41 protein-coding genes, 1 pseudogene and 1 riboswitch (1 of these 43 running past the window's edge) are annotated in these 44,624 nt (G+C 33.8%); of the genes and pseudogenes, 23 read left to right on the forward strand and 19 right to left on the reverse strand.

Translation table 11 applies throughout. From position 1 onward, the window contains the following. Positions 1–124, forward strand: partial view of a histidine phosphatase family protein gene (locus SBL15_RS08305; protein WP_317955727.1) — the 3' end only. 455 nt of this gene lie to the left of the window's left edge; the window shows 124 of its 579 coding nt (coding positions 456–579); the start codon falls outside the window, past its left edge; the stop codon is at positions 122–124. A 99-nt stretch (positions 125–223) separates the two neighbouring features. On the opposite strand, the gene SBL15_RS08310 is transcribed toward SBL15_RS08305, so the two are convergent. From SBL15_RS08310 to SBL15_RS08330, 5 genes are all read right to left on the reverse strand, one after another. Beyond that, a complete protein-coding gene (locus tag SBL15_RS08310; RefSeq protein ID WP_107611900.1) occupies positions 224–850 on the reverse strand; it encodes an NDxxF motif lipoprotein in 627 nt (208 codons plus the stop codon). Positions 851–986: 136 nt separating this feature from the next. Further along, positions 987–2,672 (reverse strand): hypothetical protein, encoded by a 1,686-nt coding sequence (locus SBL15_RS08315; RefSeq protein WP_107614296.1) that lies wholly within the window; start codon positions 2,670–2,672, stop codon positions 987–989. A 185-nt stretch (positions 2,673–2,857) separates the two neighbouring features. Continuing rightward, entirely contained in the window at positions 2,858–4,381 is a 1,524-nt protein-coding gene (ahpF, locus tag SBL15_RS08320) for an alkyl hydroperoxide reductase subunit F (RefSeq protein ID WP_317955729.1), read from the reverse strand. Between the two features lie 14 nt (positions 4,382–4,395). Continuing rightward, on the reverse strand, positions 4,396–4,965 hold the full coding sequence (ahpC, locus tag SBL15_RS08325) for an alkyl hydroperoxide reductase subunit C (RefSeq protein ID WP_037538531.1): 570 nt from the start codon (positions 4,963–4,965) through the stop codon (positions 4,396–4,398). 420 nt (positions 4,966–5,385) lie between these two features. After that, complete coding sequence (locus tag SBL15_RS08330; RefSeq protein ID WP_317955731.1) at positions 5,386–6,165, reverse strand: 2-keto-4-pentenoate hydratase; 780 nt, start codon at positions 6,163–6,165, stop codon at positions 5,386–5,388. 157 nt (positions 6,166–6,322) lie between these two features. On the opposite strand from SBL15_RS08330, the gene nfsA reads away from it, so the two are divergent. Continuing rightward, positions 6,323–7,078: an oxygen-insensitive NADPH nitroreductase gene (gene nfsA / locus SBL15_RS08335; protein ID WP_107612684.1), complete on the forward strand. Its 756-nt coding sequence runs from the start codon at positions 6,323–6,325 to the stop codon at positions 7,076–7,078. Positions 7,079–7,161: 83 nt separating this feature from the next. Here nfsA and SBL15_RS08340 read toward each other — a convergent pair whose 3' ends face one another. The 4 genes and pseudogenes from SBL15_RS08340 to SBL15_RS08355 all read right to left on the reverse strand — a co-directional run bounded on the left by SBL15_RS08340 (position 7,162) and on the right by SBL15_RS08355 (position 10,831). Next, on the reverse strand, positions 7,162–8,550 hold the full coding sequence (locus tag SBL15_RS08340; protein ID WP_053041835.1) for an L-cystine transporter: 1,389 nt from the start codon (positions 8,548–8,550) through the stop codon (positions 7,162–7,164). Positions 8,551–8,989: 439 nt separating this feature from the next. Continuing rightward, positions 8,990–9,488 (reverse strand): annotated as a pseudogene (locus SBL15_RS08345) (DNA-binding protein); the annotation flags it as partial. A gap of 118 nt (positions 9,489–9,606) precedes the next feature. After that, positions 9,607–10,275, reverse strand: coding sequence for a hypothetical protein (locus SBL15_RS08350; protein ID WP_037538517.1), 669 nt, complete (start codon positions 10,273–10,275; stop codon positions 9,607–9,609). Positions 10,276–10,423: 148 nt separating this feature from the next. Beyond that, positions 10,424–10,831: a general stress protein gene (locus tag SBL15_RS08355; protein WP_037538514.1), complete on the reverse strand. Its 408-nt coding sequence runs from the start codon at positions 10,829–10,831 to the stop codon at positions 10,424–10,426. 217 nt (positions 10,832–11,048) lie between these two features. Then, positions 11,049–11,151: riboswitch (purine riboswitch) on the forward strand. Between the two features lie 257 nt (positions 11,152–11,408). Between SBL15_RS08355 and xpt the strand changes: the two genes are divergently transcribed. The 5 genes from xpt to SBL15_RS08380 all read left to right on the forward strand — a co-directional run bounded on the left by xpt (position 11,409) and on the right by SBL15_RS08380 (position 16,982). Next, a complete protein-coding gene (gene xpt / locus SBL15_RS08360; protein ID WP_317955734.1) occupies positions 11,409–11,990 on the forward strand; it encodes a xanthine phosphoribosyltransferase in 582 nt (193 codons plus the stop codon). After that, positions 11,987–13,255 (forward strand): xanthine permease PbuX, encoded by a 1,269-nt coding sequence (pbuX, locus tag SBL15_RS08365; protein ID WP_016931192.1) that lies wholly within the window; start codon positions 11,987–11,989, stop codon positions 13,253–13,255. The genes xpt and pbuX overlap by 4 nt, the downstream gene beginning before the upstream one ends. Before the next feature lie 38 nt (positions 13,256–13,293). Beyond that, positions 13,294–14,760, forward strand: coding sequence for an IMP dehydrogenase (gene guaB, locus SBL15_RS08370; protein WP_037538509.1), 1,467 nt, complete (start codon positions 13,294–13,296; stop codon positions 14,758–14,760). Between the two features lie 173 nt (positions 14,761–14,933). Beyond that, the gene (guaA, locus tag SBL15_RS08375; RefSeq protein ID WP_107612093.1) at positions 14,934–16,475 is read left to right on the forward strand and encodes a glutamine-hydrolyzing GMP synthase; all 1,542 of its coding nucleotides are present in this window, start codon (positions 14,934–14,936) and stop codon (positions 16,473–16,475) included. Positions 16,476–16,550: 75 nt separating this feature from the next. Then, the gene (locus SBL15_RS08380) at positions 16,551–16,982 is read left to right on the forward strand and encodes a GNAT family N-acetyltransferase (RefSeq protein ID WP_182477457.1); all 432 of its coding nucleotides are present in this window, start codon (positions 16,551–16,553) and stop codon (positions 16,980–16,982) included. A 6-nt stretch (positions 16,983–16,988) separates the two neighbouring features. Here the strand turns inward: SBL15_RS08380 and SBL15_RS08385 are convergent, their stop codons facing one another. The 3 genes from SBL15_RS08385 to SBL15_RS13015 all read right to left on the reverse strand — a co-directional run bounded on the left by SBL15_RS08385 (position 16,989) and on the right by SBL15_RS13015 (position 18,246). Further along, entirely contained in the window at positions 16,989–17,417 is a 429-nt protein-coding gene (locus SBL15_RS08385; RefSeq protein ID WP_107612094.1) for a GNAT family N-acetyltransferase, read from the reverse strand. Between the two features lie 33 nt (positions 17,418–17,450). Next, on the reverse strand, positions 17,451–17,810 hold the full coding sequence (locus SBL15_RS08390) for a DUF1304 domain-containing protein (protein ID WP_037538457.1): 360 nt from the start codon (positions 17,808–17,810) through the stop codon (positions 17,451–17,453). A 373-nt stretch (positions 17,811–18,183) separates the two neighbouring features. Beyond that, entirely contained in the window at positions 18,184–18,246 is a 63-nt protein-coding gene (locus tag SBL15_RS13015; protein ID WP_089046351.1) for an alpha family phenol-soluble modulin, read from the reverse strand. Between the two features lie 516 nt (positions 18,247–18,762). Between SBL15_RS13015 and SBL15_RS08395 the strand changes: the two genes are divergently transcribed. The 8 genes from SBL15_RS08395 to SBL15_RS08430 all read left to right on the forward strand — a co-directional run bounded on the left by SBL15_RS08395 (position 18,763) and on the right by SBL15_RS08430 (position 26,869). Next, positions 18,763–20,262: an NADH dehydrogenase subunit 5 gene (locus tag SBL15_RS08395; RefSeq protein WP_107612095.1), complete on the forward strand. Its 1,500-nt coding sequence runs from the start codon at positions 18,763–18,765 to the stop codon at positions 20,260–20,262. A 15-nt stretch (positions 20,263–20,277) separates the two neighbouring features. Beyond that, on the forward strand, positions 20,278–22,848 hold the full coding sequence (locus tag SBL15_RS08400) for a DUF2309 domain-containing protein (protein WP_317955736.1): 2,571 nt from the start codon (positions 20,278–20,280) through the stop codon (positions 22,846–22,848). A gap of 69 nt (positions 22,849–22,917) precedes the next feature. Beyond that, entirely contained in the window at positions 22,918–23,280 is a 363-nt protein-coding gene (locus SBL15_RS08405; RefSeq protein WP_011276808.1) for a DUF2294 domain-containing protein, read from the forward strand. A gap of 199 nt (positions 23,281–23,479) precedes the next feature. Beyond that, positions 23,480–24,172: a GNAT family N-acetyltransferase gene (locus SBL15_RS08410; RefSeq protein ID WP_107612097.1), complete on the forward strand. Its 693-nt coding sequence runs from the start codon at positions 23,480–23,482 to the stop codon at positions 24,170–24,172. Between the two features lie 59 nt (positions 24,173–24,231). Next, positions 24,232–24,918: a phosphatase PAP2 family protein gene (locus SBL15_RS08415; RefSeq protein WP_053019049.1), complete on the forward strand. Its 687-nt coding sequence runs from the start codon at positions 24,232–24,234 to the stop codon at positions 24,916–24,918. Between the two features lie 26 nt (positions 24,919–24,944). After that, positions 24,945–25,808, forward strand: coding sequence for a patatin-like phospholipase family protein (locus tag SBL15_RS08420; protein ID WP_107612098.1), 864 nt, complete (start codon positions 24,945–24,947; stop codon positions 25,806–25,808). Positions 25,809–25,874: 66 nt separating this feature from the next. Further along, on the forward strand, positions 25,875–26,606 hold the full coding sequence (locus SBL15_RS08425; protein ID WP_053016849.1) for an alpha/beta hydrolase: 732 nt from the start codon (positions 25,875–25,877) through the stop codon (positions 26,604–26,606). Positions 26,607–26,620: 14 nt separating this feature from the next. Then, positions 26,621–26,869 (forward strand): hypothetical protein, encoded by a 249-nt coding sequence (locus tag SBL15_RS08430; RefSeq protein WP_107612100.1) that lies wholly within the window; start codon positions 26,621–26,623, stop codon positions 26,867–26,869. Between the two features lie 271 nt (positions 26,870–27,140). Here SBL15_RS08430 and SBL15_RS08435 read toward each other — a convergent pair whose 3' ends face one another. Further along, entirely contained in the window at positions 27,141–27,428 is a 288-nt protein-coding gene (locus SBL15_RS08435) for a hypothetical protein (protein ID WP_107612101.1), read from the reverse strand. A 150-nt stretch (positions 27,429–27,578) separates the two neighbouring features. Between SBL15_RS08435 and SBL15_RS08440 the strand changes: the two genes are divergently transcribed. Beyond that, positions 27,579–28,907 carry a sodium-dependent transporter gene (locus SBL15_RS08440; RefSeq protein WP_317955744.1) on the forward strand — a complete coding sequence of 443 codons (1,329 nt, stop codon included), beginning with the start codon at positions 27,579–27,581 and terminating at the stop codon, positions 28,905–28,907. 52 nt (positions 28,908–28,959) lie between these two features. On the opposite strand, the gene SBL15_RS08445 is transcribed toward SBL15_RS08440, so the two are convergent. Next, positions 28,960–29,499, reverse strand: coding sequence for a hypothetical protein (locus SBL15_RS08445; RefSeq protein ID WP_037538433.1), 540 nt, complete (start codon positions 29,497–29,499; stop codon positions 28,960–28,962). 121 nt (positions 29,500–29,620) lie between these two features. Continuing rightward, entirely contained in the window at positions 29,621–30,151 is a 531-nt protein-coding gene (locus SBL15_RS08450) for a pentapeptide repeat-containing protein (RefSeq protein ID WP_037538432.1), read from the reverse strand. A gap of 282 nt (positions 30,152–30,433) precedes the next feature. On the opposite strand from SBL15_RS08450, the gene SBL15_RS08455 reads away from it, so the two are divergent. The 3 genes from SBL15_RS08455 to SBL15_RS08465 all read left to right on the forward strand — a co-directional run bounded on the left by SBL15_RS08455 (position 30,434) and on the right by SBL15_RS08465 (position 33,907). Next, the gene (locus tag SBL15_RS08455) at positions 30,434–31,330 is read left to right on the forward strand and encodes a cysteine synthase family protein (RefSeq protein ID WP_317955747.1); all 897 of its coding nucleotides are present in this window, start codon (positions 30,434–30,436) and stop codon (positions 31,328–31,330) included. Between the two features lie 2 nt (positions 31,331–31,332). After that, entirely contained in the window at positions 31,333–32,478 is a 1,146-nt protein-coding gene (locus tag SBL15_RS08460) for a bifunctional cystathionine gamma-lyase/homocysteine desulfhydrase (protein ID WP_107612103.1), read from the forward strand. Positions 32,479–32,917: 439 nt separating this feature from the next. Further along, on the forward strand, positions 32,918–33,907 hold the full coding sequence (locus SBL15_RS08465) for a LysM peptidoglycan-binding domain-containing protein (protein WP_011276796.1): 990 nt from the start codon (positions 32,918–32,920) through the stop codon (positions 33,905–33,907). Positions 33,908–33,970: 63 nt separating this feature from the next. Here the strand turns inward: SBL15_RS08465 and SBL15_RS08470 are convergent, their stop codons facing one another. Beyond that, the gene (locus SBL15_RS08470; protein WP_053016841.1) at positions 33,971–34,249 is read right to left on the reverse strand and encodes a hypothetical protein; all 279 of its coding nucleotides are present in this window, start codon (positions 34,247–34,249) and stop codon (positions 33,971–33,973) included. A 128-nt stretch (positions 34,250–34,377) separates the two neighbouring features. Here SBL15_RS08470 and SBL15_RS08475 point away from each other — a divergent pair, with 128 nt between their 5' ends. Further along, a complete protein-coding gene (locus SBL15_RS08475) occupies positions 34,378–34,767 on the forward strand; it encodes an NUDIX hydrolase (protein WP_011276794.1) in 390 nt (129 codons plus the stop codon). 7 nt (positions 34,768–34,774) lie between these two features. After that, on the forward strand, positions 34,775–35,239 hold the full coding sequence (locus SBL15_RS08480; protein ID WP_053041841.1) for a GNAT family N-acetyltransferase: 465 nt from the start codon (positions 34,775–34,777) through the stop codon (positions 35,237–35,239). 111 nt (positions 35,240–35,350) lie between these two features. Here SBL15_RS08480 and SBL15_RS08485 read toward each other — a convergent pair whose 3' ends face one another. From SBL15_RS08485 to gltC, 3 genes are all read right to left on the reverse strand, one after another. Then, on the reverse strand, positions 35,351–36,145 hold the full coding sequence (locus tag SBL15_RS08485) for a YibE/F family protein (protein WP_011276792.1): 795 nt from the start codon (positions 36,143–36,145) through the stop codon (positions 35,351–35,353). Further along, positions 36,142–37,263: a YibE/F family protein gene (locus tag SBL15_RS08490; RefSeq protein ID WP_107614330.1), complete on the reverse strand. Its 1,122-nt coding sequence runs from the start codon at positions 37,261–37,263 to the stop codon at positions 36,142–36,144. Before SBL15_RS08490 ends, SBL15_RS08485 begins: the two co-directional genes overlap by 4 nt. 119 nt (positions 37,264–37,382) lie before the next feature. Continuing rightward, complete coding sequence (gltC, locus tag SBL15_RS08495; RefSeq protein WP_182703532.1) at positions 37,383–38,270, reverse strand: glutamate biosynthesis transcriptional regulator GltC; 888 nt, start codon at positions 38,268–38,270, stop codon at positions 37,383–37,385. A 163-nt stretch (positions 38,271–38,433) separates the two neighbouring features. Here gltC and gltB point away from each other — a divergent pair, with 163 nt between their 5' ends. Together gltB and SBL15_RS08505 are read left to right on the forward strand one after the other, a co-directional pair. Further along, entirely contained in the window at positions 38,434–42,954 is a 4,521-nt protein-coding gene (gltB, locus tag SBL15_RS08500) for a glutamate synthase large subunit (protein ID WP_317955748.1), read from the forward strand. Between the two features lie 18 nt (positions 42,955–42,972). After that, positions 42,973–44,436, forward strand: coding sequence for a glutamate synthase subunit beta (locus SBL15_RS08505; RefSeq protein ID WP_317955749.1), 1,464 nt, complete (start codon positions 42,973–42,975; stop codon positions 44,434–44,436). Positions 44,437–44,624: the final 188 nt, after the last annotated feature.

A 44,624-nucleotide genomic window follows, 5' to 3' on the forward strand; every position in this document is an offset into this window, starting at 1 on the left:
AATTGTAATCGTAGCATATCAAGTAGTTATTCGTTGTATATTTGCATATTTCAATGTAATAGGTGAAGAAGAAGCATTAGATTACAATGTCGAAAATTGTAAACCATACTTTTTAGAAGTATAAAATGTATAATAACAATTAATTAACACGCAAAAATCCAAACCGCATATTTTAACGGTTTGGATTTTTATGTGCCTAGAAAAGTATGTCAGTCACAATATTTTATTTATCTAAAACGTCAGATTTAATATTTTTATCGTCTAGGAATTTTTGAATTTTATCTTGTTGTTTACCATTTACATCACCTGCGTAATGTGTAGGCACATCGACAACGTTAATTGTATTTTGTGGTTCATAATTAAGCTGCTCAATGCTCTTATCTACATCTGCGATTGTGCTATTTAAGGCGTGGAAATAATTAATAATACGCTCAGTGTTTTCCTTATACCCAGAAGGTAAGGTATTGTTTTTAACAAATTTCTTGAAATGTAAATCATTTTTAACAGCTAAGTTTGATAATTTGCTGAGCTTTTTAGCTTGTTTATCAGTGACTCTTGTTTGTCCTGTACTTTGTCGGTCAATTTGGCTTTGCATTACATATTTATTATCTAAAATATCACTATTTACATCTAAATATTTTTTAATGGCTTTATTCATTTCATCTTCAGTTAGTTTTTGATTCTTTTTATCGGAAGTGAAAATATCGCTCTCTTTCAACGCCTTAGCATTTTTAGGTGCATTAACGCCATTACTATGATGGTCTGTTGAATCATTATCCTCTTTAGGTGCACAAGCACTTAATGTTAGTAATAATGATAAAAAGAGACCTATTATTAAACTTTTCTTCATAGGTTTCTAAAATCTCCTTTATTAGTAACGCAACTATAATTTTACATAGTAATAGATTATCATTTATTGAAAAATAATTGAATGTTAAGTGCTTAAAATCACAATTATCTATGAACAATTTGTGGCATTTATCCATCTATATATTTTGTATTTCTTCTATTGTATTTCCTTTTGCGAACCAAAGTCTTAAATGAGTCCAAACCTGTTCTACTTGCTCGGTTAGTTTATCCTCGGGAATAGGGTACAGCATATCTCCTGCAATCATAACTTCAATAGCCATAATCGCTTCATCTAAGTCTGAAGATGAACGTAATTCATGGAATAACATAGTCATATCTGTGTGTATCTCTTCTTTATCATCAGTAGTGAAGTAGTGTTGTATGAACGTTTTAAATTCTTTAATCACTTTGTCCGCTTTATAATATTCATGGACATCGAAAGAAAGTAACTCTTTTAATGTCTTTGGTTCATAATAATCAAGGTCTAATGATTCAACATAAGTTGGGTCAATATAATTTGCCATTACTGGATGGACTAAATACCCTTGCTTAATAACTGTGAAGTGATGCATATTTAAAGATTGAATATGGAATTTAATTTCATTGATTGATTTTGATGTGTTTAATAATCGTTTTAATAATTTTGAAACGAATTGCAGTGACACGACACCATATAAATTTGTTGCTGCAGTATAAAATCTAAATAAGGTAATTTCTTTATCACTTTTATTTTGATCCTTCATTTCGCTTATTTTATATTCAACATGTACTTCTTTTAACAAATTATTAACACTATTCGTAAATGTAGAATCTAGAATTTCATCGCTTAATAATTCTTCTAAGTCACTTTCATCGATGTCCTCAACGCCAATATCTATAAGTTTGTTAATCTGATCACTATTGAAATCGAATAAAAGATTCGATTCTTCATCAATATAGTCATCTTCATCTAAGAAGGGGACGTCGTTATTAATAGTCAGTAAATCGGGCAAAAGATTATCTAACCCACCAATATCATTCACATATTGTGAAAAATGATTCATAACATCCTGTGGTATGATAATAACTTCACTACGTATATCAAATCTTAAAATAAATAGATGTCTTTCTAAGACCTGGAAATCCATACCTAAGTATGCATTTAATGCATTGAAGTCATAATTCGTATTAACATTTTTACCAGTTTTGTATGTATCTACAAAAATATCTAGGATTCTATGGGGCATTTGTGCGAGTTCCTGTTTTAAAATTGAAAAATCTTGGAAGAACGCGTCAGTTATTAAATCAATAATTAAGGATTTTTTCTTATTAGAGAAGCCTTTAATTTCATAAGAGCGACAAATATCTTTTAGACTTTCTAAATTATATTCATCTAGCTCATCTTTAAGAGAAACATTTTTATACTTTTCAATTGCTGTATATTGCCCATGAAGTTTCATAACATAATCTTCTTCTCTAACGGTTTTAGGTGGAAAATCAGGGTACTTTTTGTTTAAAACCACTTCGTTCAACATAGTCAGTATGAGATTATTTACGACGAACGTATCTTCTTTTACAAATGTAACAATGCCATATTTATAACAAATAGGTAACTTTTTTAATTTCCTCTTATTAATTAATATAAGTGACTCACCATTTTTTAAAAAAGTACTAATGTAATTTTTTTCAGTTTGGCTCATCTCATTGTAAAGTCGCGTTAATGTTTTAGGTTGTGAAGCGAGTTCAAACAACATATCGGCTTTGCTGTAATAAGATGGTGGATTTACAAGTTGCTTCAAGTTACTCGTTTGTTCCTCTGAAATTAGGGATAGCGACTCATGCATAAAGAAGACCTCCAATGTTATTTATCTGCATAAGTTTAGATTATCATAGATAATATGAAAGTCACACAAAAAACAGAGACCCTTACATGGGTCTCTGTTATATATGAAGATATTTGATAGGTTAAGTGGTTTGTAGGGATAAGAAGCAAGGTCATAAAGACCTTACACCTATCCTTAAATAGTAATTAATTTCTAATGATATAATCAAATGCATTTAATGCCGCATTGGCACCTGCACCCATAGAAATAATAATTTGTTTATTTTTCTGATCGGTAACGTCACCAGCAGCAAATATACCTGGAACGTTTGTGTTGTTATTACGGTCAATAACAACTTCGCCAAGGTTATTTAGTTCAACTGCATCACCAATCCAACTTGTGTTTGGAACTAGTCCGATTTGTACGAAGATACCATCTAAGCTTAATTCTTTCATTTCGCCAGTAGTTAAATCTTCGTAACTAATACCAGTTACATGATCTTCACCTAATACTTCAGCAGTTCTTGTATTCGTGTGAATGTCTACGTTTGATAGTGAACGTAAACGATCTTGTAATACTGTGTCTGCTTTAAGTTCTGATGAATATTCAAATAAAGTAACATGTTTAACAATTCCTGCTAAGTCGATAGCAGCTTCAACACCAGAGTTTCCTCCGCCGATAACTGCAACGTCTTTGTTTTCAAATAAAGGACCATCACAGTGAGGGCAGAAAGCAACACCTTTATTGATTAAGCGATCTTCACCAGGAATGTTAAGTTTACGCCAGCTTGCACCTGTTGAAATAATAGCGGTTTTAGTTTCTAAAACTGCATTATTTTCAAGTGTTACACGAATAGCTTGGTCTGTCTTCTCGATATTAGTAGCACGGATGCCTGTCATTGTATCAATATCATATTCTTCAATATGAGCAGCTAAATTAGCTGAGAATTGAGAACCTGTTGTTTCTTTTACAGTGATAAAGTTTTCGATGCCAGCAGTATCATTAACTTGACCACCAATACGGTCAGCAATAATACCTGTACGTAGTCCTTTACGAGCCGTATAAATTGCGGCACTACCACTAGCTGGACCACCACCGATGATTAAAACATCGTATGGATTTTTACCTTCAAATTCAGAAGCATCTTGCGTACTGCCTAATTTAGTTAAGATATCTGAAATAGTCATACGTCCATTGCCAAATTCTTCACCATCTAAGAATACAGCTGGGACAGCCATGATATCTTCTGATTCTTCACGGAATACAGAACCATCAATCATTGTATGAGTGATATTAGGGTTAACAACACTCATTAGATTTAATGCTTGAACAACGTCAGGGCATTTTTGACATGTCAAACTAACGTAGGTTTCAAAGTTGTATTTACCTTCTAAACCTTTAATTTGATCAATAATTGATTGTTTCTCTTTAGGTGCACGACCACTTACTTGTAAAATTGCTAATACAAGTGAATTAAATTCATGACCTAATGGAATTCCAGCAAACGTTACGCCAGCTTCTTCATCAGGTTTGCTGACTGAGAAACTTGGTGTACGTTTTAATTCTTTTTCTACGATTGTTATATGCTCAGACATTTCAGCGATTTCATCTAAAAGTTCTTTAAGTTCTTTAGATTTGTCGTCAGAACCGATACTAGCTCTGAATTCTACATCGCCTTCCATTAGTCCTAAAAGTTGTTGTAATTGTTGTTTTAAATCAGCATTAAGCATTCTTTAATGCCTCCTTAAATTTTACCTACTAAGTCTAATCCTGGTTGTAATGATTCAGAACCTTCTTCCCATTTAGCTGGGCATACTTCACCTGGATGTTGACGTACATATTGAGCGGCTTTGATTTTATTTACTAATGTGCTTGCGTCACGGCCAATACCATCTGCATTAATTTCAGCTGCTTGAACAACGCCGTCTGGATCAATGATGAAAGTACCACGTTGAGCTAAACCAGCTTCTTCATCTAATACATCAAAATTACGAGTGATTGTTTGAGAAGGGTCACCGATCATTTGATATTGGATTTTACTGATTGCATCTGAATGATCATGCCAAGCTTTGTGTACGAAATGAGTATCAGTTGATACTGAGAATACATTTACACCTAAGTCTTGTAATTTATCATATTGGTTTTGTAAATCTTCTAATTCAGTTGGGCATACGAATGAGAAGTCAGCTGGGTAGAAACATACTACGCTCCAAGAACCTTTTAAATCATCTTGGCTTACTTCTTTGAATTCGTCTTTTTTAGGATCATAAGCTTGCGCTGTGAATGGTAGAATTTCTTTATTGATTAATGACATAACTTAAATTCCTCCTGATTATCATGGATATTAATTAGAACTACATAATAATTATTGCTTGTTTATAATAATTCTAATTTCTTAAATATTATTATTACATGCTATTTCTTATTCGTCAACTTAATGCACTTATAACCATTGAAATGTTGATTTAACATTGTTCAAATAGGTTTTTTGAATCATATGTTGAGAAAGTAAATATGTGTTAAAGTTTTAGTGTTTATTTTGGAAATGTTATTTTAAAAGTGCTTCTGAATATCAATTAACCTTTTCCATTCTCAACTAAACATATGTTTTTGATAATAAATAATATGAATAATTAAAAAAACGGAATAGAAATCAACATTAATTATGAAGATTTCATATCCCGTTCAACTATGGCTAATGTATGGGTTAGTTCTTTATAGCTTAAATAGTCAGTTAATCAATCACTTTAACTGTGACAGATCCTACTCTATCATAGTCAGCAGTATAAGTACCTTCTTCTAAATTTAAAGGAGAAATGAAGGTTCCAGAAGAAATAAATTGTCCTCTTTTTAATGATTTACCATGAGAATGTAATTTTTTGTTTAACCATTTGACTGCTTCAATTGGATTGCCAAGCACTTCACTAGAGTGACCCGTTTCAATTTGGTTATCATCTTTGAATAACTTTAAATTAATATCAGCAAATGCCTCGTAATCAAGAGGTGTGATACGTTCACCAACCACAATAAGTCCAGTAGCTGTATTATCAGAAATTAAATCACCTAAAGTGAAATTTGGGAACCAATCTTTATAACGTGCATCTGGAATTTCGATGCCTGGTGCGACTTTTACGCTTTCTAATATCGTTTGTGTATCAGCATCTTCAGGTAAATCCGCAGTTAATTCGAAAATAATTTCAGGCTCCAATAGTGGTGCAAATAACGTTGTAAGAGACACACCATGACCATTTTCTACGACTTGATGAGATAAAATAGTGCCGTATGCTGGTTCATTAGTGTTAGCAATTGCTTGAGTTGCAGCACTCGTCATACTAACTTTATAACCTTTAATAGGTACATTCTTCTCGGCTTGAATTTGATGGATAAGATCATCTTGTGTTTTGTAAGCTTCTGGTTCAGTTAGATTATATGTTTTGCTTACAAATTCGATAGGTTCTTTTGAAATGTATGCTTGAAATAAGGCGTTTGATACTTCTTTGTTTGCTTGAGTCATGATATCTCTCCTTAAATATCTGAAAATTGTTACTATTATGATAACTATAAAATTATTATCATGCAAATGTTTTACGGAAGATAGTTAAACCTTTATAAAAGCAAAATGAAATATAAATTGTTACGATGTAATAAATAGACTTGAAGGAGTAGATACCATGTCAGACTATGTTTACGATTTGATAAAAAAACACCACTCAGTGAGACAATTTAAAGATAAAGCACTAAGTGATGAAATAGTTCAAAAGTTAGTAGAAGCAGGGCAAAGCGCATCAACGTCTAGTTACTTGCAAACATACTCAATTATAGGTGTAGATGATCCTGAAATTAAAAAACAATTGAAAGAAGTATCAGGACAGCCATATGTTGTCGATAATGGCTATTTATTTGTATTTGTTTTAGATTATTATCGTCATAATTTAATAAATGAAAATGTAGACTTTGATATGCAAACGTCTTTTGAATCGGCAGAAGGATTATTGGTAGGGGCTATTGATGTGGCATTAGTTTCTGAAAATGTTGCTTTAGCTGCTGAAGATATGGGTTATGGTATTGTTTACTTAGGTTCACTACGAAATGATGTTGCGCGTGTTAAAGAAATTTTAGATTTACCTGAATATGCTTTTCCATTATTTGGAATGGCTGTTGGCGAGCCAGCAGATGATGAAAATGGTGCACCTAAGCCACGTTTACCGTTTGAGCATGTATTCCATAAAAACGTTTATAATAGCAATGCTAAAGAACAAAGAGAAGCTATTCAGAAATATGATGAGAAAATCAGTGAGTATTATAAAGAACGCACGAATGGAAAACGTCAAGAAACATGGTCACAACAAGTTGCTGGGTTCTTAAGTGGTAAAACACGTTTAGATATGTTGGAAGAGCTAAATAAATCTGGATTAATGAAAAAATAAGCTATTAATAAATAAAGCGTAGCTAATGGTTACAATTGTTCGAAATAAACATTGTAATGTTTTAGCTACGCTTTTTTTAAATATTAATTTGTTGATAAATCTCCATATTCATTTGAATTGAATTTATCTTTATCCATATTACCTGTAAGTTTTGCAGTTCCAGTACCTGCTAATATTGAATCATTAACGTTAAGGGCAGTACGTCCCATATCGATAATTGGTTCTATTGAAATAAGTACCCCTGCAAGTGCAACTGGTAGATTTAAAGTTGATAATACTAGGATAGATGCGAAAGTTGCACCACCGCCGACACCAGCTACACCAAATGAACTGATTATAACAACGCCAATTAATGTAAGAATAAATGGTAAATCAATATCTACATTTGCAACTGGTGCTACCATAATGGCTAACATAGCAGGATAAATACCCGCACAACCATTTTGACCTATTGATAAGCCGAATGATGCTGAGAAATTAGCGATACCATCTGGTACACCTAATCGTTGTGTTTGAGTTTGAATATTTAAAGGTAATGCACCAGCGCTTGAGCGAGAAGTAAATGCAAATATAAGCACTTCTAAAGTTTTCTTAACGTAACGCACTGGATTGATTCCCATTACTGCTAATAATATTAAATGGATAATGTACATTGTGATTAATGCTGCATAAGATGCAATCATAAATTTACCTAATGTCCATATCGCTTGAAAATCACTCGTAGCGATTGTAGATGCCATAATCGCGATGATACCATATGGTGTTAGTCTTAAAACGAATGTAACGATAGACATTACTAATGCGTATATAGCATCGATACCGCGTTTTAATAAACTACCACTTTCTGGTTGTTTGCGAGCAACACGTAAATATGCAAATCCTACGAAGATTGCAAAGATAACCACTGCAATTGTAGAAGTTGTTCTCTGACCAGTGAAATCTAAGAATGGATTGCTAGGTAATAATTCAAGAATTTGCTGTGGTAACGTATTAGCAGTCAGATCTTTAGCTTGGCTACTAATTTCGCTTCCTCTTGAGTTTTCTGCACTACCTAAATCAATGCTTGAGGCATCAAGTCCAAATACAATGGCATAAAAAATCCCTACTATAGCAGCAATAGCTACAGTACCAATTAAAAACATAAAAATATAAGTACCAATTTTAGCGAATTTATCACCAATTTGTATTTTACTGAATGCTGACACAATTGAAATGAATATAAGTGGCATTACAATCATTTGTAACAAAGCCACATAGCCGTCTCCCACAATACTAAACCAGTCAGTAGTTGTTTCAAGTACTTTGGAGTTTACTCCATAAATAAGATGTAACGCTATACCAAACACAATTCCCAACCCTAATGCGGTAAATACTCTTTTAGGGAATGAGACGTGCTTTTTAGCCATTATGAATAACCCAATTAAAAACAATATCATAACGACAATATTAATAACTGTAAAAAAAGTCCCCATAATTAGTCTCCTTTGAATATTCTAATTCCGACATACTTAATAAGGGTAATACTATTTATTTTATATTTCAATAGCTTGAAATAAAAAGCATAAATTATAAGTTTTTGAAAACACACAATAGTTAATTGAATTAAAATAATTTAAAGATTTAAATTGTTAATCATATTAATACAGAAACGAAAAAAGGTGAGACAATGAATTCAAAATGAATTCTGTCTCACCTTTATATAAAGAGTTGGTATTGAGACCAACAGGCCCTGTTACCAATCATTAAATAATTGAAATCGTTATAAATTAAATAATCTCGCAAAGAAACCTTTTTTCTCATCATTAGGTCTATTAAGAGAAGATTGCGTTTTAATATCTTCTTTTAATGTATCGATAGATTGTTGATTATTATCATTAATTTCTTTAACTAAATTATTTTTAGTGTATTCAGATTGCTCTTTTTGAGCTGTTTGGATGGCTTCTTGTGAATTTTGAATAGCTAATAATGATTGATTGTGAGTATCTAATTTTTCAGTGATTTGATTTTGAAGTTCTTTTAATTCCGTTTGTTGTTGGTGAACTTGGCTAATCATTTGACCGAGCATTTGACGTTCTTCACGCATTTTTTGAATTTCTGTGCGTAATTCTTCTACCAATTGTGTAGCACCTTGATCAGCAGGTAGTTGCTCATTATCTTCTTTGACAATCACTTGTAAGAAGTCTTTTTCTTTTTCAAGCTCTTCAAAAGCTAAATCATAGCTATTCGTTTGTTTTACTTTTTCAGCGATATCTTGGAAAAGTTCGATATCTTCTTCTTTAAAGTCAGTAGCTTCACGGCCACGATATTCTGTCTTACTAAGTTGATAGCCACGTTCTTCTAAGTGTTGGACTATCTTACGGACTTGTTTTTCACTTAGTTCGACACGCTGAGCGAATTCTTTGGTTAACATAGCTGAAAGTCCTTTCGTTCTTTGATTTATGTACACTGACGTTTGTCTTCTGTCAGTGAAACGTCAGTCTAACCTCAAATATTAGTTTAACCCTTTATATCGCTCATTTCAAGTGTTCCTAATGGGGTAGGCGTAAATTCATTTTGACTAATAAAGGATAAATAATATCTCGAGAAATGCCGTTAGCAAACACATATTTTAAAATGTAATTTGATTTAACACTTGCTGGGTAGATATCTTTTGTTAATTCTATATTTGATTTAATGAATAAGTCTACTTTAAAAGGCGAGTCAATTTTTGAATAGTTAGGATGTATATAATCAATTTCACTTTGTCGTTCAAAGCCGTTTGATAATAATAATTGTTGGCGTTGAGTTAAAGCTTGTTGATTGATGTCTTTTAATGGATGATCCGTCTTAGGAACTTCCACCATTACAAAATTAATATCACGAGAATGAACTTTATTAGAAAGTTGATTTAATTGATGTTCTATTTCTTGAAGTGTATTAATTAGGACATCTTCATAATCGGGTGTACCATTGGCAATTAAATGTATTAAAAATGCCGAATTTGTTGTTGCTTCATAATGTGCCGTTGCTAAACTAATAATCTCATCATCTTGTATGCCCACAAGAAATGCGTAATCATTTTCGGTCTTATTATTTTTCAAGGATCTTTCAATAATATAGCTATCTTCATAGAAATTCACATCTAATTGTTGATTATAAAAAGTGATTGCCTTGTCATAATATTCATCTTTTATTGATTGAATTACGTGAAAATTCATTATGTCACCCCCACGATTGTTTGTTTAAGTATAGCATATTTAAACATTTTGACGTCATTGTTAAAAAGATATTTAGATTGAAAAAAACCGTAAAATGAACTTAAAACTACGTTCATTTCACGGTCTCAAAGTTTAAAATGAATATTGATTATGATTTAGGACCTTTAGATTCATTTGCATAATGTGTAATATCAATTTCTTCATAAGCTGAGTTATTTTCCTCAACTTCGTCGTGTGAAGAGTTATCTTTATTGGCAATTACTAAAAATTTACCATCTAAAATATCTTTTTTGTATTTTTCTGTTTGCTCTTCAGATAATTCATAACGAGCTAAAACGGCTTCTTCGCCATCCTCACCAGTTAATAATTTAGACATACGGTCACTAAAAGAACCACTTGTAGCAATTAAAGTAACTTGAGAATCATGTAAATCATCTAAATGTAATTTACTTTTACTTACAACGACCAATTCATTTTCTGAGTATCCTTCAGCTTTTTTCTTATCAATAACGTTATAAATCTCATCTTGCTTGTCTAATACGGTAAAATCTGCCATATTAATCGCCCTCCATCTTTTCGTCCTACTTTTAATAAAAATATACCCTTAAGAATATTTATAAAACTCAACTATAGTTATTATATAATTAATTAAGAATGGTTTACAAATAGTGATGAACAATATTTAGTTAAACGCTTACACTTGAAAATATTATTATGAAAGGGCTTGTAACAATTTCTATCATATTGAAAATAAAGCAAAAGTTTGCTATTATCGTTAAATAATTTATATCACTCATATAATCTAAAGAATATGGCTTTAGAAGTTTCTACCATGTTGCCACAAACGACATGACTATGAGTTCAGAATCAATACATAAAAGAACAAGTTTTATTTAAATAACTATCTAAAATACTGTATAAAAGTTGTTTAGCTTTGGAGGTTGTATATTTACCCACTTCATCCTATGAGGTAAAACAAATTTAAAATTATAAAGTGTTTGAAGAAGAATACATTTAAATATACGGCTTCTTGAAATTTCAAAATACTATGTATTGCCTGTACGCTCATGGATCCTGAAACTTTTTCGCAAAGTTTGAGGCTTTTTTTGTATACAAATTTAGGAGGTTTTGACGTGGAATCGCTTAGACAGAAAGTCAAAGAAGATGGCGTAGTAATTGACGAAAAAATATTGAAAGTGGATGGTTTTTTAAATCATCAAATCGATGCAAAATTGATGCATGCAGTAGGCAAAACATTTTATGAGCAATTTAAAGATAAAGGTGTCACAAAGATCTTGACAATCGAGGCTTCAGGCATTGCTCCAGCTATTATGGTATCTTTACATTTTGATGTTCCTTGTTTATTTGCTAAAAAGGCTAAACCAAGTACGTTGAAAGATGGCTTTTATAGTACCGATATTCATTCTTTTACAAAGAATAAAACAAGTACGGTTATTGTTTCGGAAGAATTTCTAAATGAGAATGATACGGTTTTAATTATTGATGATTTCTTAGCCAATGGTGATGCTTCGCTTGGGTTATATGATATTGCGCAACAAGCTAAAGCTAAAACGGTTGGTATTGGTATTGTTGTTGAAAAGAGTTTCCAAGATGGTAGACAAAGATTAGAAGAGGCAGGTTTAAACGTTTCTTCATTATGTAAAGTGGCTTCATTAAAAGGAAACCAAGTGACACTACTAGGTGAAAATGAATGAAGACGTTCATTTTAAGTTTACAACACTTATTAGCAATGTATGCCGGAGCGATATTAGTACCAATTATTGTTGGTACCAGTCTTAAATTTACGCCGGAACAAATTGCGTATTTAGTCACAGTGGATGTTTTCATGTGTGGTGTAGCAACATTTTTACAAGCTAACAAAGTGACAGGTACAGGATTACCCATTGTACTAGGATGTACATTTACTGCGGTAGCACCTATGATTTTAATCGGTCAAACGAAGGGCTTGGATGTGCTATATGGTTCATTATTTGTATCAGGTATTTTAGTTGTTATTATTGCACCATTCTTCTCTTATTTAGTTAAGTTCTTTCCACCTGTCGTAACTGGAAGTGTGGTTACAATTATAGGAATTAATTTAATGCCAGTAGCAATGAATTATTTAGCTGGTGGAGAAGGTGCTAAAGACTATGGAAATCCTAAAAATTTAATTTTAGGAGGCGCTACTTTAGTCATTATTCTTATTTTACAAAGATTTACGAAGGGGTTCTTAAAATCCATTGCGATTTTAATCGGACTAGTTGCAGGTACAATATTGGCAAATGTGCTTGGCTTAGTAGATGTTAAGCAAGTGGGAGAAGCCCATTGGTTAGGAATACCTCAACCATTTCGTTTTTCTGGTTTTGGTTTTGATTTAGGTGCGATACTTGTATTTACGATTGTAGCTATCGTAAGTTTAATAGAATCGACAGGTGTATATCATGCACTAAGTGAAATTACTGGTAAAAAGTTGGAAAGAAAAGATTTTCGTAAAGGTTACACTGCGGAAGGTCTTGCTATTGTATTAGGATCAATTTTTAACTCATTTCCTTATACGGCATACTCTCAAAATGTTGGATTAGTATCTTTATCAGGTGCTAAGAAAAACAATGTTATTTACGGCATGGTTATTTTACTTTTAATATGTGGTTGTATTCCTAAATTAGGTGCATTAGCTAATATCATCCCATTACCTGTATTAGGCGGTGCAATGATTGCAATGTTTGGTATGGTTATGGCTTATGGTGTTAGCATATTAGGACATATTGATTTTAAAAATCAAAATAATTTACTAATTATTGCAGTATCCGTAGGTTTAGGTACAGGCATTAGTGCAGTACCTCAAGCATTTAAAGCGTTAGGTGAGCAATTTGCTTGGCTAACTCAAAATGGCATTGTACTAGGTGCTATTTCAGCAATTATTCTTAATTTCTTTTTTAATGGTCTAAAGTATAAACAAAGCGAAGAAAATGTGAAATAATAGAAATAACTATATAAAAAATGGAGGCTGTATTATCAATGTGGGAAAATAAGTTTGCTAAAGAATCTTTAACGTTTGACGATGTTTTATTAATTCCAGCTGCATCAGATGTGTTACCTAGTGATGCGGATCTTAGTGTTGAATTATCTGAACGAATTAAATTAAATATTCCAGTTATATCAGCTGGTATGGATACAGTAACCGAGTCTAAAATGGCAATTGCAATGGCACGTCAAGGTGGTCTAGGTGTCATTCATAAGAATATGGGCATCGAAGAGCAAGCTGAAGAAGTTCAAAAAGTTAAACGCTCAGAAAACGGTGTAATTACAAATCCATTCTACTTAACCCCAGACGAAAGTGTGTATGAAGCAGAAGCTTTAATGGGTAAATATCGTATTTCAGGTGTACCAATTGTTAGTGATAAAGAGTCAAGAGAGCTAGTAGGTATTCTAACTAATCGTGATTTACGTTTTATTGAAGACTTTTCAATCAAAATTTCTGACGTTATGACTAAAGAAAATTTAATTACAGCTCCTGTAGGCACTACATTAGATGAAGCCGAAACAATTCTTCAAGAACACAAAATTGAAAAACTACCTTTAGTTGAAAATGGTCGTTTAGAAGGTTTAATTACAATTAAAGATATTGAAAAAGTGCTGGAATTCCCTCATGCAGCGAAAGATGCGCATGGACGTTTACTAGCTGCTGCAGCTATCGGTACATCTAAAGATACAGAAATTCGTGCTCAAAAATTAGTCGAAGCTGGCGTAGATGCATTAATTATCGATACAGCACATGGTCACTCTAGTGGCGTTATTCAAGAAGTTAAAAAAATGAAAGAAAAATATCCAGAGATTACAATCGTAGCTGGTAACGTAGCCACTGCTGAAGCTACACGTGCTTTGTTTGAAGCTGGTGCTGACGTCGTTAAAGTTGGTATTGGACCAGGATCAATTTGTACAACACGTGTCGTAGCTGGTGTAGGTGTGCCTCAAATTACTGCGATTTATGATTGTGCTACTGAAGCTCGTAAATTTGGTAAAGCAATCATAGCGGATGGTGGTATTAAATTCTCGGGTGACATTATTAAAGCATTAGCTGCTGGTGGACATGCAGTAATGTTAGGAAGCTTATTAGCTGGTACTGAAGAAAGCCCAGGCGCAACTGAAGTATTCCAAGGCAGACAATATAAAGTTTACCGTGGTATGGGTTCTTTAGGCGCTATGGAAAAAGGGTCAAACGACCGTTACTTCCAAGAAGACAAAACGCCTAGAAAATTTGTCCCTGAAGGTATTGAAGGACGTACTGCATATAAAGGTCCTTTACAAGATACAATTTATCAACTTATGGGTGGCGTAAGAGCTGGTATGGGTTATACAGGTTCACCTGATTTAAAAACACTACGTGAGGAAGCACAATTCACACGTATGGGCCCTGCTGGTTTAGCAGAAAGCCATCCACATAACGTACAAATTACAAAAGAATCACCAAACTATTCATTTTAATTTAAATCAAGTGTGATGAAGTCAATTTGTTAGAAAGAATGGGGAGCACTTTTCATTTTAAATGTGATTGTCATAGAGGTTGTTCACTTTTAAGAAGAATCTAAAAGCAATGCATTGTGGGAAGTGTCTCTCTATTATTTACATAAAATTCAATTAAAAGGAGATTCACAATTATGGAAATGGCTCAAGAGCAAGAGTTGATTCTTGTCTTAGACTTTGGTAGTCAGTACAATCAATTGATTACGCGTCGTATTCGTGAAATGGGCGTATACAGTGAATTACATGATCACGAAATTTCGGTTGATGAAATTAAACGTATGAATCCTAAAGGTATTATTCTTTCAGGTGGTCCGAATTCAGTATATGAGGAAGGTTCATTCACTATCGACCCTGAAATTTATAATTTAGGCATTCCTGTACTAGGTATTTGTTATGGTATGCAGTTGACGACTAAACTTTTAGGCGGAAAAGTTGAGCGCGCTAATGAACGTGAGTATGGTAAAGCAATTATTAATGCAAAATCAGATGAGTTATTCTTTGGGTTACCAGCTGAACAAACTGTATGGATGAGTCATTCTGATAAAGTAATTGAAATTCCAGACGGATTTGAAGTGATTGCAGATAGTCCTAGTACAAATTATGCGGCAATTGAAGATAAGAAGCGTCGTATTTACGGTGTCCAATTCCATCCAGAAGTACGTCATACAGAATATGGTAATGATTTATTAAGAAACTTCGTACGCCGTGTGTGTAAATGCACAGGCGAATGGACAATGGAAAACTTTATCGATATCGAAGTTGAAAAAATCCGTAAACGCGTTGGAGATCGCAAAGTATTATGTGCGATGAGCGGGGGCGTAGACTCATCAGTTGTAGCTGTCTTATTACATAAAGCGATTGGCGATCAATTGACATGTATCTTTGTTGACCATGGTTTGCTTCGTAAAGGCGAAGGTGACATGGTTATGGAACAATTTGGTGAAGGTTTCGATATGAATATTATTCGTGTGAACGCACAAGAGCGTTTCATGGATAAATTAAAAGGTGTATCTGATCCAGAACAAAAACGTAAGATTATTGGTAATGAATTTGTATACGTGTTTGATGATGAAGCGGCAAAATTAACTGACGTTGATTTCTTAGCACAAGGTACGCTTTACACTGACGTCATCGAATCAGGTACTAAAACAGCGCAAACAATTAAATCTCACCATAACGTAGGTGGATTACCAGAAGATATGGAATTTGAACTTATTGAGCCTATCAATACATTATTCAAAGACGAAGTACGCGCTTTAGGTATTGAATTAGGTATTCCTGAACATTTAGTTTGGAGACAACCATTCCCAGGTCCAGGTTTAGGTATCCGTGTGTTAGGTGAAATTACAGAAGATAAATTAGAAATTGTACGTGAATCAGATGCGATTTTACGTGAAGTTGTGCGTGAAGAAGGTCTTGAAAGAGACATTTGGCAATACTTCACAGTTCTTCCTGGCATTCAATCTGTAGGTGTAATGGGAGACTATCGTACGTATGATCATACTGTAGGTATTCGTGCAGTTACATCTATTGACGGTATGACTAGTGACTTCGCCCGCATTGATTGGGAAGTCCTACAAAAAATCTCAAGTCGTATCGTAAACGAAGTAGACCACGTTAACCGCGTAGTCTATGACATCACTTCTAAGCCACCAAGCACTATAGAATGGGAATAGAGGACAATAAATAATTATAGGTTAGAAACACTTTTTGATAGGGTTTCTAACCTTTTTATTATGTGAGGTTATAAAATGAAACTAAGTAAAATCGAGCTTCAGGAAAAGGATTATCCTAAGGCATTAGCTATATGGGAACGTTCTGTCGTTGCTACACATGACTTTTTAAAAGAGAAAGATAGAGTAGAACTTAAAAAGGAAATCCCAACATACTTCCCGCATGTTGAGGCATATTTATGGTTTGATGGTGATGATGTCATTGGATTTTCTGGGACTAATGACGCTAATTTAGAAATGTTATTTTTAGATCCTAAATACTTTAAACTGGGTTATGGCACGGAAATACTACAAACTTTAATTCAAGAGCATAAGGTTCAATATGTGGATGTAAATAAAGATAATCCCAATGCCTTGTCATTTTACCTTAAAAATGGATTCAAAAAATATGATGAATCTGCAAAAGATGGACAGGGTAGGGATTATCCAATCATACATCTTAAATTGTAAACTGTCTTATTTCTTCCATTGCATTAGTGACTGTGTGTGGTTTGTTTTATCAACACTGGACTCCATTTTTATAAATCCTAAACTTTCATAAAAATGAACAGCTCTATTATTTTGTTCAAATACTTCTAAAGATAAATGATCGTATTCTGATTGTAAATGTTTGATGAGGGCATGACCTATACCTTTATTACGATATTCCTCTTTCACAAACAATCCGGCTATATAATTATCTATCAAGCCACAGAAAGCAACTATTTGTTCATTTTCCTTATACACATAAACATCGGCATCTTTAAGTGAATCAAGCACATTACTATAGTTGTCTATCCAGTAGAAACTATCAATAAAGGTATGTGTATCTAAATTTGCATTAAGCCAAATGTTTCCTAATACTTTTATAGTTTTACGATTTTTCTTTTTTAAATGTTCTATCATAGCAGACACCAACTTTGCTTGTTTAGTAGATAACTAAAGTAATAAAGAGATTAAAGCTAGAATCGGAAGGGTTCCTTGTTTAAGGAAAATACTAATATGACTCGTTAAGCCACCGTAAATAGCTACTATAATGGTGTAAATTAGAATTGGAATGCATAGTTGTTTAGGAGCACTACTGAAAAAAAGACCATAAATTAGAAGTAAACCAATCAAGCCATTATACACTCCTTGGTTCTTAAGAAGGGTATTTATGTTTTTATTATTGAGCTGACTGATAGGAATACCAAAGACTTTGCTCGTTCTATCGGATGTTGTTGCTATGGTCTCTAAATACATAATAAATAGAAATTCAATCGCTACAAGTAAAATGAGTATTATGGATAGTATATGAATTTAAATCAGTCCTTTTTTGTAAATTATAAATTGTATTTTTATGTGCGTCTCTATTACTTGTTTTATTATTACCCTAATTTTAGTAGCATTTGTGTGAAATAGAAGCTTTAATAAGAAAAATTCACTAAATATTAACTTATTTTAAGCTTTGAAGAAAATTTTCGAAATATTTTTAAGCGTTTTCACAAAATTGTTACATGCATGACCGTTAAAATATGTTACTTTATAGTTAAACAAATAAATTCATTTTATCCACTGACGTTCAATCTTTATATATAGGGATTGAGCGTTTTGTTTATAGGCACAAAAAAAGAGTGAAATCATCCGATTTCACTCTTTTTTATATGGAATGTTTATGTGCGTAATGCGAGACTTATTTTTTAGTTAAGTCGATGATGAATTTAACAAGTTCAATAATACCAGAAATGATTCCCATTTTGAGTACCTCCTTATTAAATGTTAAATAAAGTATATCGTGATTTTGAGAGGATGTGTTTGATAATTCCTAACTCAATGAAAGCGTTTCGTATTCGTTAGATTTCAGACAACTTAATACGATAAATCATGCCTATCTGAAAGATTGAAGTGTAACGTGTTATTAAATGTATGAAAGAACTTCCAATTACTATAATAGATTGACTTTTTAGCAATATTTTCATATATTGTATGTATTACGCTGATTTTTACATAGGTGTTTATCAAGCATTTGTGCAAGGATTTTCAATATCCATTGTTCATTTGAAGGATAAGGCATATGTTGAACGATACATATTAGGTAGCTTGAAAAAGCATTTATACATATTAAGTAAATGAGTTCTCATAGAAACCTACAATAGTTAGTAAATATCTGATACCTAAAGATAAAACTAGACTATTGTAGGTTTTTTCTTATATTGTTAATAGTATAAGGGAACTTTTTGTTTAAATAGATTGAAGACATGGAGGAGCGGCAATGTTAAGTTCTGGTTTTTTACTAACATTATTTTTCGTAACGCTTGTCATTGCAGTGTTAAGTGGCTTAATTTTTTTAATGCCATCGGTTCCTGTAAAATACATACGTTTACATTTAACTTTACTTCTATTACCTGTCATTGTAGGAGTAATTGGATTAATCACTATTAATGGCAGAGAAGTTATAGGTATCTTTGCTCTAGATAAACTAGCTTGGTTAGTAGGTGCCTTTGTATTAGCTTTAGGTTTTATTATTCAGAAATTTTCTGCACGTTACTTATTAGGCGATCGTAATTATCGTAAATACTTCCCGTTATACACATTTACAACAGTATTTGCGTCTATTGGTTGGTTAAGTAATGATTTACGCTTGATGGTTATTTGTTGGGGACTAACATTATTTTGTCTAACACAACTTATACGACTAAACCGTTCTTGGAAAGTGCCGGCTGAAGCAGCAAAAGTATCTGCGCGTTCATTTATCATTGGATGGGTTGCTTTATTATTAGCTGTAGTTGTATTTTTCATCGGTACTGGCGATTGGGTTATCGATCCATCACAAGATTACGATGTTTCAATAAGTTATGGACTGAAATTAATTGTAGATTTATTACTTGTTATTGCTGTTATTATTCCAGCAGCACAATATCCATTTCAAAGTTGGTTAATTGAGTCTGTTGTAGCACCAACACCCGTATCTGCAATTATGCATGCTGGTATTGTAAATGCTGGTGGTATTATTTTAACGCGTTTTTCACCAGTATTTGATAATAATATTGCATTAACGTTATTACTTATTATTTCAAGTATTTCAGTACTTATTGGATCAGGAATTAGTTTGGTGCATGTTGACTACAAAAGACAACTTGTTGGTTCAACAATGAGTCAAATGGGTTTCATGCTTGTGCAATGTGCTTTGGGTGTTTATTCTGCTGCGATTATTCACTTGATTTTACATGGCGTATTTAAAGCAACGCTATTTTTACAATCAGGGTCAATAGTTAAACGATTCAATATTCCAACACCACCAAATGTTAAGCGTTCTTATGCTTGGACAGTATTAGGAAGAACATTAGCCGTTATTATTGCTATTATCTTCTTTTTAACAAGTTCGCATACACCTTACACATTAATTAGCGCCTTTATCCTAGCATGGTCATTATCTGTATCATGGAATCAAATGGTTGCACTAAATAGAGGTATGATGGGAAGAGTAATTGGCATTGCTATGCTTATCATTGTGGCACTCGTTTATGTTGTGACACATGAAGTATTTGTTAATATTTTAAATAGTGTATATATGGTAACGCCACATCCACCATTAATTAGCGTTATCATTTGTGTGGCCATTCTAGTATTAGGTAGTATCTTTAGCATTTGGGTAGCACGTCGTCGTTCATCAACAGCTTTCGCTAAAGTATATTTATGGCTTGTAAAAATTGGAGAAGCAAAATTTAAATCGGTTGAAAGTCATCCGAACTACTTAAAGAATTATTTATAAGAGGTGAAATCTAACATGACAATAACTAAACATAACATAGAAGAAACAGTTAAATCGGCACGTCGTGTGATTACACCACTATCTCCTATATCTATCTTTGCAGCACGTAATCCATGGGAAGAAATGGAACATGAAACGTTTGATCAAGTAGCTCAATGGTTTAAACATGTTCGTGATATAGATTTATACCCAAGTCATGCGTCAGTGATGACTGCTTTAGAAAATGGAGAGATAGACCAGAAACTTGTAGAAACAGAAGTACAACAAGCTATTAAAGACTACGACACTTCAGTGCCAAAATCACATATTGATATTTATTGTAAAAATGCGATGCGCATCAAAGATTTGCCTACAAACCTAATTACTAAAGAAGCATACTTAAAGATTGAAGTATCTAAGCTCAAACGTGTATTTGAAAATGAGCCTTTTAAATATGCACGATCAAAAAGTGCGAATGCATTTAATGCTAAAGGTGAATCTTTAATGGATGAACTTAATACACATATTATTAAGTGGTCCAAATTATATTTAGATAATTTCCAATCAAGTTGGACTATGCCTAAAAGAGAAGAAGGATTCTATATTTCTTGGCTACATTTAGCACAGCATGATCCAATGCTTACTAAAACACAACGTAAAATGATTAAGACATTGCCTCAAGATTATAGAGAGGCTCTAATCATGGCATTAAATCATTTAGATATAGCTGAAGATGAACGTGAATCATATTTAACAGGTCATTTCCTATCATTACCAGGTTGGGCAGGCATGATGTACTACCGTGCTGAACAACATGAACATGAAGCGGATTTGTTAACACAGTATCTTGCTATAAGATTAACGATGGAGTGTATTTTACTAGATACTGAAAAAATGAGCCGTCCGGCAGTCTTAAATGTTGAAAGACGAATCAAAGAGCTTGTAAGTAAATGGTTATATTATGGAGAAATGTCAATTGATGATTGGGCCTCAATGTCTATAGAAGACCAACTGGAACATTTGAGATTTGCTCACGATTTTAACCCACTCTATTTCAAAAAATTATGGCTTGAAGCGTGGGAAGAAACACATGAACGTGAGTTAGTCGAAGCGATTTATGATAAATCTGTTAAACCAGTAGAGCAAGAAACTCAAGTCCAATTAGCTTTTTGCATTGATGTGCGTTCAGAGCCTTTTCGTCGTCATTTAGAGAGTGAAGGACCGTTTGAGACGATAGGTATTGCAGGATTCTTTGGTCTTCCAATTAGAAAGGAAGTGTTAGATGAACAATTTACGCATAATTCATTACCTGTCATGGTACCACCAGCTTATGTCATTAAAGAGTATGCCGATCGCCATGATTTAAACACGTATAACCAACAACAACATTCGGTTACATCCATGTTTTATACATTCAAATTGATGAAACATAATGTCTTACCGAGTTTACTCTTACCAGAATTAAGCGGACCATTTTTAAGCTTAAATACGATAGCGAGTACATTAATGCCGAAGAAGACAGGCCACTTTGTTCGTAATTTTACGAAGAATTGGTTGAAGAAACCCGAAGCTAAATTAACAATAGATCGTGAGCATGAAATTTATAGTGATTTACCAATAGGATTTACAGAAGAAGAACAAGTTGCTTTCACTAGACAGGCACTACAGTTGATGGATTTAACGACAAACTTTGCACCTTTAATTGTATTAGGCGGTCATGGAAGTGTGTCTAATAACAATCCTTATCATGCTTCGTTAGAATGTGGCGCTTGTGGAGGCGCGTCAAGTGGATTCAATGCTAAGCTATTGGCAATGATGTGTAATTTACCACATGTACGTGAAGCTTTAAAAAATGAGGGTATAGTGATTCCTGACTCAACCGTCTTTGTTGCTGCAGAGCATAAGACGTCTATCGATGAATTAGAATTTATTTATATGCCAGAATTAACTAAGGAAGCTCAAAATGCATTGGATATGTTAAATGAAGCTATGCCACGTATAAGTTATAAAGCGAATTCGGAACGTCTCGCTAATCTTCCTGGCTTAGATCAAGATGATTTGAAAGACCCGGTTGCAGAAGCGCATCGCTTTGCGAATGACTGGAGTGAAATCCGTCCAGAATGGGGCTTAGCTCGTAATGCAGAATTTATTATTGGTCAGCGTAATATTACTGCAGGTACCAATTTAGAAGGACGAGCTTTCTTACATAATTATGATTGGAAGAAAGACACTGATGGGCAATTATTAAATACAATTATTTCGGGTCCAGCTTTAGTAGCACAGTGGATTAATCTACAATATTACGCGTCGACTGTTGCACCACATTTTTATGGAAGCGGAAATAAGACTACCCAATCAGTAACATCTGGTGTTGGTGTTATGCAAGGTAATTCAAGTGACTTATTGGCTGGGTTACCTTGGCAATCGGTTATGGCTGCAGATAACAAAATTTATCATTCTCCAATTCGATTGTTAGTTGTTATTCAAGCGCCAGATCAATATATTAAAGACTTACTTGAGAATAATATTAAATTCAAACAGAAAGTTGATAATCAATGGGTACGTTTGGTTAGTATTGATGAAAATGGTAGTTGGAAAGACTGGTAGAGAGTTCGGTTTTTTCGGAAAAAGTGATAAAATAGGGTTAATCAATTAATAGGAGACAAATGATTAATCATGGCTAAATCTAAAGGTGCTTATGAGGCAGAGATTAGTAAGGCAATTACACAATGGGAAAAGGATTTTCTCGGACGTGGCTCACTTTCAGTAAAAACTGATATACTACGCGATATGATTATCGTCAACTTACAAGGCGTATTAACTCCTGCAGAATATCGAGTATGCAAGACACAAGAAGGCCTACTTAACATTAAACGTACGCGTTCGGAACTTGTGGAGTCAGGACAAGATGATTTGATGCAATTAATCTTAGATATTACTGGCGTCAGTGTGAGTAGTTTCCATAGTGATTTAAGTACGATTACAGGCGAACGAGTGATTGTATTTAAACTAGATACTAATTTGGAAAAGCAACTTTAAACTCAATGTCGTTAATGTTAATACAATTTTAAAGAGGCACCCTAAAAGTTAGATTATTATGCTGACTTTGTAGGGTGCTTTTACGTATAAACGTTTTAATTAATGAATTATCCATTTATATTTAAACATTTCTAATTAAGAGATTATTTTATTGGATTAGTGTACAATTTACACAAAGAGAATCTAGGAGTTGAACGTGATGCGCGTAAATGAGTTTAAGCAACCAATTGGAGAAGCATTAGATGACTTTGTGACGCCGTCTTTTCCTGATGCACAAACGCTAGAGGGCAGTTACGGAAGGTTAACAAAGCTAAGTATTGAACACATAAATGATTTATATGACGTTCTATGTGATGTTGAATCGAGACGCATTTGGACGTATCTTTATGAGGGCCCTTTTGATTCTAAGACCGAATTTGAACAATACATTAAACAACTTATTGATAGTAAAGATAAATATTTCTTTACGATTTTAGATAATGTGCAACAAAAACCTTTAGGTATTCTAGCATTAATGCGTATAAATCCAGAACAAGGGTCTATAGAAGTAGGCAATATTATCTACTCTAAAACGTTAAAGAAAACACGTGTGGCTACAGAAACACAATATTTGTTAGCGAAATATGTGTTCGAAACGTTAGGCTACAGACGATATGAATGGAAATGTGATAACTTAAATGCACCTTCCAAACATGCTGCGCAACGATTTGGATTTACATATGAAGGATTATTTAGACAATCTAATATTTGTAAAGGTCGTAATCGTGATACTGCTTGGTTCTCATTGTTGGATAGTGAGTGGCCAGATGTAAAAACAAGATTTGAACACTGGCTTGACCCATCTAATTTTGATCAGGAGGGACAACAAATTAAACATTTAAATGACTTTTAATAAGTAAAATACATGTTTAATTATTTTTGAAAATAATGAAATTAGGGACTGGTGAGCGTATGAATAAACAAATAAGTGGAATTTCACCTAAGATGACGGTGCCTATGTTCATGATCGGGTTAATTATTTTTGTCGTTGTTGCAATAAATGTAATTCACGATACATTATTGGTTCAAAATATCGATATAGGTTCTTTACATTGGCTGACAGATTATTTTGGTGAGCCGGAACGTAAATACGGCGATGGTATTTGGCATAATTTCATGACTTTTTGTGCTGAGATAGGAGAAGTAAAGTCAGTTATCTATATCACACTATTTTTAGCAATTGTTTTATTGTTTAAACATTATAAATTATCGATTTGGATGGTTTTAACTATAACGAGTGGTACGTTATTAAATTATTTAATTAAACAACTCATCGAGAGACAACGTCCATTTAATCATTTGATGCGAGACCACGGATATTCATTTCCAAGTGGGCATTCTAATGCAAGTACGTTACTTGCTTTAATATTGTTAATTATTTTAATTCCTTTAATAAAACTCAAAGCAATAAGGATAATAGCCAATATTATCACTATTATCATTTGGATAGGTGTGCTGTGTTGCCGACTATATTTTCATGCGCATTATATTACAGATGTAGTTGGAGGCGTTACACTAGGTATCATTTGGGTAGCATTGTTTTTAATGATATTACCATTGTTTTATCTTAATTTACGTAATAAGCCTAATAATAAATAGTTCAATATCTTTTTTACAAAGGGGAGATGGCAAAGTCAAAAGATAAGGAACGTACTTTAGTTCTTGGCGGAGGCGGAATTACAGGAATTGCTTGGGAATCTGGCGTATTAGCTGGATTGATTGAAAGTGGTGTAGGTTTAGAGTTAGCAGATAGAATCATAGGTACATCTGCAGGTTCGTTTGTAGGTGCAGTACTAGCTAACGGTTATGATATGCGTACATATTACTATGAGCTAAATGAACGAAGAGATGATAGTGATCATGCGACGCTTTTTTCAGATATTTATCGGTTATGGCAGAATGCATTTATCGTAGGACGTGATGATGCGACTAAAGTAGGTCAAATGATGGGTGATATTGTATATACGCGACCTTCACGTGTTGATTTAACTAAACGTAAACAAGCCATTCGTCAACGTTTAGGCGATGTAGGGTGGCATGATAATTTAGAAATTACTGCTATGAATGCTAAGACAGGAGAAGTCTCTACATTTCATTCACATAGCAACGTAACACTTGAGGAAGCCGTGACAGCGAGCGGTGCAGTACCTGGCATTTGGCCACATATACGTTTGAACAATCGTGATTGGATTGATGGAGGTATGGTTTCTCCGACAAATGCTATGTTAGCTAAAGGTGCAGACAGTATTATTATTTTAGCGCCGATAGCAGATGGTTTAGGTATGATGCCAGGTGCATTTGATGATGCGAAATTATTAAGCGAGCATAGTCATGTTTTAGTAATTAGTCCAGATAGTAAGAGTAGAGCTGAAATTGGAGATAACATTTATAATCCCAATAACATACTAAAAATTGGCAATGCTGGTTATGAGCAAGGAAAGTTACTTGCACAACGTATTCATCTGGAATTTTGCGAGTGGGTTGAATGATTTGAAGGTTTTAAGACTACGCGCAGTATTAGAATATACTAATTTTAGAATAAGGAGAGAGTAAGAATGAAAGTAAAATCACCACGCCCAATTAATTTAAAGGGGACACGTAAAGAAGCGGTCTTATTGCTTCATTCATTTACTGGAACGATTCGTGATGTGAAACCCTTAGCACAAAAACTTAATCAAGAGGGTTATACATGTTACGCACCTAATTATAAAGGACATGGATTACCACTAGATCAGTTTACGCAATATACTGTTCACGATTGGTGGAATGATGTCTTAAATGGTTATCAATACTTGAAAGATGAAGGGTATGAAACCATTTATGCAACAGGGGTATCATTGGGCGGATTATTCACATTGAAATTGGCTGAAACGGTAGACGTAGCGAAAATTGCGGTTATGTCAGCACCAAGTGAAAAAGAAGAAGCTGGTATAGTATGGCGTATGGAACGCTATGGTCAGCGTATGAATGAGTTAATGAATTTAGATAGTGATGCTTCACAGGCACAGTTTAATCATATAGAAGACTATCGCCCAAGTGTTCGTGTATTCAAAGATTTCATTTCCAATATTACTGCTCATTTAGGCGATATCAAGACACCAGCGAGAATTCTTTATGGAGAAAAAGATGAACAATCTTATCAAGATAGTGCACATTATATTTATGAGCACATTAATAGTGAAGATAAAGATTTAACAAGTCATCCTTTATGCAAGCATCTCATGACGCATGGTGAAGGCAGTGATAAAGTAGAAACACAAATTGCAGAATTTTTCATGACTAATTGAGTGGAGCGAATGTGATGAAACGTACATTTTTACTAACTTATATAACAACATCTGGAAAAAATTATACTGAATTTAAAACTTTTCAAAATGGTCCTGATAAAGATGCATGTATTCAACGTCTTATTGATGAATTTGATGAACTTGCTTATTTATTTTTAAAAGATGGCCAACAATCTCATTATATCAATGTTGATCATATTGAAAGTTTGAGTATTCAAGAAGTTACTGAGGGACAAAACGTAATGTACGATTTTAATGATTAATTTAATTATTAGTGTGACTAATGTAAATAGAGGGGGCCTTGCCTGCCAGGCAATGTTGACTAGAATTAAAAAGCTTGTTACGAATGCATTTTTAATTCAGTCAACTACTGCCAATATGTAATTTTAGCCTGAACATTTATTTCTGTCCCAGGCTCTTTTTTATGCTACAAAATGTACAACGACTTGATCTATAAATTTAAATATTGTACTCCTATAGATAATTTAGTTTAACTAAGTATAAGACAATGAATATCATCATGCGCAATACGCATCACTTCATTTCGTTTAGAAATTCAATGATTTTTCCTCGTTGATTAACAACTATTTTATGAACATTTTTGTCCTTATCAATTATTTTGACACCATTTGGGACAACGAATAAAGTATTAACTTTCGAAATTTCTTGAATATGTTGATAAGGTACGAAGACTGAATCAGCTTGAATGTTAAATGAGTGAGGAGTAAATCTAAATCCATCATCCATAAATACAATATCGCCCCCTACAGCTTCTACGCCTTTCCAATAATTAGCTTTAATTCTTTCATGAAGTAAACTCATTATATTCCCCCTTAGGCCATCACTATTAGTTAAATTTTACTATAAAGATAAAAAAATAAAAAATCTATGTATATTGCACTTATAAGCAAGACGTGTTAAAGTATTACTTAAGTGCATAAACGCTTTAACGCGTTAAAGGGAGTGGATGAATTGAGCAAAGAGTCACAATGGAAGACATCAACTGGATTTATTTTAGCCAGTGCGGGATCGGCAATAGGACTAGGAGCAATGTGGAAGTTTCCGTACATGGCAGGCATTTATGGTGGTGGGGCTTTTTTACTTTTATTCTTGATATTTACTATATTTGTAGGGTTACCGCTATTAATTATGGAATTTACAGTAGGTAAGATGGGACGTACTTACACTACTCAAATATATAGCAAGTTAACTGGTAAGAAATGGCTAAATATTATTGGGTGGAATGGTAATTTAGCAGTATTTATATTATTCGGATTTTATAGTGTTATAGGTGGATGGATCATTATATATATTGGTAATGTCATTTTACAAATGTTATCCATTGAGAAAACGACACTAACAAACATTAATTTTGAAGCAATTATCAGTAATCCGTGGCTAACGGTTCTTGGTCAGGGGATTTTTATCTTTTTAACAATGATTATCGTCATGATAGGCGTTGAAAAAGGGCTAGAGAAAGCTTCTAAAGTAATGATGCCGCTATTATTTATCTTTTTAATTATCGTGGTAGTCAAATCTTTAACTTTAGACGGCGCGATAGACGGCGTGCGTTATATTCTGCAGCCACGTCTAGAAGATATTTCAATGGAAGGTATTCTATTTGCGTTAGGTCAGTCATTCTTTACGTTATCATTGGGAACAACTGGGATGATTACTTATGCAAGTTATGCGCCAAAAGAAATGACAATAAAGTCATCAGCAATTTCAATAGTCATTATGAATATTTTAGTATCTGTATTAGCTGGTTTAGCCATATTCCCAGCTTTAAAAACGTTTGGATATGAACCTCAGGAGGGGCCAGGGCTATTATTCAAAGTTTTACCATTAGTATTTAGTCAAATGGGCTTTGGCGTTATGTTTTATTTCATATTCTTAATCCTATTCTTATTTGCTGCATTAACTTCTTCTATTTCGCTATTAGAATTAAACGTATCTAATTTCACTAAAAATGATAATTCTAAGCGTAAATCTGTAGCATTAATCGCAAGTATATTGGTATTAATTATTAGTATTCCAGCTACGCTATCATTTAGCAGTTTAAGTGCTGTTAAATTTGGTGCGGGAACTATTTTTGATAATATGGATTTCATAGTTTCAAATATTTTAATGCCTTTAGGGGCACTTGGGACAACATTAGTAGTAGGGCAATTATTAGATAAAGAAGCTTTAAAAGAAAGTTTCGGTCGCGACAAGTTTAAATTCTTTGCGCCATGGTATTTTTTAATTAAATTCGTTATGCCAGTCGTTATTATACTCGTGTTTATCGTTCAATTATTCTAAAGATTATACAATATAAAAAGGTTAGTCACACATATGTGGCTAACCTTTTTTACTACTTGAAACGAGCATTTATATAATCTCGTTCAATTTCTAATAACTCTAAATAATCTTCAGACATGATTTCTTTACCAATTTCAATATTTTTAGAAACAATAAAGTCAGCAAGTTTATGGTTTTCCTCATCAGAGTCAAAGAATGAAAGTGCTCTTTTTATTGTATCTTTTTCAGAAAAAAGGATTAACGTACGACCATACACTAAATCTTCCTTACTTCTTTGATAAGAAGCCTCTAAAAAAGCAAATATTTTTGAGCCATCATTATATTCAAAAGCTGAATCTATATCACCTTGAACTTTATCAGCAATATTAGACAATCTTGACTGTTCAGCTGGATCTTCTGGTCTATATTGATCTCGTACATACTCTTTCCACTTAATTAATTCTGAAGCAATATGTTCTTTTAATTCTGAATCATTATTATTTGTTTTAAATGCATCAACTTGTTGTCTTAACTCGCTTAAATCCATTAAATCTTCACGGTTAAGTTGACTCGATTCAAACGCTTCATAGTGATCATTTTCATGTGTAGACATCAATCATTCCCCCTTAAGATACTTTAATTCTTTATTCCTTTTAACACTACATCTAAAACATATCATTTTTTATATTAAAAAGGGATAAGTTGGAAATGATATAAATGTGGAAACAGTAGGATTACATGTTTTCAAAACGAACGTCTTGTTTGCGTAATTCTTTCATCACTTTCTCAGAAATTGCTGAATTGTTGATTGAAACATTTTTAAAAACACAATCTTTAATTTTAACATTGTCTAGGTTACATAAATCTAATGCGACATTTTCAAACACGACTTTCTTTAAAACAACATCGTTGAAAGTGACGTTGCGTAAGCTACAGTCTTTGAAGGAACTCTGTTCTATAGTTAGTGCGTTGAATTGACTATCATCGAATGTAGTTACACTGTAGTTTACTTTACTCATTAACGTTTTAAAGAAATTAATGTTTACAAAAATACTACTGCTAAAGTCACAATTAATTAATTTAGTGTTAGACACGGTATGAACATTTTTAAATATGCCCTCAGAAAAGTCACAGTTTTTAAAATAACTCTTATTAATTTCTAAATCGTCGTACATAGCGTTTCTAAAGGTACTATTGGTATATTTTTTGCTTTTATAGTGTTCATTAGTAAACACAGATAGAGATAAATCGGCTTTTGATGTCATTACGATTCTCCTTTAAGTATTATTAATACGTATAATCAATTATTGCGTTTGCATCGATATTATCGTAACACGAGTATTAAGTTGAACGATAGTTATTGAGTTCTTATATACATGTATCATTACATGGAAAAGTTTAAAATTCGCAGTTTTGCATAAATCTAAAGATTATCGTATAATTCATAGTGATTGAGTAAGGATTACAAACAAAATTTGGGATTGATGAATACTATAAACAGAAGGTAGGTTGAGTCAAAGCGAGTAAGAGCGCTTTAGATAATTAATATGATTGCATTTGACTTAATAGGACAAACACCACTCGTATTACTGGAAAGTTTTAGCGATGAGAACGTTCAGATTTATGCTAAATTAGAGCAATTCAATCCAGGTGGTAGTGTGAAAGATAGACTAGGTAAATACCTTGTTGAAACAGCCATAAATGAAGGTCGAGTTTCTTCGGGGGACACGATTGTTGAAGCTACAGCAGGAAATACTGGAATAGGACTTATAATTGCTGCTAATCGGTATCATTTAAAATGTGTTATTTTTGCGCCAGAGGGCTTTTCTGAAGAAAAAATATCAATTATGCGTGCATTAGGCGCAGATATTAAACGTACGCCTAAAGATGAAGGCATGATTGGTGCGCAAACTAAAGCAAGAAGCTACGCCAAAGAATACGGGGCAGTATATATGAACCAATTTGAAACGGAACATAATCCAGCGGCATATACGCATACGTTAGGTAAGCAACTGACTGATACTTTGCCAAACATAGACTACTTCGTTGCTGGCGTGGGTTCAGGAGGTACGTTTACAGGCGTTGCACAACATCTTAAACAATATAATGTAAAGAATGTGATTGTTGAACCAGAAGGCTCAATATTAAATGGTGGCGAAGCACATTCACATGATATTGAAGGTATTGGTTCAGAAAAATGGCCCATCTTTTTGGAACGAAGTTTAGTAGATCAAATTATTACAGTAAGTGATAAAGATGGCTTTGACAATGTTAAACGTTTAGCACAACAAGAAGGATTATTAGTAGGTAGCTCATCAGGCGCTGCTTTACAAGGTGCTTTAGACATTAAAAATCAAATCGATAAGGGCGTTATTGTAACCATTTTTCCAGATGGAAGCGATCGTTATATGTCGAAAAAAATATTTGAATACAAAGGAGAATAATGATGAAGAAAAAAACACAAATGATTCATGGTGGACATACAACAGATGACTTTATAGGTGCAGTTACGACACCTATTTACCAAACAAGTACGTATTTACAAGACGAGATTGGTGACTTAAGACAAGGATACGAGTACTCTCGTACAGCTAACCCAACACGTACAGCGATTGAGAGTGTTATTGCTAATTTAGAAAATGGTAAACATGGTTTTGCTTTTGGCTCAGGTATGGCGGCTATCAGTGCAGTCATCATGTTGTTAGATAAAGGTGATCATCTTATTTTAAATTCTGATGTGTATGGTGGAACTTATCGTGCCTTAACTAAAGTATTTACACGTTATGGCATCGATGTTGATTTCGTAGATACAACTCATATTGAAAATGTCAAAGACTATATTAGACCAGAAACTAAAATGTTATATGTAGAAACACCATCAAATCCATTATTACGTGTAACAGATATTAAACGTACAGCAGAAATTGCAAAAGAAAATAATTTAATTTCAGTAGTAGATAATACATTTATGACACCTTACTATCAAAATCCATTAGATTTCGGCATTGATATTGTATTACACTCAGCTACTAAATATATTGGTGGCCACAGTGATGTAGTAGCTGGCTTAGTTGCTACTGCAGATGACGAACTTGGTGAACGTTTAGCCTTTATTTCAAATTCTACAGGTGGTGTTCTTGGACCACAAGATAGTTATTTATTAGTTCGTGGTATTAAAACATTAGGATTACGTATGGAACAAATTAATCGTAATGTTGAAGCTATTGTTGAAATGTTACAAAACCATCCATCAGTTCAACAAGTATTCCATCCAAGTATTAAAGACCATTTAAATCATGATATTCATGCTTCTCAAGCTAGCGGTCATACAGGCGTGGTTGCTTTTGAAGTAAAAGATACAGAAGCAGCAAAACAACTTATTCGTGAAACAAACTACTTCACATTAGCTGAAAGTTTAGGTGCAGTTGAAAGTTTAATTTCAGTACCTGCTTTAATGACACATGCATCTATCCCTGCTGATGTCCGTGCTAAAGAAGGTATCACTGATGGACTCGTACGTTTATCAATCGGTATTGAAGATACAGATGATTTAGTTGAAGACTTAAAACAAGCCATTGATACTTTGAACTAAATCAAATGAGTTAAGACAAAAATAATATTTTAATTCTACATTATAGTTAGAATTAACTGACTGAGGATAGAAGATATCTTTTCTCAGTTAGAATCAGCCATATGGGGGTGGGACAATCAATTTTGTTCCACCCTCTTAATTTTTAATAAAAGTTAAATCTCAATAGTTGAGAATGTGTTATACACTTATGAAAAGTAAATTATATTTCTATGCATATTATTTAAAAATTAAAAGTAGTGTACAAAAAATTCATAGATATGTAATCAAATTGAAATGGAATATCATGCTAAATTGTATTAATTTAGTATAAGTACACTACTTGAACGGATAAAAGAAAGAAGTATGTAATAAAGATTTAATACAGATAAGTGTCTAGTACAACTAGAAGTAAGTGGTGAGTAACCCAATGAACAAGCATAAGATTAAGGAGGCGCTTTGTATGAATAAAAAAATTCTAGCAACAGCAGTATTAGGGACAGGAGCACTTAGTACATTATTTGCTCATCAAGCTGAAGCATCAACAACGCACACAGTTCGAAGTGGTGAATCTTTATGGTCTATTTCACACCATTATGGTATCACTGTATCTAAATTAAAATCATTAAATGGCTTATCATCAAATCTTATTTTTCCAAACCAAGTATTAAAAGTTTCAGGATCTTCTAATTATTCAAGTCGTTCAAATTACGGTAATTCAAGTAGTACATATACTGTTAGAGCAGGGGATAGTTTATCATCTATCGCTAGTCGATATGGTACAACATATCGTCATATTATGAATTTAAATGGATTAAATAGCTTTTTAATTTTCCCTGGTCAACAATTAAAAGTATCTGGGTCTGTAAGTTCAAATTCACACTCAAGTTATAATTCAAATAGTGGTGGTTCATCAAGTACTTATACAGTACGTTATGGGGATTCACTGTCATCTATTGCTAGCCGATATGGTACAACATATCAACATATTATGAGATTAAATGGATTAAATAATTTCTTTATTTATCCTGGTCAAAAATTAAGAGTTAGTGGTTCAGCTTCTTCAAACACTTACTCAACGCGTTCAGCACAATCAACGTATTATTCATCACCAGTATTTAATCATAGAAATTTATATGATTGGGGACAATGTACATGGCATGTGTTTAATCGTCGTGCTGCTATTGGAAAAGGTATTAGTACTTATTGGTGGAATGCTAATAACTGGGATAATGCTGCAGCTAGAGATGGGTATCGTATTGATGGTAACCCAACAGTAGGTTCAATTGCACAATCAGATGCCGGTTATTATGGTCATGTAGCATTTGTAGAACGTGTTAATAGCAATGGTAGTATTTTAGTTTCAGAAATGAACTTTAGTGCGAGTCCAGGTATTTTAACATATCGTACAATCCCTGCTTATCAAGTACGCAATTATAAATTTATTCATTAATTTATCAAAAAAAGCTAATCAAAAGGAAGTATACTTTACTTCTTTTGATTAGCTTTTTTTATATTATTGGAAATTATAGTCTTCTTTAACTTTTCTAAAGCTTGAAGCTAAACGTGTAACATTAATAATGAATGATACGAATGATGTTAGCTTACGGAATTTGTAAGGAGATCTCATTGATACTACGAAATCTAAAAGTGTGCCTACAGTGCTTAGGCCTAAAGATAAATAAACTAGATTTTTATTTTTCGCGTCGAATTTAATACCGTTATAACCATCTACGATAAAGCCTGCTGTACTAACTAAATTTGAAACGCGCGTTAATTTTGATTTTTTTGCCATGAATAATACCCTCCGAAATATCTAAATGTCATCAAATAATCATTTAGTATATTATTATATGTTAACATCATACTAAAATAACATATATTTTTGAAGTACAAAACATTTCGTTAAAAAGGTGTGATCATATGATAAAGTGTGTTTGTTTAGTGGAGGAAACAGAGAACCAAATCTTATTAGTACAAGTAAGAAATAGAGAGAAGTATTATTTCCCGGGTGGTAAAATTGATGAAGGTGAAACGCAATTAGAAGCGATACAAAGGGAAGTAAAAGAGGAACTACAATTAGAGTTTCCACAAGAGGATTTCACATATATTGGAACGGTCATAGGCGATGCATACCCGCAAACGAACATGCTAACAGAACTAAATGGATTTAAACTTCAACAAGAAATTGACTGGAATAACGTTGAAATTGATAATGAAATTACTGATATACGTTGGTTCGATAAATCTGATACAACGTTAATAGCACCCGCTGTTATAAAGTGGATTGAAACATTTTCAGAGAGAAAGTAGGGGTATAATGGAAATTCGACCATATTCAATTCAAGATTACCCGTTATTAGATGTATTTGAAATATTACCAGAAGATAGAAAATTCACTCGGACACCTATCCATAATATTGATTTAGCTAAAGGAGACGACGAGCGTCACCCGACTCTTGTTATGAGAGATAATCAATGTGTGGGCTTCTTTACTTTACATGAAGGTCAGGGTGTTAAACCATATAGTGACAATAATAAAGCTATATTTTTCCGTTCATTTAGTGTGGATGCACGATATCGTGGTCAAGGTCTTGGAAAAGCAGTGATTCAACAACTACCAAGCTATATAAAGTCAACATTTCCTTACATTAATGAAATAATATTAACTGTGAATACTGACAACGACAAAGCCATCGGATTATATAAACAAGCCCAATATTCTATTACTGGAGATGCAATTTTAGAAGGGCGACCAGTTTACGTTATGAATTTTAAAATATAGATGCTTATAAATAAACAAGCCAGTGAATGAATTTATCAAGACTCATTTACTGGCTATTTTTGAGAGAACTGTGTCCCGGTTATTATTTTTTATAAGTTAAATTTTTAAATTTTAATCCGTAGATTGCGAAGAAATTTCAGAATGCTTTTGATTAAATTTAGGGTGTTTAATTAATAAAGCTGTAATCCATGCCGTAATCGGGATACTAATCGCTACGGCAATTCCACCTAGTAAGATTGAAATAAATTCTTGGGCAAATATTTTTGAGTTAATGATATGTCCGAAAGAATAATGTAATTGGAAAAACCAAAAGAATAATGTCAATTGACCACCAAAATAAGCTAAATATATGGTATTGGCAGAAGTTGCTAGAATTTCTCTACCTACACGCATGCCTGATTGGAACAATGCCTTACGTGAAAGGGTGGGGTTAGTTTCATTAAGTTCATACATTGGAGAACTTATAGTTATGGTTAAGTCGATGACTGCTGCAATTACTGCTAAAATGACTGTAAATACTGAGAATTGAACCATATCAATACCGATATTCATTGAAAAAATATATGTTTCGTCTTGTTGTTCCGTAGTAAAGCCTTGTAAGTGACCGATACTTATTGATAGATAAATACCAACTATTAAGAGAATGGTAGTAATTATTGTAGCAATAAAAGCTGCTTTGGTCTTAATGTTATAACTATTTAAAATAAATAAGTTACATGCGGCAATGACAATGCAAAAAACTAGTGAAACTAGGTAAATAGGTGTTCCAAATAAGATGAACACAATACTAATTAGCAAGATAATAAAATTTAAAAATAATGTTAAGTATGAGATTAAGCCTTTTTTACCGCCAAAAATGAGCATTAAAATTAATAAAATTAGTGCTAGTAGGACGACTGCATTCATCTTGTCACACCCTTCCATTTCATCCACATAACCATCAAACTAATTGTAATTGGAATCGTTAGAACGATACCAATACCACCAGTTAAAGCACGAGCAATTTCTAAAGACCAGTTCATCGAAATCGTATACGTAAATGTGTTAGCATTTTTTAAATAAATCAAGAACATCGGTAGACTTCCTGATAAGTAAGAGAAAAGTAAAATGTTCGTCATTGTACCCATAATATCCTGTCCTATATTACGACCTGCTAAAGTCCAACGTGATAAAGAAATGTTAGGCGTACGTTGTAATATTTCATACATACCGCTTGATATTGTAATAGCAACATCCATCACTGCACCTAATGATCCTATAAGTACAGAAGCTAAAAATATATCTTTAGGTGGCAGCGTTAAAAAACTCATTGTTTCATATTTAATACCAGCACCATTGGTTAACTGAATAATAATTTGAGTGATACCAATACATAAAAATGTGCCTAATAACGTACCGACTGTTGTAATCCAAGTGCGCATGTGCCAACCAGTGACGAGCAATAACGTGACAATGGTGGAGAAAATGATTGCCACACTCATCAAAATGAATAGATTAGTAGATGGATGTTTATCATGAATTGCAATAGCTATCAAGATAGCACCAGTGTTAAAGATGAGTGACAGAATAGATTGTAAGCCTACATTACGTCCTACTAGTAAGAGAGACATAATGAATATACCTGCGATTGCTACAGTTAAGCTATCGCGTTTTTTCTCTAAGATAGTTGCATCTTTAGGACTATTTTGAATATGCATTAGCACCTTGTTATTTTTGCTAAAGTGCTCTGAATCTGCTTGAGATTTAACATATGTATTGTCTATCGTAGTTGATTCACCTTTAAATTTTCCATTTAATATCTTTATTGTTAAATGCTGTTTGTATTTAAAATCTGTATTATGTTGCTCATCAACAACCTTTTGAGCGTTACTTGTTTCTACATGAGTAACTTTACCGATAGGTGTATTGTAGAAACTAGCATTGAAAAACGTAAAGATAAAAGCACCGATAATAAGTACACCAATTATAACAATGATGCGATTCATCACGCGATGACTAGAATTGTTGCGTTTTTGTGCATTCATTAATTTACCCCTCATTTATAAATCAAATTCTACTCTTAATTAAGTCAGAGTGATTATACGCCCCTCAGCATCATTATTCAAATAGTATCCATTTAATTATCGAATATCTCTTTATAACATTAGTGGTATGTAGATACTTTGCTTAAAAGTTGATGTATTAAATTCGATAAATTAAGTATATCAACTTTTTTATTATCCTTTTTAAAGACGACGCAAAATGATCGCTTTAATTCTGTATGGCCTAACGAAATATCACATAATTCACCTTTATCATTATCTAAAGATAAATAATCTGGCAAGATAACATAACCACGTTGATGTTTAAGTAAATAATTCGCTAAAGATTTAGAACCAACTATATTAACTGGCAGCTTTAAAGTGTGCTGTAAACGACTTTCAATTGTCGATGCCAAAGGTTTTAAAGTGAATAGCTGTGTTTTGGCAAATTGTGTTAGCGGAGGATTAATCGATAAAGCAATGACGTCATCTTTAGGTACATAAATATGATATGTTTCCTCAAATAATGGTTTCAATGATAGATTAGTATTCTTCTGAAGTTCTGCGTTAATTTCAACTAGGCCAATATCTATTTTGCCAGTATAAAGTGCCTCGGAAATATCAGATGATGACATAATATGAGGAACGATGATGCTATCATATTGTCGTTCAAATGCTTGGATGATCGCAGTAATCATTTGAGAGATATAGCTTTCCTCAAAACCAATATTCAGAACGTGTGCATTTTTATGATTTGTTTGTTGAAATAACGCTACCGTTTCATCTAATTGCTCTAAAATTTGAGTAGCTTGATTGAGTAGAGCTTTACCATGAGAGGTTAAATGAATATTTCTCCCTTGTCTATTGAATAACGTTACTTGCAATTCTTGTTCTAATAATGTAATTTGCCGACTTATTGCAGATTGGGCTATGTTCAACTCAAGTGCTGCTTCAGAGATGTGTTCTCTACGTGCTACTTCTACAAAATATTTTAATTGTTTAATTTCCATATACATGCCCCTTCCAACTTTTCAAATTTACCTATTAGTATTAATTGTTCTAATTATTAGAATAAAGTCATCTAATTAATATATTGTTCAGATAAATATTTTACATTATATTAATTATTATTAACAGTAAATTTTCTGAAAATTCTCAAAAGGAGTGGGCATCATGTTTGATGAAAGATTAAAAAGAGGATTATACGATTACCGTGAGGAACATGATGCATGCGGTATTGGGTTTTACGCAAACATGAATAATTTAAGGTCACACGATATCATCGAAAAATCACTTGAAATGTTACGTCGTCTTGATCATCGTGGTGGTGTTGGCGCAGATGGGATAACAGGTGATGGTGCAGGTATTATGACCGAAATACCATTTCAATTTTTTAAAGCACATGTCAATTTAGACTTACCTAACGAGGGAGATTATGCGGTAGGTCTTTTTTTCTCTAATGAAAAGATTCAAGGTACGAAACATGAAACGCAATTCAATGACTACTTTCAAAGTGAAGGTTTAAAGGTAATTGGCTATCGTGATGTGCCTGTCGATGTTAATGCAGTGGCACCTCATGTTGCGTCTACGATGCCACACATTCAACAAGTGTTTATTGATATTAGATCTATTGAAACACCGGTTAAACCATTGTATATAGCGAGAAAACAAATAGAGCAATATGCAGAACGACAAGATTTAGGGCTTTATTTCACAAGTTTATCGCATAAGACAATTGTTTATAAAGGTTGGTTACGCTCAGATCAAATTAAGAAACTATATCTAGATTTAAATCACGAAGACTATCAATCGAAACTAGGACTTGTTCATTCAAGGTTTAGTACGAATACGTTCCCGAGTTGGAAGCGTGCGCATCCAAACCGATTATTAATGCATAATGGAGAAATTAATACGATTAAAGGTAATGTGAATTGGATGAGAGCACGGCAAAGACAATTAATTCAAACATTATTTGGCGAAGAACATACTAAAATACAAAACATTGTTGATGAAGATGGTAGTGATTCAGCGATTGTAGATAATGCGTTAGAATTTTTATCATTAGCGATGGAACCCGAAGAAGCAGCGATGTTGCTTATACCTGAACCATGGTTATACAACAAAGAAAATGATGCCAATGTTCGTGCGTTCTATGAGTTTTATAGCTATTTAATGGAACCATGGGATGGACCAACGATGATTTCGTTCTGTAACGGAGATAAAATTGGTGCATTAACTGACCGAAATGGATTACGACCAGGTCGTTACACAATTACAAAAGATAATTTTATTGTTTTCTCATCTGAAGTGGGTGTAGTAGATGTACCTGAAGCCAATGTTGCTTATAAGGGACAGCTCAATCCCGGGAAGTTATTACTTGTAGACTTTGAGTCTCATAAAGTGGTTGAAAATAATGAATTGAAAGCTCGAATTGCCAATCAATATCCTTACAAAGAATGGTTGGAAAGCTACAAAGTGGACCTAAACTTAGAAGCCCAAACGTATCATCAACCTTTATTAAACAATGAGACATTATTTAAGTTGCAGCGTCAATTTGGATATACGAAAGAAGATATCTATAAATATATGTCTGAATTAGTGATAGGAAAGAAAGATCCAATTGGTGCTATGGGTTACGATGCGCCACTTGCGGTATTAAATGAAAGACCAGAGACCCTATTTAATTACTTTAAACAATTATTTGCACAGGTAACTAACCCACCTATTGATGCTTATCGCGAAAAGATAGTAACAAGTGAGTTATCTTATTTAGGTGGAGAAGGTAATTTGTTCCATCCTGATGAAACAGTATTAGACCGTATTCAACTGGCAAAACCCGTCCTAACTTTAACGCAATTAGATAAGATTAAACAGAGTAAGTTTAACGTGAAACACTTAACTACACTATATCAAGATAACCTTAAAGAGGCATTGGAAAGACTGGGTGAAGCGGCGATACAAGCTACTCGAGATGGTCATACTATATTAGTTCTTGATGATAGTGAACTTATTGATAATGATGATGAAAGTAAAGTGAAAGAACAACGCTACGCTATGCCAATATTATTAGCTATCAGTCATATTCATCAGTTATTAATCAGAGAAGGTCTACGTATGGATACTAGCTTAGTGGCACTATCTGGAGAAACGCGTGAAGTTCATCATGTAGCATGCTTATTAGGCTATGGTGCAAATGCTGTTATTCCATATCTAGCTCAGCATACTATTGCGCATTTAACTGAAACACATCGTTTAGAAGGCGCCGTTTCCGACAACGTTGAAACTTATACACGTGTGCTATCAGAGGGCGTTATTAAAGTAATGGCGAAGATGGGTATCTCTACTGTTCAAAGTTATCAAGGGGCTCAAATCTTTGAAGCGGTTGGTCTATCTCAAGAAGTAATTGATGACTATTTCACTGGAACGCAGTCTAAGTTATCAGGGCTAAGCATTCAACAAATTGATGCTGAAAATAAAATGCGTCAACAAAGACATAATGAGTACCTAGATTCAGGAAGTGTCTTCCAATGGCGACAACAAGGTCAACATCATGTGTTTAATCCTACAACAATTCATTTGTTACAACATGCATGTCGTGAGAATGATTATAAACAGTTTAAATCTTTTTCTAATGCTGTACATGAACAAAGAAATGATCATCTACGTGATTTATTAGAATTTAAAGCACAGCAGCCGATTCATATTAGTGAGGTTGAGTCAATAGAGACCATTGTTAAACGTTTTAATACGGGGGCAATGAGCTATGGTTCTATTTCCGAAGAAGCACATCAAACACTAGCACAAGCTATGAATAAACTAGGTGGTAAAAGTAATAGTGGCGAAGGTGGAGAAAATCCTAAACGCTATGAAATCCAAGAAGACGGTAGTGTGTTATCAAGTGCTATCAAGCAAGTGGCTTCTGGTCGTTTTGGTGTAACTAGTAATTATTTACAACATGCAAAAGAGTTACAAATTAAAGTTGCTCAAGGTGCTAAGCCAGGAGAAGGAGGACAGTTACCGGGCACAAAAGTGTATCCTTGGATTGCTGAGACACGAGGTTCAACGCCAGGTATAGGATTGATTTCGCCTCCACCACATCACGATATTTACTCAATTGAAGACTTAGGACAATTAATTCATGACTTAAAGAATGCAAACAGAAGCGCTGATGTAGCAGTTAAATTAGTTTCGAAAACAGGTATCGGAACCATTGCATCGGGTGTCGCTAAAGCATTTGCAGATAAAATCGTCGTGAGTGGATATGACGGTGGTACAGGCGCATCTCCTAAGACGAGTATTCAACACGCCGGTTTACCTTGGGAACTTGGTTTAGCTGAAACGCATCAAACATTGAAATTAAATGATTTACGTAGTCGTGTTCGTTTAGAAACAGATGGTAAGTTGATGACAGGTAGAGATGTTGCATTAGCATGTGCACTAGGTGCCGAAGAATTTGGATTCGCGACTGCACCATTAGTTGTTTTAGGGTGTATCATGATGCGCGTTTGTCATAACGATACATGTCCAGTAGGTATCGCGACTCAGAACAAAGATTTAAGAGCGTTATTTAGAGGTAAAGCTGACCACGTTGTTAACTTTATGCATTTCATTGCTGAAGAGTTAAGAGAGGTCTTAGCATCGTTAGGACTACGAACAGTTGAAGAATTGGTTGGACGTACCGACTTGTTACAACGCTCAAGTCGAATTGATGAACAATCCAAAGCAGCAACACTAGATGTTGAGAAGTTATTGGATTCAGTTGATGGCCCTAACTCAAAAGAAATTAATCAAAATCATCATTTAGATATAGGTTTCGATTTAAATTATCTATATAAAGATGCTAAACAGAGTATTAAGGATGGAAAATTATTTAAAGGGAATTATGTGATTAATAATGAACAACGAGATGTAGGTGTTATCACAGGAAGTTACATTACTCAGTGTCACGGTATTAAAGGGTTACCAGAGGGGACAATTGTAGCTAAAACACATGGTCATGCTGGACAAAGTTTAGCGGCATTCGCACCATCAGGATTGTTAGTCCAACATACAGGTGATGCAAATGATTACGTTGGTAAAGGGTTATCAGGTGGTACTATTGTGATTAAGGCACCAAATAAACAACGCGAACGTGAAATTATTGCTGGGAATGTATGTTTCTATGGTGCTTCAAAAGGTAAAGCCTTTATTAATGGTAGTGCTGGCGAACGTTTTTGTATTAGAAACAGTGGTGTTGATGTAGTAGTAGAAGGTATCGGTGATCATGGTTTGGAATATATGACTGGAGGACATGTAGTCAATCTAGGAGATGTAGGTAAGAACTTCGGTCAAGGTATGAGCGGAGGCGTTTGTTACGTATTTCCAAGTAATCTCGAATTATTCAAACGTAAAAACCAATTACCAACCCTGGCTTTTGAGAGAGTGACACACAAAGAGGAGAAAGCGTTACTTAAAACAATGTTAGAGGAACATTATCGTTATACCCAAAGTACAAAAGCAGCGGCAATTTTAAATGATTTTGAACATGTGGCAGACAAAGTTATTAAAGTGATTCCAAAAGATTATGAACTAATGATGCAAAAAATTGAATTACAAAGTCGTCGTTTGCCACAACTTGATGATGCTAAACTGGCAGCATTCTATGATGAACGTACGACAATTGAACAAGAATTACAGCCAGCAGTTATTTACTAAAGAAAGGAGAGGTCTGTTATGGGTGAGTTTAAAGGATTTATGAAATATGAAAAGCAATCATTATCTGAACTGTCTTTAGTTGAACGCCTAAAACATCATGATGCGTTTCAACAACGTTTTTCACGTGATGAGGCGTCTGTTCAAGGCGCGCGATGTATGGATTGTGGGACACCATTCTGTCAAACAGGTCTTCCTTTCGGTAGAGAAACCATTGGTTGCCCTATTGGTAATTATATTCCTGAGTGGAATGATTTGGTTTATCACCAGGATTTCAAAGCTGCATATCAACGTTTAAGTGAAACAAATAATTTTCCTGAATTTACAGGACGTGTTTGTCCTGCACCTTGCGAACAATCTTGTGTTATGAAGATTAATCGTGAATCAGTCGCAATTAAAGGGATAGAACGCACGATTATTGATGAAGCATATGATAACGGTTGGGTTAAACCTAAATATCCTAAGCAACGGTTGGAACAATCTGTAGCGATTGTTGGGAGTGGTCCTGCAGGCCTCTCTGCAGCTGAAGAGCTCAATTACATGGGTTATCAAGTGACGGTGTTTGAAAGAGCCGCAGAAGCGGGTGGTTTATTAATGTATGGAATTCCCAATATGAAATTAGATAAGGATGTTGTACGTCGCCGTATTACACTGATGACAGAAGCAGGTATTACATTTAAAACGAATACCAACATTGGTGTGGATATCTCACGCGAAGAATTAGAACAGACATATGACGCTATTATCTTATGTACAGGAGCTCAAAAAGCACGTGACTTGCCATTAGAAGGACGTATGGGTCAAGGTATTCACTTTGCTATGGATTATTTAACCGAGCAGACTCAATTACTAAATGGTGAAATTGACGAACCAACTATTACGGCTAAAGGAAAAAATGTAATCATCATAGGTGCTGGTGATACTGGCGCGGATTGTGTTGCTACTGCCTTACGTGAAAATTGTAAGTCAATTGTGCAATTTAACAAATATACGAAAGCACCTGAAGAAATTGCGTTTGAAAGTAATATGTCGTGGCCACTTGCATTACCTGTTTTCAAAATGGATTATGCTCATAAAGAATATGAAGCACGTTTCGGTAGAGAGCCTCGCGCTTATGGTGTTCAAACTATGCGATATGATGTTGATCATATTGGTAATGTGCGTGGTGTATATACACAAATCTTAGAGGAAACACCAGAAGGAATGGTTGTCGTAGATGGTACTGAAAGACATTGGCCAGCAGATCTTGTTCTTTTATCCATCGGCTTCGAAGGTACCGAACCTACAGTACCAAGCTCTTTTGATATTGCTACACAACAAAATAAAATCATCGCCAACGATAAAGATTATCGCACTAATAAAGAAAAAATATTTGCCGCTGGGGATGCGAGAAGAGGTCAAAGTCTTGTAGTTTGGGCGATTAAAGAAGGACGTGCTGTTGCTCAATCTGTCGATAAATTCTTGAAACAAAAGGTATTCGTGTAAGTTACTTTAAAAATAAGATAGTAATGAAAATAAAATGGATAATTTTACATTTTAAACTTAAAAGTAATTGACTTCCGATGAACCGTGGTATATGATATTTATTGTGTTCATTGGAGGAATACCCAAGTCCGGCTGAAGGGATCGGTCTTGAAAACCGACAGGGCCTTAACGGGCCGCGGGGGTTCGAA

Source organism: Staphylococcus sp. NWU MKU2, assembly GCF_033283605.1.
GTDB lineage: Bacteria > Bacillota > Bacilli > Staphylococcales > Staphylococcaceae > Staphylococcus > Staphylococcus haemolyticus.

What these genes read in the sequence shown, in the direction of transcription:
- SBL15_RS08420 (WP_107612098.1), top strand. Translation starts at nt 24,945, where the DNA reads ATGGCAAAGTCAAAAGATAAGGAACGTACTTTAGTTCTTGGCGGAGGC.
- SBL15_RS08310 (WP_107611900.1), bottom strand. Translation starts at nt 850, where the DNA reads ATGAAGAAAAGTTTAATAATAGGTCTCTTTTTATCATTATTACTAACA.
- SBL15_RS08395 (WP_107612095.1), top strand. Translation starts at nt 18,763, where the DNA reads ATGTTAAGTTCTGGTTTTTTACTAACATTATTTTTCGTAACGCTTGTC.
- SBL15_RS08465 (WP_011276796.1), top strand. Translation starts at nt 32,918, where the DNA reads ATGAATAAAAAAATTCTAGCAACAGCAGTATTAGGGACAGGAGCACTT.
- ahpC (WP_037538531.1), bottom strand. Translation starts at nt 4,965, where the DNA reads ATGTCATTAATCAATAAAGAAATTCTACCATTCACAGCGCAAGCTTAT.
- SBL15_RS08400 (WP_317955736.1), top strand. Translation starts at nt 20,278, where the DNA reads ATGACAATAACTAAACATAACATAGAAGAAACAGTTAAATCGGCACGT.
- guaB (WP_037538509.1), top strand. Translation starts at nt 13,294, where the DNA reads ATGTGGGAAAATAAGTTTGCTAAAGAATCTTTAACGTTTGACGATGTT.
- SBL15_RS08430 (WP_107612100.1), top strand. Translation starts at nt 26,621, where the DNA reads ATGAAACGTACATTTTTACTAACTTATATAACAACATCTGGAAAAAAT.
- SBL15_RS08470 (WP_053016841.1), bottom strand. Translation starts at nt 34,249, where the DNA reads ATGGCAAAAAAATCAAAATTAACGCGCGTTTCAAATTTAGTTAGTACA.
- gltB (WP_317955748.1), top strand. Translation starts at nt 38,434, where the DNA reads ATGTTTGATGAAAGATTAAAAAGAGGATTATACGATTACCGTGAGGAA.
- SBL15_RS08350 (WP_037538517.1), bottom strand. Translation starts at nt 10,275, where the DNA reads ATGAATTTTCACGTAATTCAATCAATAAAAGATGAATATTATGACAAG.
- nfsA (WP_107612684.1), top strand. Translation starts at nt 6,323, where the DNA reads ATGTCAGACTATGTTTACGATTTGATAAAAAAACACCACTCAGTGAGA.
- SBL15_RS08480 (WP_053041841.1), top strand. Translation starts at nt 34,775, where the DNA reads ATGGAAATTCGACCATATTCAATTCAAGATTACCCGTTATTAGATGTA.
- SBL15_RS08425 (WP_053016849.1), top strand. Translation starts at nt 25,875, where the DNA reads ATGAAAGTAAAATCACCACGCCCAATTAATTTAAAGGGGACACGTAAA.
- SBL15_RS08460 (WP_107612103.1), top strand. Translation starts at nt 31,333, where the DNA reads ATGAAGAAAAAAACACAAATGATTCATGGTGGACATACAACAGATGAC.
- SBL15_RS08450 (WP_037538432.1), bottom strand. Translation starts at nt 30,151, where the DNA reads ATGACATCAAAAGCCGATTTATCTCTATCTGTGTTTACTAATGAACAC.
- SBL15_RS08410 (WP_107612097.1), top strand. Translation starts at nt 23,480, where the DNA reads ATGCGCGTAAATGAGTTTAAGCAACCAATTGGAGAAGCATTAGATGAC.
- SBL15_RS08490 (WP_107614330.1), bottom strand. Translation starts at nt 37,263, where the DNA reads ATGAATGCACAAAAACGCAACAATTCTAGTCATCGCGTGATGAATCGC.
- SBL15_RS08445 (WP_037538433.1), bottom strand. Translation starts at nt 29,499, where the DNA reads ATGTCTACACATGAAAATGATCACTATGAAGCGTTTGAATCGAGTCAA.
- SBL15_RS08315 (WP_107614296.1), bottom strand. Translation starts at nt 2,672, where the DNA reads ATGCATGAGTCGCTATCCCTAATTTCAGAGGAACAAACGAGTAACTTG.
- SBL15_RS08505 (WP_317955749.1), top strand. Translation starts at nt 42,973, where the DNA reads ATGGGTGAGTTTAAAGGATTTATGAAATATGAAAAGCAATCATTATCT.
- SBL15_RS08435 (WP_107612101.1), bottom strand. Translation starts at nt 27,428, where the DNA reads ATGAGTTTACTTCATGAAAGAATTAAAGCTAATTATTGGAAAGGCGTA.
- SBL15_RS08485 (WP_011276792.1), bottom strand. Translation starts at nt 36,145, where the DNA reads ATGAATGCAGTCGTCCTACTAGCACTAATTTTATTAATTTTAATGCTC.
- ahpF (WP_317955729.1), bottom strand. Translation starts at nt 4,381, where the DNA reads ATGCTTAATGCTGATTTAAAACAACAATTACAACAACTTTTAGGACTA.
- SBL15_RS08475 (WP_011276794.1), top strand. Translation starts at nt 34,378, where the DNA reads ATGATAAAGTGTGTTTGTTTAGTGGAGGAAACAGAGAACCAAATCTTA.
- SBL15_RS08405 (WP_011276808.1), top strand. Translation starts at nt 22,918, where the DNA reads ATGGCTAAATCTAAAGGTGCTTATGAGGCAGAGATTAGTAAGGCAATT.
- pbuX (WP_016931192.1), top strand. Translation starts at nt 11,987, where the DNA reads ATGAAGACGTTCATTTTAAGTTTACAACACTTATTAGCAATGTATGCC.
- gltC (WP_182703532.1), bottom strand. Translation starts at nt 38,270, where the DNA reads ATGGAAATTAAACAATTAAAATATTTTGTAGAAGTAGCACGTAGAGAA.
- guaA (WP_107612093.1), top strand. Translation starts at nt 14,934, where the DNA reads ATGGAAATGGCTCAAGAGCAAGAGTTGATTCTTGTCTTAGACTTTGGT.
- SBL15_RS08415 (WP_053019049.1), top strand. Translation starts at nt 24,232, where the DNA reads ATGAATAAACAAATAAGTGGAATTTCACCTAAGATGACGGTGCCTATG.
- SBL15_RS08330 (WP_317955731.1), bottom strand. Translation starts at nt 6,165, where the DNA reads ATGACTCAAGCAAACAAAGAAGTATCAAACGCCTTATTTCAAGCATAC.
- SBL15_RS08380 (WP_182477457.1), top strand. Translation starts at nt 16,551, where the DNA reads ATGAAACTAAGTAAAATCGAGCTTCAGGAAAAGGATTATCCTAAGGCA.
- SBL15_RS08355 (WP_037538514.1), bottom strand. Translation starts at nt 10,831, where the DNA reads ATGGCAGATTTTACCGTATTAGACAAGCAAGATGAGATTTATAACGTT.
- SBL15_RS08340 (WP_053041835.1), bottom strand. Translation starts at nt 8,550, where the DNA reads ATGGGGACTTTTTTTACAGTTATTAATATTGTCGTTATGATATTGTTT.
- SBL15_RS08455 (WP_317955747.1), top strand. Translation starts at nt 30,434, where the DNA reads ATGATTGCATTTGACTTAATAGGACAAACACCACTCGTATTACTGGAA.
- SBL15_RS08385 (WP_107612094.1), bottom strand. Translation starts at nt 17,417, where the DNA reads ATGATAGAACATTTAAAAAAGAAAAATCGTAAAACTATAAAAGTATTA.